This is a genomic window from Candidatus Shapirobacteria bacterium, from assembly GCA_041659325.1.
Classification (GTDB): Bacteria; Patescibacteriota; Microgenomatia; order UBA12405; family UBA12405; genus JBAZYN01.
The window spans coordinates 1-57671 of sequence record JBAZYN010000002.1 but is presented as its reverse complement, the minus strand read 5'-3'; the positions used below and the strand labels follow the sequence as shown (position 1 = coordinate 57671).

General features: G+C 40.7%; 61 protein-coding genes, 2 tRNA genes and 1 rRNA gene (1 of these 64 running past the window's edge). 28 read left to right on the top strand and 36 right to left on the bottom strand.

Features of this window, described 5'->3' with window-relative positions; all coding sequences use genetic code 11:
• Window positions 1-1626: the 3' portion of a glycosyltransferase family 39 protein gene (locus tag WC841_03445; GenBank protein ID MFA5828384.1), read on the top strand. Its footprint begins 603 nt before the window's first position; 1626 of the gene's 2229 nt are visible here — the last part of the coding sequence; its start codon lies beyond the left edge, outside the window; its stop codon occupies window positions 1624-1626.
• 22 nt (window positions 1627-1648) lie between these two features.
• On the opposite strand, the gene gpmI is transcribed toward WC841_03445, so the two are convergent.
• The 4 genes from gpmI to WC841_03425 form a co-directional block, all read right to left on the bottom strand.
• Window positions 1649-3232: a 2,3-bisphosphoglycerate-independent phosphoglycerate mutase gene (gene gpmI / locus WC841_03440; protein MFA5828383.1), complete on the bottom strand. Its 1584-nt coding sequence runs from the start codon at window positions 3230-3232 to the stop codon at window positions 1649-1651.
• 77 nt (window positions 3233-3309) lie between these two features.
• Complete coding sequence (locus WC841_03435) at window positions 3310-3609, bottom strand: hypothetical protein (GenBank protein MFA5828382.1); 300 nt, start codon at window positions 3607-3609, stop codon at window positions 3310-3312.
• A 4-nt stretch (window positions 3610-3613) separates the two neighbouring features.
• Complete coding sequence (gene eno, locus WC841_03430) at window positions 3614-4924, bottom strand: phosphopyruvate hydratase (protein MFA5828381.1); 1311 nt, start codon at window positions 4922-4924, stop codon at window positions 3614-3616.
• Window positions 4925-4962: 38 nt separating this feature from the next.
• The gene (locus WC841_03425; protein MFA5828380.1) at window positions 4963-5391 is read right to left on the bottom strand and encodes a hypothetical protein; all 429 of its coding nucleotides are present in this window, start codon (window positions 5389-5391) and stop codon (window positions 4963-4965) included.
• Window positions 5392-5508: 117 nt separating this feature from the next.
• Between WC841_03425 and WC841_03420 the strand changes: the two genes are divergently transcribed.
• The 9 genes from WC841_03420 to WC841_03380 all read left to right on the top strand — a co-directional run bounded on the left by WC841_03420 (window position 5509) and on the right by WC841_03380 (window position 12782).
• On the top strand, window positions 5509-5811 hold the full coding sequence (locus tag WC841_03420) for a co-chaperone GroES (protein ID MFA5828379.1): 303 nt from the start codon (window positions 5509-5511) through the stop codon (window positions 5809-5811).
• Window positions 5812-5851: 40 nt separating this feature from the next.
• A complete protein-coding gene (groL, locus tag WC841_03415; protein ID MFA5828378.1) occupies window positions 5852-7513 on the top strand; it encodes a chaperonin GroEL in 1662 nt (553 codons plus the stop codon).
• Window positions 7514-7586: 73 nt separating this feature from the next.
• Entirely contained in the window at window positions 7587-7955 is a 369-nt protein-coding gene (locus WC841_03410) for a hypothetical protein (protein MFA5828377.1), read from the top strand.
• Window positions 7952-8548 (top strand): glycerol-3-phosphate 1-O-acyltransferase PlsY, encoded by a 597-nt coding sequence (gene plsY, locus WC841_03405; GenBank protein ID MFA5828376.1) that lies wholly within the window; start codon window positions 7952-7954, stop codon window positions 8546-8548. The genes WC841_03410 and plsY overlap by 4 nt, the downstream gene beginning before the upstream one ends.
• Entirely contained in the window at window positions 8545-10233 is a 1689-nt protein-coding gene (locus WC841_03400; GenBank protein MFA5828375.1) for a DegV family protein, read from the top strand. Before plsY ends, WC841_03400 begins: the two co-directional genes overlap by 4 nt.
• Complete coding sequence (locus tag WC841_03395; protein ID MFA5828374.1) at window positions 10220-10864, top strand: glycerol-3-phosphate acyltransferase; 645 nt, start codon at window positions 10220-10222, stop codon at window positions 10862-10864. The genes WC841_03400 and WC841_03395 overlap by 14 nt, the downstream gene beginning before the upstream one ends.
• On the top strand, window positions 10861-11661 hold the full coding sequence (locus tag WC841_03390; protein MFA5828373.1) for an isopentenyl phosphate kinase: 801 nt from the start codon (window positions 10861-10863) through the stop codon (window positions 11659-11661). The genes WC841_03395 and WC841_03390 overlap by 4 nt, the downstream gene beginning before the upstream one ends.
• Before the next feature lie 2 nt (window positions 11662-11663).
• Complete coding sequence (gene mvaD / locus WC841_03385; GenBank protein MFA5828372.1) at window positions 11664-12644, top strand: diphosphomevalonate decarboxylase; 981 nt, start codon at window positions 11664-11666, stop codon at window positions 12642-12644.
• 67 nt (window positions 12645-12711) lie between these two features.
• Window positions 12712-12782, top strand: a tRNA-Cys gene (locus WC841_03380).
• Window positions 12783-12791: 9 nt separating this feature from the next.
• On the opposite strand, the gene WC841_03375 is transcribed toward WC841_03380, so the two are convergent.
• From WC841_03375 to WC841_03310, 14 genes are all read right to left on the bottom strand, one after another.
• The gene (locus WC841_03375; protein ID MFA5828371.1) at window positions 12792-13682 is read right to left on the bottom strand and encodes a hypothetical protein; all 891 of its coding nucleotides are present in this window, start codon (window positions 13680-13682) and stop codon (window positions 12792-12794) included.
• A gap of 126 nt (window positions 13683-13808) precedes the next feature.
• The gene (locus tag WC841_03370) at window positions 13809-14420 is read right to left on the bottom strand and encodes a hypothetical protein (protein MFA5828370.1); all 612 of its coding nucleotides are present in this window, start codon (window positions 14418-14420) and stop codon (window positions 13809-13811) included.
• 184 nt (window positions 14421-14604) lie between these two features.
• Window positions 14605-15396 (bottom strand): hypothetical protein, encoded by a 792-nt coding sequence (locus tag WC841_03365; protein MFA5828369.1) that lies wholly within the window; start codon window positions 15394-15396, stop codon window positions 14605-14607.
• 3 nt (window positions 15397-15399) lie between these two features.
• Complete coding sequence (locus WC841_03360; protein MFA5828368.1) at window positions 15400-15876, bottom strand: NUDIX domain-containing protein; 477 nt, start codon at window positions 15874-15876, stop codon at window positions 15400-15402.
• A 75-nt stretch (window positions 15877-15951) separates the two neighbouring features.
• Complete coding sequence (locus tag WC841_03355; protein MFA5828367.1) at window positions 15952-16698, bottom strand: hypothetical protein; 747 nt, start codon at window positions 16696-16698, stop codon at window positions 15952-15954.
• 78 nt (window positions 16699-16776) lie between these two features.
• Entirely contained in the window at window positions 16777-17454 is a 678-nt protein-coding gene (locus WC841_03350) for a methyltransferase domain-containing protein (protein ID MFA5828366.1), read from the bottom strand.
• A 107-nt stretch (window positions 17455-17561) separates the two neighbouring features.
• Window positions 17562-18083: an NUDIX hydrolase gene (locus WC841_03345; GenBank protein MFA5828365.1), complete on the bottom strand. Its 522-nt coding sequence runs from the start codon at window positions 18081-18083 to the stop codon at window positions 17562-17564.
• Between the two features lie 105 nt (window positions 18084-18188).
• Window positions 18189-19004 (bottom strand): endonuclease/exonuclease/phosphatase family protein, encoded by an 816-nt coding sequence (locus WC841_03340; protein ID MFA5828364.1) that lies wholly within the window; start codon window positions 19002-19004, stop codon window positions 18189-18191.
• A 99-nt stretch (window positions 19005-19103) separates the two neighbouring features.
• On the bottom strand, window positions 19104-19982 hold the full coding sequence (locus tag WC841_03335; protein ID MFA5828363.1) for a hypothetical protein: 879 nt from the start codon (window positions 19980-19982) through the stop codon (window positions 19104-19106).
• 90 nt (window positions 19983-20072) lie between these two features.
• Entirely contained in the window at window positions 20073-20816 is a 744-nt protein-coding gene (locus tag WC841_03330; protein MFA5828362.1) for a nucleotidyltransferase domain-containing protein, read from the bottom strand.
• A gap of 2 nt (window positions 20817-20818) precedes the next feature.
• Window positions 20819-21430, bottom strand: coding sequence for an alpha/beta hydrolase (locus WC841_03325; GenBank protein ID MFA5828361.1), 612 nt, complete (start codon window positions 21428-21430; stop codon window positions 20819-20821).
• A gap of 77 nt (window positions 21431-21507) precedes the next feature.
• The gene (locus WC841_03320; protein MFA5828360.1) at window positions 21508-22086 is read right to left on the bottom strand and encodes a hypothetical protein; all 579 of its coding nucleotides are present in this window, start codon (window positions 22084-22086) and stop codon (window positions 21508-21510) included.
• Window positions 22087-22128: 42 nt separating this feature from the next.
• Window positions 22129-22485, bottom strand: coding sequence for a hypothetical protein (locus tag WC841_03315; GenBank protein ID MFA5828359.1), 357 nt, complete (start codon window positions 22483-22485; stop codon window positions 22129-22131).
• Complete coding sequence (locus tag WC841_03310) at window positions 22466-22966, bottom strand: sigma-70 family RNA polymerase sigma factor (GenBank protein ID MFA5828358.1); 501 nt, start codon at window positions 22964-22966, stop codon at window positions 22466-22468. Before WC841_03310 ends, WC841_03315 begins: the two co-directional genes overlap by 20 nt.
• 61 nt (window positions 22967-23027) lie before the next feature.
• Between WC841_03310 and WC841_03305 the strand changes: the two genes are divergently transcribed.
• The 3 genes from WC841_03305 to WC841_03295 are packed head-to-tail and all read left to right on the top strand — an operon-like array spanning window position 23028 to window position 25577.
• Window positions 23028-23822, top strand: coding sequence for a transketolase (locus WC841_03305; protein MFA5828357.1), 795 nt, complete (start codon window positions 23028-23030; stop codon window positions 23820-23822).
• Window positions 23815-24741 (top strand): transketolase C-terminal domain-containing protein, encoded by a 927-nt coding sequence (locus WC841_03300; GenBank protein ID MFA5828356.1) that lies wholly within the window; start codon window positions 23815-23817, stop codon window positions 24739-24741. Before WC841_03305 ends, WC841_03300 begins: the two co-directional genes overlap by 8 nt.
• Window positions 24738-25577: a class II fructose-bisphosphate aldolase gene (locus WC841_03295; protein MFA5828355.1), complete on the top strand. Its 840-nt coding sequence runs from the start codon at window positions 24738-24740 to the stop codon at window positions 25575-25577. Before WC841_03300 ends, WC841_03295 begins: the two co-directional genes overlap by 4 nt.
• On the opposite strand, the gene WC841_03290 is transcribed toward WC841_03295, so the two are convergent.
• Entirely contained in the window at window positions 25537-26937 is a 1401-nt protein-coding gene (locus tag WC841_03290; GenBank protein MFA5828354.1) for a hypothetical protein, read from the bottom strand. The two genes, WC841_03295 and WC841_03290, sit on opposite strands and share 41 nt — an antisense overlap.
• Before the next feature lie 39 nt (window positions 26938-26976).
• Between WC841_03290 and WC841_03285 the strand changes: the two genes are divergently transcribed.
• The gene (locus WC841_03285) at window positions 26977-27894 is read left to right on the top strand and encodes a carbohydrate kinase family protein (GenBank protein MFA5828353.1); all 918 of its coding nucleotides are present in this window, start codon (window positions 26977-26979) and stop codon (window positions 27892-27894) included.
• 3 nt (window positions 27895-27897) lie between these two features.
• Entirely contained in the window at window positions 27898-28548 is a 651-nt protein-coding gene (locus WC841_03280) for a hypothetical protein (protein MFA5828352.1), read from the top strand.
• A gap of 9 nt (window positions 28549-28557) precedes the next feature.
• Here the strand turns inward: WC841_03280 and WC841_03275 are convergent, their stop codons facing one another.
• Genes WC841_03275 through WC841_03260 form a run of 4 tightly spaced genes read right to left on the bottom strand, consistent with a single transcriptional unit; the run spans window position 28558 to window position 34126 of the window.
• On the bottom strand, window positions 28558-30585 hold the full coding sequence (locus tag WC841_03275) for a PBP1A family penicillin-binding protein (protein ID MFA5828351.1): 2028 nt from the start codon (window positions 30583-30585) through the stop codon (window positions 28558-28560).
• Window positions 30585-32762: a transglycosylase domain-containing protein gene (locus tag WC841_03270; protein ID MFA5828350.1), complete on the bottom strand. Its 2178-nt coding sequence runs from the start codon at window positions 32760-32762 to the stop codon at window positions 30585-30587. Before WC841_03270 ends, WC841_03275 begins: the two co-directional genes overlap by 1 nt.
• Window positions 32713-33333, bottom strand: coding sequence for a DUF5667 domain-containing protein (locus WC841_03265; protein ID MFA5828349.1), 621 nt, complete (start codon window positions 33331-33333; stop codon window positions 32713-32715). Before WC841_03265 ends, WC841_03270 begins: the two co-directional genes overlap by 50 nt.
• A 22-nt stretch (window positions 33334-33355) precedes the next feature.
• Window positions 33356-34126, bottom strand: coding sequence for a nucleotidyltransferase domain-containing protein (locus WC841_03260; GenBank protein ID MFA5828348.1), 771 nt, complete (start codon window positions 34124-34126; stop codon window positions 33356-33358).
• A gap of 69 nt (window positions 34127-34195) precedes the next feature.
• Between WC841_03260 and WC841_03255 the strand changes: the two genes are divergently transcribed.
• Genes WC841_03255 through WC841_03240 form a run of 4 tightly spaced genes read left to right on the top strand, consistent with a single transcriptional unit; the run spans window position 34196 to window position 38651 of the window.
• Window positions 34196-35737 carry a hypothetical protein gene (locus WC841_03255; GenBank protein ID MFA5828347.1) on the top strand — a complete coding sequence of 514 codons (1542 nt, stop codon included), beginning with the start codon at window positions 34196-34198 and terminating at the stop codon, window positions 35735-35737.
• A gap of 9 nt (window positions 35738-35746) precedes the next feature.
• Window positions 35747-37210 (top strand): hypothetical protein, encoded by a 1464-nt coding sequence (locus tag WC841_03250; protein ID MFA5828346.1) that lies wholly within the window; start codon window positions 35747-35749, stop codon window positions 37208-37210.
• Window positions 37211-37215: 5 nt separating this feature from the next.
• Window positions 37216-37596: a hypothetical protein gene (locus WC841_03245; protein MFA5828345.1), complete on the top strand. Its 381-nt coding sequence runs from the start codon at window positions 37216-37218 to the stop codon at window positions 37594-37596.
• Window positions 37596-38651: an MraY family glycosyltransferase gene (locus WC841_03240; protein ID MFA5828344.1), complete on the top strand. Its 1056-nt coding sequence runs from the start codon at window positions 37596-37598 to the stop codon at window positions 38649-38651. Before WC841_03245 ends, WC841_03240 begins: the two co-directional genes overlap by 1 nt.
• On the opposite strand, the gene WC841_03235 is transcribed toward WC841_03240, so the two are convergent.
• On the bottom strand, window positions 38626-39423 hold the full coding sequence (locus WC841_03235; GenBank protein MFA5828343.1) for a PEGA domain-containing protein: 798 nt from the start codon (window positions 39421-39423) through the stop codon (window positions 38626-38628). The two genes, WC841_03240 and WC841_03235, sit on opposite strands and share 26 nt — an antisense overlap.
• A gap of 27 nt (window positions 39424-39450) precedes the next feature.
• On the opposite strand from WC841_03235, the gene WC841_03230 reads away from it, so the two are divergent.
• Entirely contained in the window at window positions 39451-40410 is a 960-nt protein-coding gene (locus tag WC841_03230; GenBank protein MFA5828342.1) for a CapA family protein, read from the top strand.
• On the opposite strand, the gene WC841_03225 is transcribed toward WC841_03230, so the two are convergent.
• The 5 genes from WC841_03225 to WC841_03205 are packed head-to-tail and all read right to left on the bottom strand — an operon-like array spanning window position 40387 to window position 44164.
• Window positions 40387-40965 (bottom strand): LOG family protein, encoded by a 579-nt coding sequence (locus tag WC841_03225; GenBank protein ID MFA5828341.1) that lies wholly within the window; start codon window positions 40963-40965, stop codon window positions 40387-40389. The genes WC841_03230 and WC841_03225 overlap by 24 nt on opposite strands.
• Window positions 40958-41620, bottom strand: coding sequence for a hypothetical protein (locus WC841_03220; protein ID MFA5828340.1), 663 nt, complete (start codon window positions 41618-41620; stop codon window positions 40958-40960). Before WC841_03220 ends, WC841_03225 begins: the two co-directional genes overlap by 8 nt.
• Window positions 41604-42647, bottom strand: coding sequence for a type I glyceraldehyde-3-phosphate dehydrogenase (locus tag WC841_03215; protein MFA5828339.1), 1044 nt, complete (start codon window positions 42645-42647; stop codon window positions 41604-41606). The genes WC841_03220 and WC841_03215 overlap by 17 nt, the downstream gene beginning before the upstream one ends.
• A gap of 37 nt (window positions 42648-42684) precedes the next feature.
• Entirely contained in the window at window positions 42685-43737 is a 1053-nt protein-coding gene (gene pgk, locus WC841_03210; protein MFA5828338.1) for a phosphoglycerate kinase, read from the bottom strand.
• Window positions 43721-44164, bottom strand: coding sequence for an RpiB/LacA/LacB family sugar-phosphate isomerase (locus WC841_03205; GenBank protein ID MFA5828337.1), 444 nt, complete (start codon window positions 44162-44164; stop codon window positions 43721-43723). The genes pgk and WC841_03205 overlap by 17 nt, the downstream gene beginning before the upstream one ends.
• Before the next feature lie 65 nt (window positions 44165-44229).
• Between WC841_03205 and WC841_03200 the strand changes: the two genes are divergently transcribed.
• Both WC841_03200 and WC841_03195 read left to right on the top strand, forming a co-directional pair.
• On the top strand, window positions 44230-44928 hold the full coding sequence (locus WC841_03200) for a YgjP-like metallopeptidase domain-containing protein (GenBank protein MFA5828336.1): 699 nt from the start codon (window positions 44230-44232) through the stop codon (window positions 44926-44928).
• A 19-nt stretch (window positions 44929-44947) separates the two neighbouring features.
• Window positions 44948-45781 carry a hypothetical protein gene (locus tag WC841_03195; protein MFA5828335.1) on the top strand — a complete coding sequence of 278 codons (834 nt, stop codon included), beginning with the start codon at window positions 44948-44950 and terminating at the stop codon, window positions 45779-45781.
• Here the strand turns inward: WC841_03195 and WC841_03190 are convergent.
• On the bottom strand, window positions 45720-46490 hold the full coding sequence (locus tag WC841_03190; protein MFA5828334.1) for an exodeoxyribonuclease III: 771 nt from the start codon (window positions 46488-46490) through the stop codon (window positions 45720-45722). The genes WC841_03195 and WC841_03190 overlap by 62 nt on opposite strands.
• Before the next feature lie 81 nt (window positions 46491-46571).
• Between WC841_03190 and WC841_03185 the strand changes: the two genes are divergently transcribed.
• The gene (locus tag WC841_03185) at window positions 46572-46955 is read left to right on the top strand and encodes a group I intron-associated PD-(D/E)XK endonuclease (protein ID MFA5828333.1); all 384 of its coding nucleotides are present in this window, start codon (window positions 46572-46574) and stop codon (window positions 46953-46955) included.
• Window positions 46956-47027 (top strand) — tRNA-Tyr (locus WC841_03180). It begins immediately after the preceding gene.
• A 1674-nt stretch (window positions 47028-48701) separates the two neighbouring features.
• On the opposite strand, the gene WC841_03175 is transcribed toward WC841_03180, so the two are convergent.
• The 5 genes from WC841_03175 to WC841_03155 form a co-directional block, all read right to left on the bottom strand.
• A complete protein-coding gene (locus tag WC841_03175; GenBank protein ID MFA5828332.1) occupies window positions 48702-48872 on the bottom strand; it encodes a hypothetical protein in 171 nt (56 codons plus the stop codon).
• A gap of 287 nt (window positions 48873-49159) precedes the next feature.
• Complete coding sequence (locus tag WC841_03170; GenBank protein ID MFA5828331.1) at window positions 49160-49744, bottom strand: hypothetical protein; 585 nt, start codon at window positions 49742-49744, stop codon at window positions 49160-49162.
• Between the two features lie 105 nt (window positions 49745-49849).
• A complete protein-coding gene (locus WC841_03165) occupies window positions 49850-51277 on the bottom strand; it encodes a restriction endonuclease subunit S (protein MFA5828330.1) in 1428 nt (475 codons plus the stop codon).
• Window position 51278: 1 nt separating this feature from the next.
• On the bottom strand, window positions 51279-53201 hold the full coding sequence (locus WC841_03160; GenBank protein MFA5828329.1) for an N-6 DNA methylase: 1923 nt from the start codon (window positions 53199-53201) through the stop codon (window positions 51279-51281).
• Window positions 53202-53290: 89 nt separating this feature from the next.
• A complete protein-coding gene (locus WC841_03155; protein MFA5828328.1) occupies window positions 53291-53473 on the bottom strand; it encodes a superinfection immunity protein in 183 nt (60 codons plus the stop codon).
• A 123-nt stretch (window positions 53474-53596) separates the two neighbouring features.
• Here WC841_03155 and WC841_03150 point away from each other — a divergent pair, with 123 nt between their 5' ends.
• Entirely contained in the window at window positions 53597-54052 is a 456-nt protein-coding gene (locus WC841_03150; GenBank protein MFA5828327.1) for a hypothetical protein, read from the top strand.
• 482 nt (window positions 54053-54534) lie between these two features.
• Here the strand turns inward: WC841_03150 and WC841_03145 are convergent, their stop codons facing one another.
• A complete protein-coding gene (locus WC841_03145; GenBank protein ID MFA5828326.1) occupies window positions 54535-55488 on the bottom strand; it encodes a queuosine salvage family protein in 954 nt (317 codons plus the stop codon).
• Window positions 55489-55556: 68 nt separating this feature from the next.
• Between WC841_03145 and recF the strand changes: the two genes are divergently transcribed.
• The 3 genes from recF to WC841_03130 form a co-directional block, all read left to right on the top strand.
• Complete coding sequence (gene recF, locus WC841_03140; protein MFA5828325.1) at window positions 55557-56618, top strand: DNA replication and repair protein RecF; 1062 nt, start codon at window positions 55557-55559, stop codon at window positions 56616-56618.
• A gap of 7 nt (window positions 56619-56625) precedes the next feature.
• Complete coding sequence (locus WC841_03135) at window positions 56626-57060, top strand: cytidine deaminase (GenBank protein ID MFA5828324.1); 435 nt, start codon at window positions 56626-56628, stop codon at window positions 57058-57060.
• A gap of 190 nt (window positions 57061-57250) precedes the next feature.
• Window positions 57251-57671, top strand: a 16S ribosomal RNA gene (locus WC841_03130); the annotation flags it as partial.

The window sequence follows — 57671 nt, the reverse complement described above, 5'->3', positions numbered from 1 at the left end:
GGAAATTTTTATTGGCTTCTGTTTTTATTGATAATAACCGCCATTTTTGTGGTTATTACAGAAATAATGAAATCAAAAAATAAGGAAAAGATATTTAATTTTATTTTTAAAATATATCCTTTTGCGCTGATTACTATTGTGGCCTTTAATCCTCTCTATTATCGGTCAGATTTGGATTCTGTCGAAGAAGGTTTTTGGTTGGGGTGGTTACAGCGTCTTTTAAACAATCAAATCATCTATAGGGATTTTATGGCCCACCAACCTCCTTTATTGGCTTGGACTCTAAAGTATTTTGTATTATTGACAGGAGCCACCGTTGCCAACGTGAAGCTTTTCTTTCACCTTCTTCAGATAGTTGCCTATTTTATTTTCTATTCGTTAATAAAAACCATTATCAACAACAAAGTCGCTCGGATAACAATTCTTACTATGATAATGGGTATAAGCAACGGATTAACAAAAAACAACGTAGAAATCAGATTAGCCATGGGTTTATTACCCTTAATTCCATTGTTTAATTACATAAATTCCAAAAAAAATTGGTGGCTGATTTGGGCAGGGATTGCCAACGCCTTGTCAATTTTTATTAGTCTAGAAGTAGGTATTGTGTCATTTTTATCAGTCAGTATCTATTTAATAACCACCCAAAAAACCAAGATAATAAAACCTTTCTTTTATTACCTATGCGGACTGCTGACAATAGTTACCCCCATCTCCTTTTTTCTTTTTTATCACGGGGCTTTTCTCGACATGGTCGGACAATTAGCCTATTATTCAAATGCATTCTCGAATGGTTTTTTTAATTTGGCGGTAGAAAGAAGCAACCTTTTGCAGTTATTAGATTGGAGAATTGTCAACAATTATTTGGGATCAATAGAAATGTGGTGGCAGTTCAGCCAGCTTACAATTATCGGCTCCCTTTTTTGGGGGATAAGCAAATCGATTAAAGAAAAAAAAGAAAATCCGAATACCGGAATTGTTATAACCCTTTGTCTAATCGGTTTATTTCTATTTAGAAGTGCTTTAGGTCGATCGGATTGGTGGCATCTGCTCTTTCCCCTGATTATTGCTCTGATTTTGTTTGGTTTCCTGGTTGAAAACTTATGTAAAAAAATATCCATGATTTTTGGCATCAGCCTTATAGTTTTTACCCTTATTTTAAACCGAAGTTCCTTCAACGATTTTTTTATATATAGCCAGGTGGAAAAAATCCAATCTTACGGAAAAATACCCGGAACTTTTAAAAATTATAAAAATTCAAAATTTGGAATTGCCGTCGACCAGGGAACCGATACTGCCGCCATCGATGATTTAATAGATTTTCTTTCCCAAACTCCCTCCAATCAAAAAATTTTCGCCTATCCTTGGATGCCGGAAATATATTTTCTAAGCGGAAAAGAAAATGCTACCAAAAATGATACCCCCTATGGGTTCTTTACTCTGGCCCACCAGATTCAAATGATAACCGATTTAGATAATAATCAAAAAGCCATAATAATTTATAATCCAAACATGAATTTTGCGGACTTATCACCTCTCAAATTGGAATTGATTAATAACTATATTCTAAATAACTATCGAACAACAAAAATATATGGAAAATTTGAAGTAAAAGAGAGAATTTAAAACAATTCCAAGAAACTCATCTTTATCTTCCAGGTTCAATCAAGCTTACTCCGGTCATTTCCGGCGGTTTAGGGATTTCCAAAATCTCCAAAATCGTCGGTGTTACGTCTTTTAATGCTCCACCGCTTTTTAATTTTATATTTTTAAATTTGGGATCGTCGTCCACGACAATAAACGGCACCTTATTGGCCGAGTGAGCCGTTTCCGGAGTCCCGTCCTTGTTCATCATTATTTCCGCATTGCCATGATCAGCTGACACCACCACTAATCCGCCCTTTTGCAGTGTCGCCTTTGTTACCATTTCCACCGCCCTGTCACATTCCTCAATTCCGACAATCGCCGCCGGGATATTCCCTGTGTGTCCGATGATATCCGGATTGTTAAAATTCATCATAATAAGGGCATACTTGTCGCTGTTTATGGCCTCCACCGCCCCTTTGGCTATATCCATCGTATGCATTTTTGGCTGCAGATCATAAGTCTCAATCTTATCGGAGGGAATTAGCATTCGGTCTTCCCCCTCAAATGGCTCCTCTCTCATTCCCGAAAACATTGTTGTTACATAGATCCATTTTTCCGTTTCCGTTACCCTGAATTGTTTCAGCCCTGCTTTACTTATAATCTCTCCAAAAGTATTGGTCGGATAGTCCTTTTCATAGGCATAAGGTACCTTCATCCCGTCGTAATACTTGAAAGTCCCCACAAATTTAATATTTAATTTTTTGCCCCGGTCAAAGTCAACAAAGTTATCTTCAGTAAAAGCTTGAGTAATTTCTATCGCCCGGTCGGTTCTGGCATTTGCCCAAATCAGGGCATCCCCGTCTTTTATTTTTCCCACCGGCTCTTGTTTTTCGTCAACTATTACCGTTGGTTTTATAAACTCATCGCTTTCAACCAAATTTTCCCCTCTGTCTTTGGCTTCTTGGGCTCGCTTATACGCCGTCTCAATTGCTTCCTGAGCACTCTTGGCAAAATATTCCGCTTTGCCCTCCGCCATTGCCCTGTAACCTATTGCCACCCTATCCCATCTATGGTCCCGGTCCATAATCCAGTATCTGCCCATCACTGTTCCTACTCTCCCAACTCCGGTTTTTTCAAAAACTTTATTTAGCCGGTCAAGATAAACTTTTGCCTCAAATGGGGGAGTATCCCGCCCATCGCTAAAGAAATGAACCACCACATCAGAAACCCCGTTTTTTGCCGCCATCTCAATTAAAGCATGCATAAACACATCATAACTGTGTACTCCAGAGTTAGACATTAGTCCGGCAATGTGTAGCGTCGATTTATTTTTTTTTACATACTCCATCGTTTCCAAAAATACCTTGTTTTCCATAATTTCCCCGCTGCTGACTGCATTGGCGATTTTATTTTGTGGCAAAAACACATTTCTTCCCGCCCCGATTATAAAATGTCCGATTTCCGATGCCCCCTGATGCCCCTTCCAAAGCCCGATTGCCTCACCCCCCGCCCCGATTTCTGTATACGGGTAATTCGCCTTGAGGTAATCCATGTATGGCGTTTTAGCCACGCTTATGGCGTTCCCTGCCCCCGCCGGTGCTATTCCCCAGCCGTCAAGGATTATATAGACTACCGGTTTTTTCATTTCTTTCTTGTGGGTTGTTTATTAATAATTATCAGTTTTTATCCTTTGTTTATTTTCTGCCAAACTCCTATCCTGGTTCATCCCAGGTCTAACTCGGGGAATTTTCTCCTTAGTATATTTTCTGTTGCTGGCCTGATTTCTGTATCATCCCGGGGAGGCCAGTCATATATTACAGATCGGCCTCCCAAAGCTACATCGTTGTCTCCCCTTACTGCCACTCCCAAATCCACTTGATTTGTTCTTACAAAAGCGCGGTCTGTTGGCCACCCTTTTTCTTTTAGCATCCTTTGATAAGGCATATCTAAACTTGGAACAAAGACTACTTCATCATTAACGCGAACAAATAAGCTTTCTCCTACCGGAGGTTCCTGTATCAAATTCTTACTTTCCACTTATTTCCTCCTCAATCCTCATTAACCTATTATACTTGCAAACCCTCTCGCCCCTGGTTGGTCCGACTTTAATATAGGTGCTTCCCACGGCCACCGCCAAATCAACCATAAATGTATCATTTGTTTCTCCTCCTCCGCGGTGTGACGGCACCGTCATCAATCCATGCTTATTGGCCAACAAACAACAGTCCACCGTTTCCGTCAATGTGCCCGCCTGATTTAATTTGATCAAAATCGCCGTTGCCGCCTTCATCTCAATTGCTTTCTGCCACCTTTTGGTATTAGTTACTGTCAGATCATCAGCAATCAGTGGTATCTTACCGTTAATTTTTTCGACTAATTTTACCCAATTATCCCAATCGTCCTCATGAAGCATATCTTCCATTGTCGCGATTGGATACTTGTTTAACCATGAATCGTAATATTCAATTAATTCTTCGGCTGTCACCACTCGGTTTTCAGTTTTTAAATTATATTTTCCGTTTTCATAAAATTCAGACGCGGCCGCGTCGATTGACAACGCCGCCTCTGTTTCCGGTTTATACCCCGCCATTTCTATTGCTCTCAATAATAATCCCAACGGCTCTTCATTTGATTTCATTGCCAAAGGGGCAAAAGCGCCGGTAATTGTTACATCGGGCTGTTTAATTCCCGCAAAAGCAAAAGCCCCCTCATTGCCGACATTAGTGTTAATTTTTAATTCTTTAAAAATGCTTTTTAATTTCCCATAAATTTCCATTTCTCTTCTCACATTTTCTCGGGCGCTATCATCCAACTGCATCGATACCATATATTCCTGCAAATCGGTTGAATTATCGGCGTGTTTTCCACCTTCGATCATTACAATCATTGGTCTTGGCAGTCTTATTTCCCCCTGCTCTATTCCAAAATTTTTTCTCAAATACAAATACAAAGGCAATTTTGTTTCCTCAGCCGCCGCTCTGGCCACCGCCATCGATACTCCCAGCATTGCATTTCCCCCGATTTTTGATTTATATTCCGTTCCGTCAATCAAAAGCATCTTTTCATCAATCTTTCTCTGATCATCCGCCTCCATCCCTGTTAATTCTTTAACCAAAATTTCATTGATATTCGCCACCGCCTTCAACATTCCTTTACCGTTATACCGACTTTTATCTCCATCCAAAAGTACCGTCGCCTCGTGACTTCCGGCCGAGGCCCCATATGGTACCGATGCTTCCCCGATTGCTCCGCTTTCCAGAATAACCGTTGCTTCCAGAGTTGGTTCTCCGCCACTGGCTAATATTTCCCGGGCATAAATGCTTTTTATTTTTGACATGTAAAAATTTTATAAATTTGTAACAAATATGTAGGTTATTATAAACCCTCTATCCTGATTTTTTCTCCCTGGTTTTGAAATTCAAACCCCACTTTTTGGTTTATTATCTCTTTTACCAGCGGATTTGTTGATGGTAGCAGTCCGAGTTCAAAATCTTCAATTTCTTTTGTTACCAGAATTTCTTTTTTCCTGTTTGGCCAAACCAAGACCAAATTTGCTCCTACTTCAATCTTCTCAAAATCAGTTTTTATTTCTATTTGGGAAATTTCTTTTATAGCCTTTTTCCATCTCTCAACTTCTTTCCCTGCCATTTCAGCTCTGTCCTCGATTATCCACCGGCTAACCGAAATTCCCGCCGATTCCATCGGCCCATCTGCTAATCCTATTTCCAGGCTATACTTTTCCCGCTCCCGCTCCGATTGTTTTAGCCTTTTTTCAAATATAGTTATCAGCTCTTCTTTCTTCATCACCTATTTTATCCTAGTAAACTTTTTAAATCCCTCTTGCTAAAATGCAAAGCCAGGTTATAATATTAGCAGTCTCGCTTAGTCACTGATAATTATAAGTTTACCAAACAAAAAAATATGACAGGTATTCAAACCAAAATCCACCCCGCTTCAGGTTATGTTTTAGTCTCCCCTCAAAAAAAGGAGAAAACTACTCAATCAGGTATAGTCTTGCCCGATTCCCACGAGGACAAGCCCCAACAGGGTACAGTTTTGGCCATTGGCCCCGAAATGGTTACCGACTACGGTGCCAAAAAATACGCCCCTTGTGCCGTTGGTGACGTAGTTATTTATCGTGAATGGGGTGGCAAAGAATACAAAGAAGAAGAAAACGACCTTTTAATTTTAAAGTTCGACGACATCATGGCTACTATTAAATAATTACCAATTACTAATTACTGATTACCAATTACCAAAAAAAATGGCAAAACAATTAAAATTCGGCACAGAAGCCCGACAATCTCTTTTAAACGGTATTAACATTTTATCCGATGCCGTTATTACTACTCTCGGTCCAAGAGGCCGAAACGTTGCTATCGACAAAAAATGGGGTGGCCCAACCGTCATCCACGATGGTGTTTCTGTCGCCAAAGAAATCGAGCTGGAAGATGCCTATGAAAACATGGGTGCTCAATTGATCAAGGAGGCTGCCTCCAAAACCAACGATATTGCCGGAGACGGAACTACGACTGCCACTCTTTTAGCTCAGGCTATTGCCAACAAAGGTCTTCAAAATGTTGCCGCCGGTGCCAACCCCATGATGGTTCGTCGCGGTTTGGAAAAAGGCCTCAAGGCCATTCTTGCCGAACTTGACTCTATGAAAAAGGATATCAAGATCGATGACAAAGATTCTATCGAGCAAGTAGCCACCATTTCCGCCGGAGATGAGCAAATCGGTAAAAAAATTGCCGAGGCTGTCCTAAAAGTCGGCCGTGACGGTCTGATCACCGCCGAGGAAGGCAAAGGTTTAAATCTTGAAAGCAAAGAAACCAGCGGTATGGAATTTGACCAGGGTTTCCTTTCTCCCTACTTTGCCACCAATACTGAAGCCATGGAGGCTGTCATCGAACGCCCCTACATTATTATTACCGATAAAAAAATCAGTTCTATCCAGGATATTCTTCCTTTTCTGGAGAAATTAGTTAAGTTAACCAAAAACTTTGTCATTATTGCCGAAGATATCGATGGTGAAGCTCTGGCCACCTTGGTTGTCAATAAACTCCGTGGTACCTTTAACGCCTTGGCGGTAAAAGCTCCGGGTTTTGGAGATCGCCGCAAAGCCATGCTCGAAGACATTGCCGTTTTAACCGGCGGAAAGGTAATTTCCGAAGACACCGGTGCCAAATTTGACAACACCGATCCTGCCGAATATTGCGGTCAGGCCGATAGTGTTACTGCCGACAAAGACAAGTGTCGGATTCTGGGTGGAAAAGGCAGTGCTGGCGACGTCAAAGCCCGTGTTTCTCAGCTTCGCGCCCAAATGACCAAAACCACCTCCGATTATGACAAAGAAAAATTACAGGAAAGAATTGCCAAACTTGCCGGCGGCGCTATAGTGCTCGAAGTTGGTGGGGCTACTGAAGTCGAGATGAAAGAAAGACTTGAAAGGGTTAAAGATGCTATCGACGCCACCAAAGCTGCTGTCGAAGAGGGGATTCTCCCTGGCGGCGGTGTTGCCCTCCTGAAGGCTTCTTTGATCATCGATAGTCTGAAGCCGGAAACCGAAGAAGAAAAAGTCGGTTTTGCAATTCTTAAGTACGCTCTCGAGCAGCCGGTTCGTCGTCTTGCCGAAAATTCCGGTGAGGATGCTGGCTATATTTTTAACAAAATCCGCGAGGCGGTAGAGGCCGATAAAAAATCAGATTATGGTTACAATGCCGCCACTGGCGAAATGGGCTCTATGACCAAATTTGGTGTCCTCGACCCGGCCAAAGTTACCAAATCTGCTCTAATCAACGCCGTTTCTGTCGGTACTATGATTTTGACTACCGATGTTTTGATCACCGATGCCCCGGAGAAAAAATCAGCCGGGCCTGCTATGCCTTCAGGTGGCATGGGCGGTATGGGTGGTATGGACATGTGACGAATGTCATTCAAAGAACGTCGAACAATTTCAAAACCCCGTCGTCCTGACGGGGTTTTTGTTAAAATAAGCCATGAAGAAATTTTTAACTTGGTGGGCCGGTGGTCTTCTGGTTATGGCTATTTTAATTAATACTCTGGTTCCTGACCCCGCCGAAAAAGAAAATACTCTGGGGGGTTTAGGTATTGCCGCTGTGGTTAGTTTATTTTTTATTTTCAAGTCACTAAATGATCAGTGGTTCGGCACAATTACCGAAATTAAAACCGAAAAGAAATATCAAGCCGATGATGACGGCCAGGGTGAAGTCTATGATGTTGACTATGCCTATATTAAGCTTACAAATGGTAAAACCAAAAAAATTAAATCTAAAGGAAATTGGAAAGTGGGCAATAATTTAGAAAAACGCCGCGGTGAGGCCGAAATAAGGGTTTTATCTTCATGATGGACACCGGGTATTTTTTGGTTGCAATTCTATCCTTTTTATCCGGCTCTATCCCTTTTGGTTATATTTTGAGTAAAGTCAAAGGTGTTGATATTACCAAAAAAGGGAGTGGAAATATCGGTGCCACCAATATCTCTCGTGTATTTGGTATTAAATGGGCAATCCTCGTCGGGCTTTTCGACGTTTTAAAAGGGGCCATCCCTGTCTATGTCGCCAAACGTCTGGGGTTTTCCGATTGGCAACTTGTAGCCGTTTGTCTCTTCCCAGTTCTTGGCAATGTTTTTAACCCTTGGCTTGGTTTCAAAGGCGGCAAAGGGGTCAGCACCACTTTTGGTGTTTTGTCCGTGTTGCTCGGGTGGCGTTTAGGCCTAATTTGCCTTCTTGTTTGGATTGCTCTTCTGTATCTCATCAACCTCATGAGTCTTACAAACCTCCTGCTTATACTTTTCGCCCCATATCTACTGTATAGTCTCCATGGTTTTAGACTTTCACTCGTTGGTTTTATTATGATTTTAATTATTTGGTATTCTCACCGAAAAAATATCACCCGGCTTATCTCCGGTCAGGAACCCCCACTTTTTAACCGTCCATGAATTCTCTCAACCTTGAAAATTTATCCCAAATGTTTTTCCGTGCCGCCGAAAAAGTCGATGAAAATAAACACCAGATTAACCTTACCAATTTTTTCCCCGTCCCCGACAAAGACACCGGCAACAATTTAAGCCAAACCCTAAATGGCATCAAAAGGGCTCTAATTTCAAAAAATTTTACCGACATTAATGATTTTCGATCTCTTGCTCTGGAAGGGGCGCTCGACTCTGCCTCCGGCAACATCGGTATAATTTATACCGGATTTTTGGTAGGATTTTTACAAACATTTCAGCAAATTCCCATCGAAATTAGCAATTTAGCCACCGCTTTTCAAAACGGTTTCAAGAAAGCCCATACTTCTATTCAAAATCCCAAAACCGGCACTGTTCTCGATGTTATAAAAGCCGTCTCTCTCTCTTTTGCCGTAGAGAGCAGGAAAAACAAAAACATAATTCTCGCTTTTCAAAACTCAATCAAATCTGCCTCCAAAGCGGTCGATGCCACCAGGTCACATGTCGGGATTTCCGGTAAAACCTCTTCCGTTGATGCCGGCGGTTTAGGTTTTTTAATTGCTCTGGAAGGTTTTTTGGAAGCCCTAAATCACCAAGATGTCCATGTCGTTCAAAAGCAAAAATTCGCCGACTCTCCGGTTGTCGCCATCTCCGACTCCGGACGTTTTGAAATTATTTGTCTCCTCAAGCCCTCTGTAAACAATTTTGATTGTCTGAAAAATTTGGGCGATTCTCTGGATATTATTACTGTCAATCAAAAAACTAAAATTCATATTCATACCAACCATCCTGATCCTGTTATCAAAAAGATCAAATCCCTAGGCAAAGTCCTAAAAATAGAAAAACAGGATCTTTTAGAACAAATCTCCGTCTCCGCCCGTCTGGGTGGTATTGGCCTGATTGTAGATGGTGCCGCTGATTTGCCAAAGAACTTACTTTTCCAATACGATATCCCCGTTGCGCCCTTCAGGATTATTAAATCAGGCAAAGTATCAACCACTTCCCAGCCGTCACCAAAAATTTACCATCAGCTTTTTCAGTCGCATTTAAAAAAATACCAAAAAATCATTTGTCTTACTATTTCCTCTCTTTTATCCGGATCATACAACAGCGCCCTTCAAGCCAGAAGTTTACTTAGCCTATACGACCAAAGAAGAGTTCACATCATCGACTCTTTTTGCGTCAGCGGGGGAGAGGCCATTTTGGCTCTCCAAATTTTAGAGCTGATTGCTAAAAAACAAAAAGCCAAAATAATTGTCAAAAAAATCAAAAGCCAGATTCCAAAAATACACACCATCGCCCTGATTGATGATCCAAAGTGGGCCGAAATGGGTGGCCGCCTAAGTCATACCAAAGCCAATATAGTTCGGGTTTTAAAAAAATTAAAGCTCAACCCTTTTCTTCAGATAAAAGACGGTGTTATGAAAAATGCCGGTCTGGGTTTTGGGGGCGGGGATCTCGCCCGGGTTATGTTTGACCGTCTAAAAAAATATGATAAACCAAACTATCGCCTCCAAATAATTATCACCCATACCGCAAACCAAAAGCTCGTAAAAAACCTACAACAATTACTCGAGAATTATGGGATAAAAGTAATTTTTTCCACTGTCACTTCTCCTGTTTTAAGTGTCCACTTAGGCCCCGGTTCAATAGTTTGTTCATATGTCGATAATTAACCCCATTGTTATTTCTTATCTCATCGGTTGTTTCCCCACTGCCCTGATTATTGTCTATCTTTTTACCGGCCAAGATGTCCGCTCCGGGGGCTCGGGCAACATGGGCGCCCTAAATACCCTAAGAACCGTCAAGAAAGAAAAAAGAAGTATCCTTCTTGCTGCCGTCGCTTTTTTGATTGTCGCTCTGACGGATATTTTTAAAGGAATTTTGGTCCTAAACCTTTTCCCCGATAGTCCCGTTTTAGCCACCTTTTTTGTCATCCTTGGTCACAATTATCCGGTTTTTCTGAAATTTTATGGTGGCCGGGGAGCCGCCACTCTTATGGGGATAATTTTCTACTATCAGCCGATAATGCTTATTGTCTGGCTTCTCACCCTTGTTATTTTTATGTATTTAACTGAGTTCGTTTTCTTTATCAAAAAGAAATTCAAAGGTCGTTTCCCTTCTTTTTCACACATCATCTCTGACCAAATTTTGGGTCGCCTGATAGGGGAAATATTTGCCCTCGTCCCAATATTTTTAATAAACCCGACTATGTTTTTACCGGTTCTAGTCGGTACCATCCTTGTCTTGATTCGTCATCACGGCCGGCTCCAAAAACAGTTAAAAGCAGTTTTATTTTCCAAATGAAAAATCTAATTCTTTTAAAATTAGGTGGCAGCTTAATTACAGACAAGTCAAAGCCCTATACTGCCCGCGACGATGTGATTCGCCGTTTAGCCATAGAAATAAAAAAATCCAAATCTTCAAAATATCAACTCCTCATTTCTCACGGATCGGGTTCTTTCGCCCACACTCTGGCTAGTCAATATGGCACTGCCGACGGTGCAAAAACAGAAGACCAGATCAAGGGCCTATGTCAGGTCCAACAAGTGGCCATCGAAATCAATCGTATCGTTAATCGTATTTTTTTAGACGAGGGGCTAAATGTTTTGTCTTTTGTCCCTTCATCCTTTACTACTTCGGATAACAAAGACTTAAATTCCCTCTACATCGATCCGATTGTAATCGCTCTGAAACTTGGGATAATTCCCCTTGTTTTTGGCGATATAATTTTGGACAAAAAAATCGGCAGTTGTATTTATTCCGGGGAGGCCAACCTTGATAATCTTATCCCGCCGCTTCAATCAAATGGTTTTTCAATTTCCAAAGTCATCCAGGCCGGTACCACCGATGGTGTCTACGACGAAAACGGAACCACAATTCCAATAATCACCCCCCAAAATTTTCCTTCTCTAAGATCTGCCCTTAAAAGCTCAACCGTCGCTGATGTTACCGGCGGTATGCTACACAAGATCGAGGAGAGTTTAAATATGGCCAAAACCGGCACCGATGTTTTTATCATCAACGGCACTCACCCTGATAATTTATTCTCCGCCATCGTCTCAGACGATTGCAGTAAATCTACTTTAATCACGACTAAATAAGAGTGAAAGCCACCGCTACCTCTCCGTCAAACATTGCCTTTATTAAATACTGGGGCAACCGCCACCACGATCTCCGTTTGTGCTGGAACGACAATATCTCCATGAATTTAAGTAACATGTTGACCACTACCACCGTCGAGTTTTCGGGCGAATTCAAAAACGATTCCCTGGAAATTGCCGGCAATCAGGTCGCCGCCACCGAACTTGCCAGAGTAGTTAACGTTTTGGATCTTATCAGAAAAAAAAATAATATTTCCCATTTTGCCAAAGTAGCCTCCAAAAATTCCTTTCCCATCGGCACTGGTCTTTCTTCATCCGCCTCAGCCTTTGCTGCTCTGGCGCTCGCCGCCTCTGCCGCCGCCGGTTTGAAATTATCCGAAAAAGAGTTATCAATTTTGGCCCGCCGCGGCTCTGGTTCTGCCTGCCGCTCTATTCCCTCGGGTTTTACCAGGTGGCTTGCCGGGTGCACCGACCATAAAAGTTTTGCTGTTTCCGTTTATCCATCCTCCTATTGGAAAATTGTCGATGTGGTGGTTCTGGTTTCCAATTTTAGAAAAGACATTGGTTCCACTGATGGCCACAAGATTGCCCACACCAGTCCATTTTTAAAAACCAGGCTAAAAAATCTCCCCGCAAAAATTGCCCAAATTAACGAATTTATCAAAACCAAAAATTTTGAAAAATTTGGTGAATTAGTCGAGTCCGAAGCCCTCGAGCTTCACGCAATCATGATCACCTCCACCCCCTCCCTGATTTATCTGACCCCCGAAAGTATCCGGCTTATGAAACAAGTTCAGTCATGGCGCAAAGAGGGGATACCGGTTTATTTCACTCTTAACACCGGTCAGGATGTCCATCTGATTTGCGAGCAAAATACTGTCGCCGAAATTACAAAAAAACTTCGATCTCTGGATTATGTTAAAGACATTATCGAAAATCATCCCTGCGCCGGCGCTCATCTGGTCGAAAACCACCTATTTTGATACAATACAGCTATCTTACCCGCCGTAGCCTTGGCGTAGGAGGGCCGGTATGCTCTTTTAAGTCTATGACCCGGTAGTAAAGCGGTTATACAGCGGTCTGCAAAACCGTTTAGGTGGGTTCAACTCCCACCCGGGTCTCAAGTCGTGCTATCCCGCCAAAGGATGGGGGTGTTTATCGTTCCTATCGACGATTTCCCCTCCATTCCATTTAATAACAAACATTTTGCCACTGATTATTGGAGAAGGTTCGCGGTGAGAGTATCCTGTACTGGGTCCAACGACTACCATCATTCCTGGCCCTAAAGGTACCGATTGTTGGTGATCTATTTCATTTGTAGGAGGAGCGTTGTTAGGTTGAATATCAACTACTGTTCGATTTTCAACACAAACGTAAATTTCAGTCGTATCATTATGTCCATGGAGAAGTTCTGCATTTTTATTATCGGCCACTGCTGCTCTAGCTTTTGTTTGTTTTTCTTCTGATAAATTCCGAAGGCTCCATGGAGTATATTCTGTGCCCAATCCGGCGGTGATAATTTCCGTAACCGATCCCTCTTCAATTCCGAAATGAATCGAAGGAGGGATACCAAGGTTTTGGCCACCAACCGAAGTCCAAGAACCAAACCAGGCAGCATGACTAGTTGGATTAACCGAAACCGGAAGAATAGTTGCCTTAGTATTTTCTTCAGAAAGAGTTGCCGTTACTTCCACAATCCAAGCCCCGCCCTGGACTTCCCCAAGATTCACAGATGCTCCGGCAGGGATGTAAACCAAACTTTTTGAATCAACAATCTGGCCTTCCAGAGATGCTGTTCCGTTATCAACCAAAACAAATCTGGCCATGCCGGTATTTACCCTTAACGCTTCTCTTAACCCTTCCCCTTCGTAGTGTCCCACTGAAAGTTGTCCTTTTTCGCCAGCCAAAGTTTCTTTTCCGTCAGTCCAGACATATTCCTGTTTTTTTTCATCCCATTCGGAAAATTGATACCTTGTGGCAGTGGGAAATTCTTTTGTTTGTACTCCCCGTTCTATACCCATTTTTATTAATGAATTCTAATAAACAACGATAGTGTAACCTATAAAAAATACAAAATCAATTAGAAATATTGCAGAACTATTGGTAATTTGTTACAAACATACGGATTCAACCGTCAGGTCTCAAGCCTATTTTTCTAAAATAAATTTAACTAAAGGTTTAGAAAATATCGTCAAACTGGCCGCACTACTAATTACATGTTCTCCCGTCGGCACGGTTATATTCTTTGCTCCTTCAATCGTTGTCGTATTTTGAGGTACCAATTCGTCACCTAACAATGCATGAACGGTCATAATTTTTTTTCTATCATTTTCATCAAATAACTTTTCTACTTTTTCTGCCAAGATAACTGAATCCCGAAAAGCCGGATAACCTTTTGTTCTTTCTTCAAAACCTCGGAAGCCTGTCATTTCACCCTTTCTTAAGCGGGCACATAAAGTGATTACTTTATCAACTTTATTTTTATTTTCGACGAAAGCATTGATTACCAGACTTCCTCCGGCACTCACACCTACTAGAGAAACCTTATTCCCCATTGCTTCTTTATCAATTAAATCTGACAATCTTTTTAGTTTATCCTGTAGTTTTTCTTCACTTTTCCAGTTAGGTTGAAAAAATATCACTTTTACTCCTTGCCTTTTCCATAGATATTCCACGGTTTTAGATTCCCGGTTTTCTCCCAAACCCAATACGATTATCGCCGTATGATTAGTTTTTCCCAAAGAGTTATTATTTATCACAATACTAAGGGTAAACACTAAACAGAATAATATCGCCACCGCCACACCACCAACCACATAATTCATACTAAGATCTTACTCCAATTCTCCTGACTTTATTATCAACCCCAAAGCAATTAATTATTAAGCCATTGCACTACTATCTGGCAATTCCATAGTCCATCTCTTCGATTTTAGAACCACCTTAATTTCGTCCTAACCTCTCATCCCCACCAATATCAATTTTTTTCAATTTCGAGAGTGTTCGCCCCTCTGCTACCCCCTCCACAAACTCACCAAGGGCACCTTGTATTTGACTATTAACATTTTCTATAGACAACCCGGGGTTTCTCATATTCACATGTAGTACCGGGTATCCCATCGAATAAGCGTGTCGCATCACTTCCGCCACCCTTCCTCTCCATTTGTTCCACTCTTCTTCTGGGTCACGCATACTCTCCCTCTCCCCAAACGCCGCCCTTCTGGGAATTTCTTCCATCCAATCCCTAGAGGTCGGGGCTAGCAAAATCAACCCCATTGGAGGAGAATGTTTCTCCATGAACTTCAGATCAATTACAGAATAAGGCCCTCCAGACATCAGCACTATAGTATCCTCAGAACAACTCTCGAGAAATCCTTTAAATATCCAGTCGGCCACTTCCTCCGGAATGGGTAATCTATTGTCATAATTATGTTTAATTTCCCCCACCAGTTGTCTCCCCGACAGTTTATTCAAACGAGTATCTTCGCTCTCAACCTTCGCTTCTTCCAATTCTCTGGCAAAAAGTACCTCTGCTCCGGCAGGATCATCCGTTTCATAAAGCCTATCCCTGATATATTCACCGATTGAAAACTTTCTCACATCTTTGCCCGATAAGCTTGAAACCAGTCCATCAATTACAGTATCCTTTCCTATTCTGTGAGGCCCGATTACTCCAATGATTTTAGGGCCTCTTCTTTCCTTCTCAATTTCTTCTCCTATACTCTCCCGATCCATAGCTCAGGCTTCCTCGATGATATTCAAGTTATCGTCAAACTTATGATACGTAAACAATACTTCATGCTCTTCGTCCCCTATAATCATTCTAATATGTCTCTTTAAGTCCGGGTATAACTTTGGGTTATTTATAAGTTCATCAATCGGCATCCACATCGCGGTTCCTTCATCTGACTGGACAATTTGTCCCAAGAATTCGGTAGATGAGAATATGTATACCAGATACATTCTTTCCCGGTATTCGTGATTGTGTGTCGCCAAAACTCTTAATTTTGGATTTGTTACCTTTATTCCCGTCTCTTCAAAAGTTTCTCTAATTGCAGTCTGTATCGGTGTTTCATTCGCTTCTTGCTTCCCTCCGGGCAGCATATACCAACCGGGAAAATCTTTCTCTTCCTCTCCTCTTTTAATCACTAGCACTTTACTCCCATCCATTACAAACATATTTGTTGTAGACACCCACTTAAAATCTCCACCCATATCGTATTTTACTCCGAAAGTTCAAAAATTGGTCCACCTATCCCGGTTCTACAATCTTCGAGGTACCCGCAATATTCAGTTTCGAAGTTTATAAACAAACCCATTCCGGCTCCAAAACCACAAAGGGGGATGCATCTCAATTGGACTAATTCCTGAGCCCTCCAAAGCATCTCTCCATCGTTTTGATATTTCGTCCCTACTTAGTCTTTCTGCTTCCGCGATGCTAATTAATCCCAAAGCCACTGAACATTTAATCACATGAGTATCTGGGGCAATCTCAATTAATTGTCTATTCTTAAGGGGTATCCTTCCGTAAGTGCCTATAATAAAACTCCAGTAATTAAATATCTTAGGTCCGGATAAATAAGGAAAGCCTCTTTTATATTTTTTTTGAATCAATTCCTTGATAATCTCCAAATCAAAATTCGTTGATTCAAACAAGTTTTTGAAACTACCCCAGTTATTCAAAATTGTCTCCGAAATGGTTTTCCAAGTATTGATGTGTTTATTTGGTTGAAGAGCAACTTTATATTTCAGTAACTTACTTCTTAATTCTTCCGAGGACATCTCCGATACCGATTTTACATCAAATATGTTTTGAACTGCCTTATCCTTGTACGCCTTAAGTGCGGCTTCCCATAATTTGTAACTGTCTCGCTGGTAGTTAAGACTCATTGGCAAAGTAAAATAGGCAAGTCTTAGTTCTCCATCATCTTCGTCAAACCCAGGGTTGCTGTCTTCCGGCATAGTGCAGATACCTAACAAACCGTTTTTATATGCCCGAATTAGTTCTTTGCATTTGACTAATAAATTGTCTTTCACTGTCAGATTTTACACCCTGTTCCTATCCTCCTAATCTCTTTATCAGTCCAAAACAAGGTCATTGTTCAGCTGTAATCTTTATTTTCTGTCTATCCGAAAGTTCTTCTTTGTTATTCCGATATCCTTAACTAGCATGCCAAAATAAGCGTAAATAAACTTTAATTCTCCATTTATGGAAATTTCTTCAATTTCTACCGACCCCAAACCCATTAATTGTTTATAGTCAATCGTTTTTGGTAGTCTCATACAGATATTTTTCCAATCTCTATCAGTCAATAACTTAAATAATTTATCCGTAGCTGGTGTAGTTTTATCCAAGTCATCCGTATGATCTTGTCCGTAGATACCGGTTTCAGACCATGTGACATCCGTACAAACAGCCCCAATCTTGTATTTATTACAAATTTTGTTAATAACCTTTTCGTTTTCAATATCTCCGGTTATTAAATCGACTCTGTTTATTAAATTGTTTAATTGTAGATTTTTATTTGCCGCTACAATTCGAATTGGATTAATATCAACCGCAATTACCCGGCTAAAAACTTTAGCCAAAAACACAGTAAGAGATCCTATCCCGCAACAAATTTCCAATATACTTTTATCCCCGGTTTTAGAAAAAATCCTTCTTGCGATATATTCGGATATTTCCTGATAGTTCGTCACGATTTGTCCTTCTTTATCCCCCCACAGCTCAATATCTCTAAGCCTTTTTCCAAATCCTGCCTCAGAAGAACTTATTAAGTGGTCACTTTTCATGATCTGATTTTACTCCAATTCCGCTTTTTCTTGCCAATCTCAAACCAGGCAATGGTTAAGTTATATTTTTCTTTTATTACTCCACATCATTTTGTCTGACGCTCACTTTAGACTTCTTTTCTAACAATATCTACAACCTTCTGATGAGTATGCCATCCTATTTCCGGTAAATTTATTAAGTCAAACCAATTAATATCGTTATTCTCGTCTTTATCGGTTTTAATCTCATTCTTCAACCCAACTTTTACCTCGTAAAAAAAATCAAAATGGCCTGGACTCCGGGGATCATCGTCAACCTGAAATATTCCCATTAAACTAGAACTTATTACATCCAATCCCGTCTCTTCTTTTACCTCTCTGGCCAATGAATCTTCCGGGTGCTCCCCATAATCTACAAACCCAGCAGGGAACATCCATGTATTTTTATACGGTTCTTTGTTCCGTTTAACCAGTAGTACTTTATCGCCGTTCCGAATCACGGCACCGACTGCGTTGGCCACAAACGGATAATAAGTCCAATTGTCGGTGAGACAATATTTTCTTTCTTTTTCACCGTCAAACTTTATTTCTAATTTATTACCGCAAAATGGACAATAAATAAAGTCTGGTGGGTTAATATTTAACTTCATTATTACATTTTACCCCAATCCTATTTATCTTCTTATTCAATACAAAACAGGCAAACGTTAGGTTGCGTTTTTCTTTTATTACTCCCCAATCATTTTACCCGACGTTCATCCCAAGGAAACCTTCATCCTAATAGGATAATGATCCGACACCTTGTCAAATATCTCTTCCCTTAATACCTCAAAACCTTCCACTACCACCCCTTTGGTGCAAAAGCCGTAATCTAACCTTAATAAAGGTCTATCTATTGGAATAGGCGACAGTTTACTCGGTATTGTATTTCCCGCCCCTTTTCCCATATCAACAAAACCCCTTTCTTCGATTTTTTTGATCACCTCTCCCCGCATCATTTCCCTCAAAGACGGCTCCATCACCCGGGCTTGCGGGTATCTAGAAAATAACTTCTCTATATTTTCCCTCGCTTCCGGTACCTCACTTGCACTTATGGTATTTAAGTCTCCGGCAAATACCGTCGGTTTAGCAAAATCAATTAGCCCCAAAAGTGCCATTACCTGCCTTAGTCTCGTATCCTCACTTAAGTCATCCAAATATACTGAAAATATCTCCAATTCTTTTCCTCCATTCATAATCACAGATCTAATTGCATTTCTCGTTGCCAATCTCACCGTCTCAAATCTTGTAATCGGCAATCGTGTTAAAACAGCAATACCATTATCATGCCCTTTTACCTTAAGCCTCTGGTCATTAAGCCCCACAAAATAGACATTTTCATATCCAAATAATCCTCTCAAATCATCAGGCGTAAACACCTCAGTCCATCTGTGTGTGTCAACCAAACTGACAAAATCGGCGTTAACTCCCTTTATTGCTTCTACCAACAAATCTAACCTTTCGGGTTTACTGGCCATACTGTCGTAGCCATTAAACCCTCCGCTCATTATGTTCCAGCACAAAATATCCATCAGGCTATTATACCGCAATCCTCTTTACTTCTTATCAACCTCAAATAAATCATCATTAGACTACTTCTTTGCTTCCCACAAACATATCCATCTTGCTACCTATTTTCTTCCTTCTTCAACCCATTCGGAAAATTTTCGTTTAACTTCATCCATATTTCCCGCTCCGGTTATTTTTAATATCGCCCATTTTAGCTGTTTTCTTTCCCACTCATAGGCCTCTTGGGGAAAATCTTCAGGTTGTATTTCCCCTGATATCATCTTTTCAACCAACTCATTGTACTCCTCATTATTTGCCCACTCATCTTTCAAGGCCACCGGCTCAAACTCCTCGTCATTTCTTTTAGTTGCCGATGGTGAATGAGATAGCAAGTCAATCATTGCCTGGTTTCCGCCCTTTTGCCGTGCCCACAACAAAAATGCCCTCCCCACTACTGCATCCACCCCGTTTAACTGTGGTGCCTCTGTCTGGGTAACCGGCCGGTCTATTTCCAGGCATCTTGCATATGCATCCGGGTGAGAAGCCATCATTTCCCGTGTTTCCTCTCTTGCCCTTAGCTCTAAGTCTTCAATATCTTCAGCCTCAGCCGCATTCTCGATAATATTCGCAAATCCTTCATCAAATAACCTCGTTGGCGGTTGCCTTTCTTGCCCGGTCAGAGCCCAAAGACCGATGTGCGCTAGCTCATGGGCCAACACTATCTCTGTCCCGGGGAAGTTGTTTCCCTCTAACCTAAATTCCACCAAAGCAGTATCCTCTTGTTCTTTTGTTCTAAATCTCTCGTCACAGGCTACCCTTACCCCGATTTTCGTAACATCTACTTTTGCAAGATATGGAATTTCTTCAAAATCTATTGATACCGGCAGCAGCTTAGGCTCGGGAATCCCCAACAACTTATATGCATGTCCTAATTTTTGGGAAACTGCTGATACCAACTCAGGTCTCTCCTCACATTTTATCGGTCTTTGACTTGCAACCATTTATCCCTCTTCTATTCCCACCCCTCATTATAACTTTTTTTATTTCGGGGTTTCATCAGCCAATTCTGTTTGGGAAAAAGCCCCAAGCTCCTACCACTCAATTTTCTTCCCCGGTAAAACCGTTCTATCGCCACTTGCCGATAATTCATGTTTTACCTTTTTAAGAACTTCTTGGTTTAAAAAAGTAATGTTCGTAAATAAAAATTGTTCCTGAATTTTTTCTCCCCGCCTTACTCTCATGGCATGATCAAGTAAGGGCAAATATTCAGGACTTAGGTCTAACTGTTTTGTCGTTTCAAAGATTCCATCATAAGTTAAAGGAAATTTCTTTAGTTCTAAAATTTCCAAAATCCTGGCCCCAAAGAGCGCTGATTTAAAGTTTATCGAAGTAGTTATTAAATCATTTGTTCTAAACGACCTAACTGCCGCAAACGCTGTAGCCACTTCAAAAGCCGCACTCTCCAATAAATCTGTTAATCTAATCACCGGCAGCTCCATTTTCTCCAAAATCTCCTGCCCAAATACTGTCCTGCTACTGCCAATAAGTTCCCTAAGATATATTGCCCTGGGAAATGGCGTATCCAGGTTATATTGTTTCAGCCCCTCAGCCGCAAAAGGATAAACATTCAACCCCTCGACATTATGTAACGCCGCAATTTCAGCCCTTCTTGGTTTATTTTCTTTTAAATAAATTGCCCCGACCTCATAATCACTGGTTGGTTTAAAATCTGTTCTGGCTCGAGAGCCATAAACAAAAATAGAAATCGGTTTTGTAATTTCAAAGATATTTTGAAGCGCCCCTTCTGCCTCATCACTCATTACCACGTTTGTCATCACTAGTATATTTTACTCCCACCCTGTTTTCCCAGCAAAAACTCTCTTATCGGTTTAAAATGGACCGTCATTCCGCCAAAAATTGACAAAATATGCTCCGCCGTCGGTATCAAAATGTTTTTTGCCCCCTCCAACCGTGACGTTTCGATCGGAATTAGCTCATCGCCGAATTTGGCGCTAACCGTCAGGACTCTTTTTCTATCTTTTTTTTCCAGGTTTTTGACATTGGATTCCAGCAATTTTACCGATTCCCTAAACGCCCGATAGGCCAATGTCTCTTTTTGCATTTTTCTCCTGATTTTATCCGGGGAATACCCAAACCTTAATCTGCCGCACAGACTCACCATTTTTTCTACCCGATCAAGCCTTTGTAAAAAAGCATTCATCGCCAAGCTAGCTCCGGCGCTGATTCCCATCAAAAAAATTGTCTCTTTTCCACTTTCTTTATCAATCATTTTTAATAATCTGACGAGCTTTGGCTTTACTCCTTTACCGTTTCCCCAATTTGGTAGAAATATAAACGGCCTTAATCCCTCATTTTTCCACCAGGCCGACCCAAGGCCAAGCTCGCGTTTGCTGTCTCCCAAACCCGATACTACGATTATTTTCCTCATCCGCCCATTATATACGTTTTTCTGTCTTTCATCCCAAATTGCAACCTCAACTGTCAATTTGGTTAATTTTCATATCCTCAACGTCTAACTATCGCCGATCTCATCACGGTAGTTATCCTAGAGGGATCAATACTGGATTGCATATCGTACCCCATCCTCAAAATATTAGCCCAGGCCTTGATTACATTCGAATTTATCATTGGTGTACCTCTATCAGCCGCCTCTAGAAACGCTCTTTCAACCAATGAGGCGACCTCATAATCACCAACAGAATCTTTATCATCATCAAATAACTCCAAGCCACGTGCCATAGTCACGTTAGGATTCAATGTTGTTGCGGCCCTGACAATACCAGTCGCCCTTTCCCTTCTCAATTTTAATAACTCCTGTCCTCTCGCTCTCCTTTCGGCGTTTAATTCTAAAGCATTAAGTCCTTCAGTCTCAAGCCGTAGGTCAACCATTGCCAAAGAATCATCAACAACCGTATTTGCCTCCGGCCCCAATTCACCCAAGAGTTGGTTCAACCTTCCAAATCTATCTCTCCACCTCGGATCGCTTACCACCTCTCTTTCTTTTCGACTCAATACCACAATTCTAACTGGACCATGCTCTCTTCCCATAAAAAATCTCCTTAAATCAATAACACGAAACGACACCCGAATAATATTTCAAATCAACCATTTTGTCAACTAATTCCATTAATTTGTTTTTTTCGGACAACTCCTGATTACTTTAATCGACCAATACAAAAGATACGAAAATATCAAAACCTCCACAACGAAAACCACCAAAAACACCTGCCCCACCGAATTTAATACCCGCCCGTATTTATAGTTATCCCAAACCACTCGGGTTGTAACATAAAAAACCGCCGGGGAAACAACTGCCAAAAGTAGCAATATTAATTGCAGCTTATCATCACTTTCCTTAATGGTTCTCAGGGTCAAAAATGGCTGGTAGCTCAAAAGATATAAGTTACAAAGCAATTTCCACGCCTGTTTGGCCCCGACCAAAATTGACAACTTAGCAATTTTTTCAACTCTTTTTTTGATCATAGTTCCACGCCAGACGGAACTGTTTTTTGGCCCTTATTAGCCGGGATTCAACCGCTTTTACACTCAATTTCAAAATACCGGCGATTTGTCTGATCTTCATTCCGTCTACATACTTTAGTCGTAAAAGGCTGCCGTATCCTGCTTTTAGCTCCCTTAGTGTTTTTTTAATTTCACCCTTTAGCTCGGCCTCTATACTTTCTCGCTCCGGGCTGAGGGCTTTATCGGCCACATCTTCAAACACTTCCGAAACCGAAAACAGCACCGTCTTTATTTTTTTCTTTCGGTAATAGTCAATTATTTTATGCTTGGCAATACTGCAAATCCAACTGAATTCAGAGCACTTATTGTCGTAATTAGGTAGCGACTTAATCGCTGCCATCAATATGTCGTTTGTCAGCTCCTCAGCCAACCCTTCATCATCAATCCTTTTTGCCACAAAGCCCCGGACGCTTTGATAGTATTTGTTATAAAAAATGTCCACTGCCCTCTAATTTATCACAATTTTCCCTTTATTTTAACACCAAAACCACCTATACTATTTTATGCTTCTTGCCCCCCGGGTTAACAACCTAAAGACAATCAGCCGTGAACTTCGTCTTGATCTGCTGGATATGATTTACCAATCAGGTGGAGGCCATATCGGAGGTTCGCTTTCTTCTCTGGACCTAATGATTGCTGTCTATTTTTCCGATGTTTTTAACCACAAAAAAGATCATTTTGTCCTGTCTGCCGGCCATCTTTGCCCGGCCTTGTATGTAGTCCTGGCGAAATTAGGGCTTTTTTCCAGAGAGCTTCTTTCTTCCTATTCTTCCTTTGGCTCCATTCTCCAGGGGCATGTTTCCACCGATGTTCCCGGAGTTGAATATTCCGCCGGCTCCCTGGGCCAGGGACTGTCGTTTTCCTGTGGACTGGCACTTGGCGATAAAAAGAATACCACCATATGTCTCACCTCCGATGGGGAGCACCAGGAAGGGCAAACCTGGGAAGCCGCCATGTTTGCCAGCAAATATCATCTCGGCAACCTGATAAATATTGTCGACTACAACCACTATCAAATCGATGGGGCTACCGACGACATAATGCCCCTGGGTAATCTTGCCGGCAAGTATGTTCAATTCGGCTGGACTGTTACCACTGTCGATGGTCACGATTTTAAAAAAATTACCAAGGCCATAAAGGACGCCCAAGACTCCGATTTTCCCAATTGTATAATTGCCAAAACCATTATTGGCAAGGGCGTTTCTTTCATGCAGCACGACTACCACTACCACGACATTAAAAATTTGCCCGAAAATCTACATCAAAGGGCCAGAAAAGAAATCGACAACCATGGTTAAAGACCTATCCATCCGCCAGGCTTTTGGAGAAACTCTTACCAAACTTGCCAGGCATGATAGAAGTATTTATGTCGTCAATGCCGACTTAAAATCATCGCTTTCTTTAAATAAGTTCGCCAAATTATTCCCTTCCCGCTTCATTGAGTGTGGTGTCGCCGAAGCCAATGCCGCCGGCGTTGCCGCCGGCTTAGCCAAAACCGGCAAAAAAGTTTTTCTTACTTCATTTTCCTGTTTTTCCCCATCCATAAACTGGAATACCATTAAGCAATCCATCTGTTATAACCATGCCAATGTCACTATCGTTGGTTCTCACTCCGGTCTTTTCAGTACCGACCTTGGCGCCACCCATCAGATGCTCGAAGACGTCGCCCTTATGCGCTCCTTACCAAATATGCAGGTTTTTGCTCCGCTTGACGCCATTGAAACCGAAAAAATAGTCTCCGTAATTGCCCGAAGCCCCCTGCCTTCATATCTTCGCCTGATCCGCCCTCACACTCCCTCAATTTATAATCCCAAAAACAGCTTTACCATCGGAAAATCTTATGTTTTAAAAAGAGGGCACAGTGTCACGGTTTTGGGTTATGGCCCAACCCTGATTCAGGCTTTCAACATTGGCTCCACCAGTGTTGAAATTATAAATTGCTCTTCTATAAAACCGCTAGATTCCGAGACCATTTTAAAAAGTGTTGAAAAAACCGGCCGCCTGATCGTTCTCGAAGACCATCAAAAAAATGGCGGATTGGGGGAAGCTGTCGCTTCCCTGGTACTATCTGCCGGTCTCTCCCCGAAATTTATTCATCTTGCCGTCGACAACCGTTTTGGCCAATCAGCCAAAGACTTTCGGGAACTTTATAAACACTATGGTATCGGTGTCGATTATTTACGCGAAGCCGTAAATGTTATCATGTCATCTAGATGAACACCCTTCGCCAATATTTTGATCAATATAAATCAAACCATCTTTCTCTGCCTGCCTTCAACATAGACTGTTTTGAAATCTATCAGGCCGTCGAAAGTGCTGTCTCCGAGACAAACTTACCCTGCATTGTTCAACTATCAACTGGCGAAGATATTTTCGTCCGAGCAGAAAGATTATTGATGTTGGTTAAAAAAGCCAGAATTGAAGGTCTGCCGATTTTTCTCAACATGGATCATGGAAAAGATATTTCCCGCCTTAAACGGTTGCTCACTCTTGGTTTTGACATGGTCCATTTTGATGGTTCTGCCTTCAGTTATCAGGAAAATTTAGAAATTTCCAAAAATTTTATCTCCGAAATACGCCATTCAAACCCCGATTCTCTTATAGAAGTCGAATTTAACAAAATTAATCTGATCGAAAACGGATTTTCCGCAGAAAGTTTCACCAAACCCCTCCAAGCTTCCGAATTTATGTCTGCCACTGGCGCCGATCTTTTGGCTGTATCCATTGGCAATCTCCATGGTGTCAACACTACCTATCCCGAAAATATTGACCTTGATCTTCTTTCCCAAATAGCTGCATCCATTCCCGAAAATTTTCTTACCCTCCACGGTGGTTCAGGTATCAGCCCCGAGCAAATCGATCGGGCCATTCAAACGGGGATTGTCAAGATCAATATCAACACCGATCTTCGTTTGAAATATCTCTCCTCCCTTCGCCACAGCTTATCGGCGATAAATTCAGAAAAAATCTACGAATACCTTGCCCCCGCCATCGACGAAGTGAAAGAAATTGTCAAGCAAAGAATTGTGCAGCTTTCCCTTTCTCATTCTTAGCCTGAATATAACCGCCCCTATCAGGTACTGAAAATAAAAATGGAGATTCCCCGCGTTCAAAATATTCCTGGATCCAATGGTTAATTGCCTCCACATCTGTGGCTCTTTCCCCGATACCCGGTTTTAAGAGATGTACAAGTTCATGCCATAAATTTAAAGGCAGAGTTCTGTCGTCTGTTGCATATGTCTTCCCTGTGCCCTCGTCGGAGATACTAAAATCACTCGCTCTCGGTCTGGATTGACTTATCTTAGGGCGTCCATTTACATTGCGCCGGGCCCCCAATGGTACCAACTGAGTACTATATTTTCCACGACCGTCTACTCCGACTGCCCAATAGTTCCCAATCCTGCTTTTTCCGGTACAGATTACGATAACATCAGTGTTTTTTAGCCCAATAATTTCTTCGACCATTGAAGCCGGAACCATGACACCTCCGAAGTTCGTTTCTTTACTCATCCACTCCCTTAGCTGGCCCTCGCTTGCGTCCTGAAGAAACCTCTGGCTTACTTTTATACTTTGGAGTGTTGTATCATCCATCTTCTCTCCTCTTGCCTGTGACAGTTGAAATTCCATGGCTGTTAGTTCCTGCTGTCTGTATTCTTCTATCCCGGCTGATTCTTCACCTCCTATGCTTTTATAAGCCGGTCCCGCTAGTTCCCGGATTTCCTCATAACGTTGGTCATTTAAAGAATCTGGCGAAAAAGTCGGTTCATCAACCATTGCCACAATAAGTTTTTTTTGGCCACCCGGTTGATATTCCGCCAACGGGCCGTCGGCGTCAAAAGCCATTTCTCTTATATGTAGCTCAACTGCCCCATTTATTACTTTTATCCCTCTTCTTTCTAAATCTTCCGGACTGACCACATCAGGCGGTAATTCGTTGAACAGTGGTCTGTCTTCACTTGGTTTATATGTATCCGGCCCCGGCTCCGGAGCCTCAATTAATGCGATAACTTGGTATTCGTGTTCTTTTCTTGCCACGTTTCGTGCTTTTACAATCTCTTGTTTGTCAATAAACATTTTTGGCTCGTCCCCGATTTGATAGGCAATTGACCCGCTCGAACCGTAAAACATCGTTATTCCCCCCATTTCAATGGTGCTTTGAAATACCTCCGTTGGTTTTGCAGACGGTACTGGTTCAGGCGTCTGTGTCGGGGTCGAAGTCACCGTCGGAGTAGCTGTCGGTATCGCGGTATACGTGGGTTTTAGTGTTTTGCTTGGAGACACTTCAGTCACCTTATTTTTTGCTTGAACCCCATTCTCGTTATTTCCATTGAGCCCCGTCCCCAGTGTAGCTGCCGCGATGACTAGCATTCCCGCTACTACTGGTCTCCACCCTCCACCGCTTTCACTACCCATCTTTCTTGTTTTAACCCAATAAACGGTCTAACATAGTTTATGTACGATATTATATCTTTTGGTGCCTCAACTGTCGATATTCTTGTCAAATCTGAACAATTAGTTCAAAAAAACGGGATTTTAGGTCTGCCTGTTTCTTCCAAAAATGAAATTTCTCAGAGTTTAATTTGTTCGGGTGGTGGGGGCAGTAATTCTTCGGTTGCTTTTTCCCGTCTCGGTCTGAAAACTGCCTGCGTTTCGCTTCTCGGCAGCGACACCCTTAGTCGTTATGTTATGTCAGATTTTGCCACAGAAAAAGTGGATACTTCCCTTCTGAGCCGTCCCCCCGATGAGCTTACCGATTTTTCTGTAATTCTGGTTGCTCACGATGGTAGTCGCTCGATTATGACCTATCGCGGTAAAAATCGACTCGAAGAAAAACATCTTGCTTGGTCAAAAATTGAAAAAACCAAGTGGTTTTATATCGCTTCCCTCGAAGGCAACCTTGATCTTTTAGAAAAATTAATTGGTTTTGCCTTTGATCACAAAATCAAAGTAGCCTTGAATCCCGGCAATAGGGAACTATCAAAAAAAAGACAAATAATTCCGCTCCTAAAATATATCGACTTTTTCCTTCTCAACAAAACAGAATCCGAAAATCTAATGGATTCCCAAAACGATGATTCTGGTTTCTGGTCAAAGGTTGCCGCCCTTAAATCACTTATTACTGCGGTAACCAATGGCCGGCAGGGCGCTCACGTTTTCACCTGTGGTCAGCATCTTTTTTCACCCATTATCAATATCAAACCGGTCGATGAAACCGGGGCCGGAGATTCCTTTGGTTCGGCTTTTGTAGCGGCTCTGATTTACGGAAAAGATCCCGGGGAAGCCCTGTCCTGGGGTATAAAAAACTCAGCCTCTGTTGTTTCCGCCATGGGAGCAAAAACCGCTCTGTTAACTCTAAAGCAAATCAAGTAGTCTATGAGCTCCAAATTAGACAAAACAAAAAAAATATTTCCCAGTCAACAGCTCAGTTTGGTTGAGCCGCTTGAAAGTGCTGCCAAGGCCAAAAAGAAAAAAACTACTCTGATGATTGCTCTTTTTCTTTGTATTGGCCTGAGCACCATTTTTGCTGCCTATCGAACCATAAATCGAATCATTAGCGAAAAAAAATATCAAAAAATTAAAATAAATTTAGACCTACCGGATCTAAAAATTAACTCCTCCAACCGAGTTGACTTGGATGCCAGTATCAATCCTCTGATTCAAGACAATGACAGCCTTTGGTCCTTTTATGTGGAAACTCTCCCGGCCACTAGCCAATCATTTTCCTGGTCAAGAAACCGTGATCAAATGTTTCTCGAGAGCAATCCTGTTAATACAGTTTCTCAGCTCTTAAAAAAAGAAAATGCCGTCGATAGTCTGGCAAAAAACAATCTCCCTGAAGGTGCCCAAATCAAAGAAAACCAAATTGCCAAAGATAATTATTTTGAATATCAATCAATCGTCACCGTTCCCGGAAAACAAATCTTTATTGTTATCAAAACCTCCGGTGGCACCAATCTCGAAAAATCTAAGTCGCTTATTCCGCTTCTCGTGGAAAAAATCTATTGGAGTGTCATCAAAATTTAGGCCCTTCCCTTATTTTTGAGCAGGTGTGGGCGTTATATGTAGTGAGCATTTTACATCTTTTTCAGTCCCCACCGAAAAATATTCCTCCCTCCCGCAGACATTAACTTTTATCACATCATATGGCACCTCCCAACTTTCATCTGTTTTTTGCGCAAGCATTTCCTTCATTATTTGATTCCAAATCGGCGTCGCCCCGGAAATTCCCGACGCCACCCAGCTCATGGGCGAGCTGTCGTTGTTTCCCACCCATGCCGCCACCAGGTAACTCGGTGTCCAACCGATACACCAATTATCCTTAAGATTGTTAGTCGTTCCGGTTTTTACTGCCACATTTTTCCCCTCAATTCTTAGCAGTGAATTTGGCCCGAAGATCGTAGTTCTGGCCTGATTATCCGACAACACATTATTTATCAAAAAAGCATATCTGGGCTCAAATATTTCATCACTTTCCTGCCTCTTTTCAAAAATTGTTTCCCCCAGATAGTTGTTAATTCTTAATACCGGACTTAAATCTATCTTTTTACCCATATTGGCAAAAACTGAATAAGCTTGAGCCAGTTCTGTCATTCTCACCTCTGCGCCACCCAGCGCCAGGGCCAGTCCAAATCTCGATCTGTCTGTCCATGTGGTAATCCCCATGCTTTCAGCCAGATCAATCATATTATTCACTCCGTTTTTTTCCAGTAACTTTACCGAGGGCACGTTTAGGGAATTCGCCAGAGCAGTTCTTAGTGTCACCTGTCCCATATATTTACCATTATAATTATTCGGACTATACGGTTTTTGCCCTTTCACATAATAGGTAATCGGGCTGTCCTCAATTGTCGACATTAGAGTCATTCCGTTTTTTAACGCCAGAAGATAATTTATCGGTTTTATCGACGACCCCGGTTGCCTCAGCGCTGTCGTCACATTATATTTACCGTCAATCTCCTTTGAATAATAGTCTTTAGACCCAACCATAGCCAATATCTCACCTGTCTTAACGTCAATTACCACTGCCGCCCCGTTACTAATTCGAAGCCTTTTCACCTTTTCCGTTTCGCTTTTCACTTTTTCTTCGGCCATCGTTTGAATATCGCTATCAAGGCTCGTAGTAACCGTCAGCCCCAACCGGCCAAAATTTACAAATCCATATTTTTTTTCCAAAATATCTTTTACATAAAACACAAAATGAGGTGCTCTGATTATTCTGTTTTCTTCAGCAATTACAATCTTCTCGTTTTTTAGCTGAAGAGCCCGCCTCTCGTCAATATAGCCGGCATTCACCATCTGGTCGATTACTTGTAGTTGTCTGATGTGGGCATATTCCGGGCTGCTGCCGAAAGGGGAGTAGGAGCTTGGCGCTGCCGGCAAACCGGCCAAAAAGGTTGACTCAGCCGCCGTTATTTCCCATACATTTTTGCCAAAATATTTAATTGCCGCTTCCTGTGCCCCATACGTTTCTCCGCCATAAGCAACCTGATTAAAATACCTTTCCAATATTTCCTTTTTAGTTAATTTTGTTTCCAACACCACCGCCAAAATTGCCTCTTTTATTTTTCTTTGCCAGGTTTTTTCCCGGGTGAAATAAACATTTTTTACCAACTGCTGTGTAATGGTTGACCCGCCTCTCGGCCCCTGTTGGCCGTTTTTTCTGAAGTTATATAAGACTGCCTGAATTATCCCTTTTATCGATATTCCATGATGTTGGTAAAACTCTTTATCTTCTATTGCAATAGTTGCATTTATCAGTGACTCTGGGATTCTGTCTATTGAAGTCCAGCTTCGGTTTTCCTCGTCGTAAAATTTATATAGCAGTTTCCCCCTCCGGTCCAATATTCTTGTTGACAATCTTGGAGGATTATAAATTTCGTTAATATTTGGCAAATCAACCAAAAATTGTTTATAAAGCCACACCATTCCCACCGTCATCGCCACCATCAATATTGTTCCCATAAAATAACCCCACGAAATTCGTTTCACCGTCCTTACCAATGGCCGACCGGCTAAAATTAAAAATCGTTTTATCCCTTCCACCCTTTTCTTTCGCCCCATTAATTTATTGTCGTAACCACTTTTTCTGCCTCAGGATTGGTTAGCGGGCAGTCCAGACACACCGTTACTCCGCTTATATCTTTTATCACCGCGTGATCCTGCCATTCCGTATTAGGTTTATTATCACCATCACTGACCACTCTCCCGGTATCTTTGTCGATCAATACATTAGCCCGGAGAGGTATCTTGCTGGTTGGTTTATATTCGTTTTTAAAGTATTCGTAGTGACTGTCACAGCCCTCGTCCGGTACCAGACCCCCCGTAACATTACAAACATACATACCCACTACATTTGATGGCATCACCGGCTTTTTTATCGGCCTGTCTTGTAGATAATAGGTCATAATTTTATTCCATATCGGTGCCGCCCCGGTCGTTCCGGAAACCACTCCGCTCATTTTTGAATTATCATTATTTCCCACCCATGTCGTTACTACTACATCGGGAGTATATCCGATTGTCCAGTTATCTCTTAGATCGTTTGTTGTCCCTGTCTTTACCGCCACCTCCGAATGACCTTTAATGTTTAACATTGATCCTCTCCCGAAAACCATTGCCCTGGCTCCGTCATCAGACAAAATTTGTTGGATAATAAAAGATGTCTCTCGTGACAACACCCTATCTCCCGGAACATATTTATACTCATCGATAACCTCGTCGTTTCTGTCTCTGACTTCCAATATCGGATTTAATGGTTGTTTCGACCCCATATTTGCCAACACTCCAAATGCCACGTTCATATCGGTCATTTTTACCTCTCCTCCTCCTAAAGTTAGTGACAATCCAAAGTCAGAAGCGTTGTTAAAGGTTGATATTCCCATCGCCGAGGCCGAAGCAACAAATGCTTCCAATCCGTTCAGCTTTAATACTTTTACCGCCGCGATATTCAAAGAGCTCGCCAACGAATTCCGTACCGTTTGCAGCCCAAAGTACCTATTCCCGTAATTCGTCGGACAGTATGATTTCAATCCCGTCACATTAAAACAAGTCGGCCCGTCATTGATTACCGATGCCGCCGTAATTTTTCCATTTTCTATTGCCACCGCATAATTAAGTGGTTTTATCGACGACCCGGGTTGTCGCAAAGCCGTCGTCACATTATATTCGCCATCTATGTCTATCGAGAAATAGTCCTTTGACCCTACCATGGCCAGAATTTTTCCGCTCTTTGGTTCGGTAATCAGGGCTGCTCCGTTCGAAACCTTATATCTAACTAGTTTTGCCATTTCAGACGCTATTGCCGTTTCAGCAAAATTTTGTAGGTCAGAGTCAAGGGTTGTTTTTATTTTCAGGCCGCCTTCATTCACCTTTTTAATTCCGTATTTATCTATTAATTGCTGTCTGACATAAAAGACAAAATGAGGCGCCACCAGATTCCCCTTATTAATATAAAAATTGGGTTCCTCATTTTTGGACTGTTCCTCCTGCTCCGCTGTTATATATTCCAACTCTCTCATTCTCGCCAACACCATATTTCGTCTGTTAATGGCCGCTACCGGATTTTTAAAAGGGGAGTATTTGGAAGGTGATCCTGGAAGCCCCGCAATCAGTGCCGATTCTGCTAAAGTTAATTCACCCACGTTTTTATTAAAAATCCCTTTTGAAGCTGCTTGGACTCCCCACAATGTTCCTCCATAAGGGGTTTGGTTAAAGTACATTTCTAAAATCTGATCTTTTGAATAATAAATCTCCGTGACAACTGTCAGTACTGCCTCTTTTATCTTTCGGGACACCGTCCTTTCCGGAGTCAATAGAGCGTTTTTGACTAGCTGCTGCGTTAGAGTTGAGCCGCCCTGAAGTCTTCTTTCTACAATTGTCCGATATAGTCCGCGGACAATACCCCTTAGATCAAATCCGAAATGACTGTAAAAACCTGAATCCTCGATTGCCAGAGTCGCCTTTTTCAGGCTCTCCGGGACTTCCCCAAGTTCTACCGGCAGCCTTCTTTTTTCAGAATACATTTCATATAAAAGTTTTCCCTTATTATCAAAAATTTGAGATGATTCCGGATATTCATACGTCATCAACTTTTTGGGATTGGGCAAATCCTGAGACACCGCCACAGCCAAAACTACTATCCCTGTCAAAAGTAAAAATATTCCCAAAAACAAAGCCAACCGCAGTTTTTTACCCTTCGTCTTCTTTCTCTTGGCTTTTTTGTTTTTGGTTCCACTCATCCAGCTCTTTAATTAATTGGTTATATTTACTAGTATCTAGCTCAAAAGAATTTTCTGAAGTTTTCAGTATTTGCATATAAGCAAATCCGGCTTTAAAAATCCGCGATTGCATCTGCCTTGAATCATCAGTTTCTTCTTGAACCCCGGAAATTGATATTTCGGCTAATTTTAAAGCGTCAAAGGCTTCTTGTGAAGCCTCCAAACCGACTTTGCTTCTATTGTCTTCCAAAAGTATCTTGGCCTCGGCCATTCTTTTGTCGGCCACCAGTAATTGCACTTTTGCTTTTTTAATACTTCCTGAACTAAATTTTACCCAAAGAAAATCTCTGACTTTTTTGAATCCATAAAATGGGTTTGTCGGTAGCATTCCGGCCTCGGGTAACTTATAAAAGTATTCCTCCTTTTCAAACTCATCGTTGACAATCACAAACTTAATCGGATCATTACGTAGGGTTTCTTCATTTCCCTCAACCGCCATAATTTCCAATCCGGCCCTTGCCATCGATACCACCAAGATTACCACCCCCAGTAGCAGGGAAACCACCATATACGCCATTCGGCTCAGTTTCATTACTCCATTCTACCACTCCCTGCTAAGAAAGATGGAAAAATGCTGCCTTTAGACCGACATTTTCCTTCGTTTTTTTTGGCCACATATGCAAATATTGCCCCACGAAGGCCAATAAATTAATCAAATCTCCGGCTATATTTTTCTTATTCTTTCCAATCTTTCGACTTTTAGACTTTTGACTTTTAGACTTTAAGCTATATCCCGTTGCTACCCAATTTTTGGCCCAATCGTTTTCCCTTAACAATTTATGGTAAATATTGTCTTTATCTACCACTACTTTCAACAATATCAGGTCAACCGCGCTCCTCTCATCCCGTTTTTCACTTGGTAGTTTTAATGATTTTTCTTCGAGCCACATATTAAAACAAAGCTCATTTCTTATTTCTCTTTTTCCATATCTTCGGAATTTGTATTTTTTGTTGATCAAAAAAAATAGTAGTTTTAATCTGCTCCACCACAATCTGTTTTCCCTAGTCACAATCAGGATATCAATGTCGTCACCCTTCTTACAGTTTTCAGCCGCTACCGATCCGGTAACTGCCACCATAAGGATATTGTTGTCATTTTCCGCCACCATTTTTCCCAAACGCTTCGCCACCAACTTTTTTTTTCTTGCTTCCCCTTCGATCTTCTTTTTTGTACTAAGGCTACCCCCTCCAATTTCTTTCTCAAATTCTTTTTCGGAAAATACTCTTTCCCCCATCAATCTTGACCATAGTTGCTCCCGACTCAGCTTCATCCCAAATTTCCCGGCGTAATCAATTGTCTTTTGTATCGCCTCACTAATTTCCATTTCTCTATTTTATCCCAAACCGACCCTCTATTTGGTATAATTTATCATTCTTGGATTCTTCCAAAGATTATGGCCAAATCCGAATCTACACAAATCAACAAAACCACCAAAAAATACCGTCTCTGGGAAATGATCCCTGGCTTTTTTGCCTGGACTTTTATTTTATTTCCGGTTTGGGGTGCTATTCTGGTACCGAAACTTGTAACTTACTTCGTCATCGCCTTTTTGGTCTATTGGCTGTATCAATCTTTTAAATCGTCAATTCTGGCCGTAATTGGTTATTATAAAATTCGCGCATCAAAAAAAATCGACTGGCTTGAACTATTTAAAAAAAACTACGATAAAAACTGGCCCAGTTACGACAAAATTAATCACATCATAATAATTTCTTCCTATAAAGAACCTCTTGATGTTATCGAAATGGCGGTTGGCTCTCTTGCCGCCCAAATTGATATTAATTTAAAAAAAATCAATGTTGTTATTGCTCAGGAAGAGAGGGCCGGCAAAGAGAACAACCAAAAAACAATCGATTATTTCTCTGCCAAATACAAAGGTGTATTTGGTCATTTGATTTTTTCTGAACATCCGGCCAAGTGTAAACCTGGAGAAACCATCGGTAAGCATAGCAACGAGGCCTGGGCTGCTAAATTTGTAAAAAAAGAGTATATCGACAAAGGCATATTTGATATCAGCCACCTCACCCTAACCAGTTGCGATGTTGATACCATTTTTAATCCAAAATATTTTTCCGCTCTCACCTACCGCTTTGCCTCTTCTCCGAATCGATATCTCCGTTTTTGGCAATCACCGATTTTTTGGCATCACAATATCAATGATGTTCCTGCCCCCATCCGCATAATCGGAGTTTTGGGCAACGTTATTCACATCGCCAATATTCAGGAACCGGACGGCCTTTTTTTCAACTATTCCTGCTATTCCTCATCATACAAACTCATTGATTCGGTTGGATATTGGGATCTTGATATGATCCCAGAAGATTGGCATATTTTTCTCCAATCCTTTTTTAGTACCCGGGGTTTAGCCCAGGTCGAACCAATTTTCCTACCGACCGTCGTCGATGCCCCTAGCGGCAAAAACTACCTTTCCGCTCTTAAGAATCGTTATAACCAAAGTGTACGTCATGCCTGGGGGGCAATTGACATCCCCTATGCCATAGAACAGGCAAAAATTCACAAAGAGATTCCCCTCATCACCCGATGTCTTCGCATCTTCAAGCTTATTCAAACCCATCTTATCTGGTCTAGCAATTGGTTTATCCTTACCCTTGGTACCTCTCTGCCGGTTATCCTAAATCCCAGGTTTTTCCAGACAGCCATTGGTTTTAACCTTCCCCGTATTTCCAATATTATCCTCACCATCTGCCTAATTCCTCTCATTGTTATCATCATCCTTGATTGGATTCTTCGGCCGGACAATCAAAAAAAGGGTTTCGTAAACATTCTCAAGAATCTGCTCCAATGGCCGTTTATGCCCATCGCCACCCTCACCATGTCTGTTTTACCCGGGCTTCACTCTCACACCCGTCTTCTCTTGGGTAAGCGCCTGGATTACAAAACCACCAACAAAACACCAATTAAAAAAATTAGTTAAAATAGATTAATGTTAAAGAAGTTCCTCAAATCAAACTTCTTGTTGGTTATCGCTGTTTTATTTATCTTTCTTCGCCTGCCTTCACTTTTTGAGCCATATTGGTATGATGACGAAGGCATCTACCTAACTATTGGTCAGGCACTCAACCGGGGGGTCAAGCTTTACAGTCAAATTCACGACAATAAACCTCCGCTTCTTTATCTTATGGCCGCTTTTTCCAAAACCGTTTTTGGCTTTCGCCTACTTTTGTTTTTCGTAATGATCCCGACTGTTTATTTTTTCCACAAACTAGCCAAAAAATTTGTATCAGGAGGACTGCAAAAAATCGCCACTTTCGTTTTCATTATTCTTTCTTGTATCCCCTTGCTCGAGGGCAATATTGCCAATGCCGAAATTTTCATGCTTCTCCCTACCCTGGCTGCCTTTACCATATACATCACCGCCGCCAAACCTCTCCACTATTTGGTCTCCGGCTTGCTCCTGGGATTGTCATTTATGATCAAAGCCCCGGCCGCTCTTGAAGTTGGCACCATCATTTTTTGGGAAACATCTTGCCTGCTCGATCAAAAAGCCTTTAAAAGAGAAATTATTCCCTTTGCCAAAAGGGTCGCTCTTCTTTTAGGGGGTTTTTTTGTTCCTCTTGTTTTGTGCTCTCTATATTTCCTCGCTAACGGGGGTTTCAACTATTTTATCTACGCTTCCCTTCTTCAAAATTTTGGATATCTATCCTCGTGGAGCATCGGCACTCACTCCGGATCAGCTCTTAGTGGCGGATTGGCTCTTCGTCTATTGGTATTGTTTGTTCTTCTGGCGGTCGGCTATATTTCAAAAGTATCGAAAAAAATTGATGCCAAAACTTTTATGATTACCTCCTGGTTTGCCTTTTCCCTCTTTGGCTCTCTCCTTTCCGGTCGTCCCTATCCTCACTACCTTATTGAAATTATTCCCCCTCTTTCCATTTTGGTCGTCCATCTTTTTGGCAAATACAAAACTTTCACCAAATTGATAATCGTTTTGTATTTTGCGGTTTTTGCCGGTGCAATAGTCAAATACAAATTTTATTTTTATCGCACCGTCTCCTATTACGCCAACTTTTATTCATATGTTTTGGGGTTCAAGTCCAAAGACGAATTCAACAATTATTTTGGCTGGCATGTACCGGAAAATTATCAAATATCAGAATTTTTAAAAAATAATACCGTTCCTGATGATAAAATATTTATCTGGGGGGATCGCGCTTCGATTTATGCTCTGTCAAACCGTCCGCCGCAGGCCAGGTTTACAACTGCCTATCACATTGTCGATTTCAATGGTTACGATGAGACCATCGAAAAATTCAAAATCGATCTTCCAAAAGTAATAATCTACTATAATATGCCGGGAAGGGATTTCCCTCAACTGGACTTGTTTATTAAAAAATATTACTATCTTGCAGTCAAAATAGGCGACGCCCTGATCTATCGGTCAAGATAACTCTTATGGCCTTTGCAAAAACTATTTTTGTCAAATTGTCAGTTTTAGGGAAGTTTTGGCAGGAAAAAATAAACGGTACAATCTTCAGATGGAATGCCCTGACCATTCTAATTCAGCTAGCCTTTATTTTTTTTAAATTCGACAGTCTCCCCAAACAGGTCCCGTTATACTACTCACTGCCCTGGGGAAGCCAAAGGCTAGCTTCGGCCTCGTCACTTTTTCTTCTGCCCTCGTTTTCAATATTTTTTTCTCTGATCAATAATGTTCTGTCGGCCTTCACCTTACACTCCATTCAAGTGATTTCCAGACTTCTCGTTGTCTTCTCCCTTATTTATTCCATATTGTCTTTGATTACCCTAATCCATATAGTTTATCTGGTCTCCTGATGATCCTGAAATTCGTTACGGCCATCTTTTCCTCCTTTTTTGTATCCTGGGTTCTCACTCCGATTACCAGGAATTTTTTTATTGCCAAAGGTTGGGTAGAAAATCCTGAGAAAAAACAGCTCAAAACCCACAACGCCACTGCCACCGCCTCTGTTCCTCGGGGCGGGGGGATACCGATTTTTTTTGGAATTACCTTCTCGGCTCTGCTTTTCCTGCCCCCGGACAAACATTTGGTCTTTATCCTTTTGTCCTCAATTCTTACCCTTATTGTCGGAGTATTTGACGATATCAAAGACGTCAACCCCAAAACCAGACTCCTGACTAATATTGTCGCGGCGCTGTTGGTTGTATCTTCCGGCATAGGTATCGCCTATATCTCCAATCCTCTTGGCGGGATTATCGACTTATCCACCCTAAAAATTAATTTTGATCTTCTTGGCCCTCACTCAATTTGGGTTATTTCCGATTTACTGGCCGTTTTTTGGATTGTTTGGTGTATGAATTCAGTGGGGTGGGCGGCGGGGGTCGAAGGTCAGCTACCTGGCTTTGCGGGTATTTCCGCTATTTTTATTGGAATTCTTGGTCTAAGATATGCCACTGACGTCACTCAATGGCCGGTAATTATTTTAGCCGGGGCTGTCGCCGGTGCCTATCTTGGTTTTCTCCCCTATAATTTTTATCCCCAAAGTATCATGCCCGGATACAGTGGAAAAAGTCTTGCCGGGCTCTTGTTGGCAGTTCTTTCAATCCTCTCGGGAGCAAAGTTGGCAACGCTTATTTTTCTTTTGGGTATCCCGATGCTAGATGGTCTCTATGTTTTGACCAAAAGGATAATCGACCACCGTCCGATTTTTGTTTCCGATGGTAGCCACTTTCATCATCGGTTGCTGCGTCTTGGCTGGAGCCGACGAAAAATATCGGTTTTTTACTGGGCCATCAGCCTTTTGTTGGGAATTATTTCTTTGTTTCTAAACAGCCAACAAAAGATGTACGTCTTTGTCGGGGTCGCCCTACTTTTTTTTGGATCACTTATTCAACTTTCTCGGCGTACTTAGTCGAAACCCAGCCCGATTCTCCATTCCCCAAATCGATTTGGAACCATCCGTTATTTTCCGAAAGCATGGTATAAATCGAAAGTGGTTTAACTCTGTCAATTTCTGTTGCCGTATTGCCGGGCAGATCTCTTACTCTCAACCAGCCTGTCTCTGTTTCCTTTATCATTATCTTTTGCCCGGAGCTTATTAAAGACGGTTGGGCTACCGGTTCTTGCGTCGGCGTTGCTAACGGTTCTTCCTCCGGAAGAGTAGTGTCTAGCACCAATAGAAAACCATTTAGAGCCTTTACAATAATATTTGTACTTTTCCTACCCGGGAAGGAAACAGATATTTCTCTGTCACCCTCGCCGATACTATCAAGCCTCATGGGGGTAAATCCTTTTATTTCCCCGTCGATATAAACAACCGATTGATCCGGCGATGCATTAACCAATAACCCGGCCTTATTTTTATCGCCCGTTTTTTCCAGATACAAAATATAACCCCCATTTTCGCTCTCGGTATCGGATAGTTTCCAGTTTACGACCGTGTTAACCCCGTTAAACATCTTGATCTTTTTTTTCCATTCCACCCCCTCCGGTGCTACCAATCTCAAGTCGATTTCCCCGGGCACAAGAGAGTTATTTTTATAAGGCGTCATTCCTGCTTCCTTTTCATCGATATATACCTTTGTCGGCGGGGTGGAAACGATTTCCACTCCGGATTTCCTTGGTATAATGCCGCAACCCCCCAACATTAATAAGCAACCTAGTAAAATTATTTTTTTGAACATACAATATCAAGTATACTAAACAATTATATGTCTTCTGTTATCGCATTAATAACCGCCTTTTTTCTTTCCCTTTTTTCTCCCAACCCCAAATCAATTTCCGTCAAAGAATCATCCCCCTCAGCTTTTCCCCCCACGGTCCAACCCTCTCCTACCCTCATTCCGCCAGTGGTTCTCGGATTAGTAGGGGATCTTGGTTTAGGACGCCACATCACTTCCACAGCCAGGTCTAGGAATGATTTTTCATGGAGCTTTTCTGGAGTAGGAGATTGGTTAAAAGAAAATGATTTCAATCTGGCTAATCTTGAAAGTCCGATTATCAACGACTGCCCGACCGGTTTTACCGGCACATTTACCTTTTGCGGAGACACTCGTTTTCTGCCCCAACTGGTCGAAAATAAATTCGTCTTATCACTGGCCAATAATCATATTTTAAATTATGGCCGGGATGGGCTAGTCCAAACAGAGGATATGTTGGATCAAAACAGTCTCGTCTACATCTACGGTCACGATCCTGACAAAGAATTTGTCACCAAAACCGTCAATGATATTAAATTTGGTTTTTTAAGTTATGACTTTATTACCTACCCCAATTACGATAAAAACAAAATCATCGAAACTGTTAAAAACTCAGACGGACAAGTCGACTGGCTCATTGTTTCTCTCCATTGGGGAAACGAATATCTTCCCAAGCCAGAAGCCTGGCGGCAAAAATTTGGAAAAGATCTGGTTGATGCTGGCGCCGACATAATTCACGGCCATCACCCTCATGTCTGGCAGCCGGAAGAGTATTACCGGGGGAAACCGATTTTTTATTCTTATGGTAATTTTATCTTTGATCAAAGTTGGTCGTACGCCACCTCCCATTCAAATATAGTCCGTCTCACTCTCACCAAAAATGAGATTCTAAGACAAGAAGTCTTTCCCATCGAAATCCAACAAAATTCCCGCCCTGTCCTCAAGACCTCATCCGCTGATTCTTTTCAGTAATTTCAGCACCTCGTTTGGACTTTCCACCATCTCTACCACCTTTTTTTCTTTCTCTTCCAGGCCCAGGCCGGCAATTAAATCCGCCACAATCCTCCTCCAGAATTTACCGAAAAAAATTAGCGGTTCATGATGCCCATACTCATACTTTGCTCTGTTCCATGTCATCCCGATTTCCGATATCGTTCCCGTCCCTCCGCTAAAAATTACAAAGGCATCTCCTCGGTTCATCAGTTTTTTCAGCCTAGTCTCATACGAAGACATCATGAATATCTTATCTGCCAACGCGTAATTATCTTTATTGACCCCCTCATAATTTGCCGGTTGGTTCTTTGGATCCAAAATCGCTATCTCAACCTTCCCTCCCCCTGCTTTTGCCCCCAAAGTTGCTGCCTTCATCACCCCGGGGCCACCGCCGTTTACTACAATATATCCGTTTTCTGCTAATAGTTTCGCCAACTCAAAGGCTTGCCTGTAATATTTTTTATCCTCACACCGCCTATCTCCATCGCCAAAAAATGTTATTCTTTTTATTTTTTTACTGGTTTTGTCAATCACTCTTTATCTCCTTTCTTAACAAGTCTAAGTTGTCATTGACGTTACCATGAAAAACAGCTTCTCCGCAATACACCCAATCCGCCCCCGCCGTTTTGATTTTTGCCACATTTCCCAAAGTCACTGCTCCATCAACTCCGATCATAAAATCCAAATTATCATCAACCCTCCTCTGTTTTAAAGCCTCAATTTTTATAAATATACCCTTCTCCAGTTCAAAATCACCAAACCCTGCCTTTCTTCCCATTAAAAGTATTTCATCAGTTTCCTTGGGGATTTTCCCAATCTCTGTTCCCCAATCGTAGGCAATTCCTGCTTCGAAACCGATATCTTTTGATTTTTCGACAAATGCCTCGACGCTACTCATCATTTCCACCTGCCCGATAACTCTGGTCGCATTGACAAACAAACACTTTTCCAACCATTTAATCGGATCTTTAACCATTAAGTGTATGTCGTACAAAAAATTAATCCCGTTTGTCTCAAACTTATTCAGTAGTTCCAGCTCAAAAGTTTTCCCTGGGGTGAACATATCATCTGTAACATCAATCTGAACCCACTTAGTCAATCCGGAAACTAGCCCCAGTTTTCTTTCCGCCTCTCTGTAATCTTTATCAAAAATAGTGGGAATTATCGTCATTTTACTTTTGGCCGACATACATCGCCATTTCTGCTAGCCTGCAACTGTACCCATATTCGTTATCATACCACGCCCCGATTGACACCATGTCGTCGGAAACCACCTTAGTCATCATTGTATCAATGACGCACGATGCGTTATTTCCAATGATGTCAGAAGAAACTAGTGGTTCATAGGAAACTTTTAATTTTCCCACCAATATGGGAGAAACACTAGCCGTTTCCAATATTGAATTAATTTCTTCCACTGTTGTCCTCCGGGTTAGCTTAAATGTAAGATCAGAATAGCTGCCGCATACCACCGGTACTCTTATGGCTGTCCCGGCAAACCGCCCTTTGCACTCCGGATAAGCAGCGATTACTGCCTCGGCCGCCCCCGTGGAAGTCGGAACAATGTTTATTGCCGCTGCCCTGGCCCTTCGCGGATCCTTACCGGCTCCGTCAACAATATTTTGATTAGTCGTATAAGCGTGAATTGTCGTCAGAATACCCTCCTGAAAGCCAATAGCCTGATCAATAATTTTTACAATTGGAGCGACACAATTAGTCGTGCATGAGCCGTTTGAAATCAAAGCCTCTCCTTTATATTTTTCCTCGTTCACTCCCAGGATAAACACCGGAATTTTCGGATCTTTTGCCGGAGCTGAAATCACCACCTTTTTGGCTCCTGCTTTAATATGAGCCAGGGCCTTATTATCGGTAAAGGCTCCGGTACATTCCAAAACAACATCTACCCCGTACCCCCTCCAGTTAATCCGATTTGGATCCATTTCCCCCAAAACCGGAATACTTAAGTCTCCAACCATGAGCCTCCCCAACTCCGCACCTTTCTCGGGATCTCTGGCCTCTACTTTTAACGGAATTCTTCCGTATACCGAGTCATATTTGAATTGTTGTGCGTAAGTATCAACCCCAAAAGCTCCGGTTGTGTTTATTGCCGCCACCTCAACGTCATATTTTTCCATTAGAATAGCTCTCAACACCACCGTCCCAATCCTCCCGAAACCGTTTATGCCGATTTTTATTTTTGGTTTAATGTTATCCATATCTTAATCATAAACCATTTTTCCTCAATTCACCTCATTATCCCCAAGCCGGTAAAGTTCCCTTAGCTAAAAATTCAAGCATTACCCCGCCCCCGGAACACACATAATCAATTTTTTCTCTCACCCCCAAATTACTCACCGAAGCCGATGTATCCCCACCGGCAATTACCTTATATGCATTTGCCTCCGCAATTGCGCTAGCTATTTCATCGGTCCCTTTTTTACTCTCCGGAGACTCGTAAAAACCCATTGCTCCGGCCCAAATAACTGTGTTAGAGCTATTTATTATTTCTTTAAATTTTTCGATATCCTCATCGCTCAAATCCAATCCGTCTTCCCTTAATTTTGCCACCACAACTTTAGCCTCCTCTGTCAAGGGGAGGTCCCGCGAAGCGGGGGAGGGGTTTTGCATTAATTTTGGTAATTTTCCTCCAATCAAAATTCTGTCTGCTATCTTTTCTAACTCCGGCAAATAATCCAGTTTATCTTTTTTTGCCCCCCCCAGAATTATTGTCAACGGTCGTTCCGGATCCAGTAACTTAGCAATTTTTTCTGCCTCCTCAACAAAACTTATCCCATAAAAAGCAGGCATGGTGTTATGAAGCATTATCGAGGCGCATTTCCTGTGGGCTACCGCAAAGGCATCATTTACAAACACCGAGCATAGATCCACCAATCCTTTCAGGAAAAGGGGGTCATTGGCCTCTTCTCCGGGGTGGAATCTCAGATTTTCCAAAAAAACTATCTGATTTGTTTCCAGTGCCTGTTTTATTTTTTCCTGATCGGTAAAGTTTTCTACAAACACACTCTCAACTAAACTCTGTCCGTCATTTTCCAGTAAATCCATCAGTTCCAGATAAATCTGTTTCAAAGACATTTCAGGGGCAATTTTTCCCTCCGGCCGTCCTCGATGGCCAATAATTACAATTTTGCAATTCTTCTCCAGGAGTAACTTTATTGTGGGGATAGTCTTGACCAACCTGCTGTTGTCCAATATCTGTCCGTCATCCATGGGAAGATCAGTGTCCATTCTCAACAAGACTCTTAAGTTAGGATCTACCTCAGAAACAGGACTAAGATTTATTTTCATATTCCTTTATTTTATTAATCCTTTTGATATGTCTTTCTTCAGATGAAAAAGTTGTCTCTAAAAAAGTTTTAACAATCCCGATATTATCTTCATCGCCCACCACGTCAGTCGACAGACATAATATGTTGGCGTCATCGTCTTCTCTGGCCAATCGGGCTTGTTTATCGTTTGTAACCAAAGCCGCCCTCGCCCCCTTAACCTTATTTGCCGCCACACATACCCCCACCCCCGAGCCGCAAATTAATATCCCTTTCGCCCTCTCAGATACCACCTTTTCTGCCAGTAATATCGAAATATCTGTGTAATCATCGCCACTGTCATATTCCTTATTCCCCAGATCAGTACAGTCAATCCCCGAGCCCCTCATCCAATCCACAATCCTGCTTTTTAATCTATGCCCTTTATGGTCCGCCCCGATATATATCATTTATCACTAATCTTTTTTAATCCAGTTTAAAATATATAATTCCTAATCAAATATAATTATATACCATGCCCGAGATCACGCTATCTAATAAAGTCTTTACATATTCTGTCTTTCGTAAACTAGTCCGTTCCCTTAGCTTGCGCCTAAAATCACGCTCTTCTTTTACCGTTTCCTGCCCTCATCTTACCCCCGATTTCTTTATTAAAAAATTCATCAATCAGCATGCCGATTGGATTATTAAAAATTCAACCAAATTTAAGTCTCCCCGCTCCCTCCTTCGTCTTTCTTCCCTTACCATCCTCGATCAAAAATACGCCCTAAACATTCATCCGGCCAAACACGATTCGGTTATTATTTTCCCCGATGAACATATTATTGATATTAATGCCAAAACAAAAACCAGCCCCCACCTCAAAAAAATCCTTGAACCCCGTCTTCGTCGCTTAGCCCTACCCTTAATCCGGCAGGAATTAGACAATCTCTGTCTCTTATATCATTTCAAATATTTCCGTCTTTCTTTGAAAAACCAAAAATCTCTTTTTGGTTCCTGCTCGGGCAGAAACAACTTAAATTTCAACTGGCAAATTATTTTCTTTCCAAAAGATAAATTTCGCCATATTCTCCTGCATGAGTTAATTCACTTAGAGGTTAAAAATCACAGCCGTCACTATTGGGAGACCTTCGGGAAATACGATCCAAATTGGAAAGCCAACAATCTTTGGTTAAAAAAAGAGGGGACCAAGAATTTCATTATCAAACCATAAAATAAGTTACAATCTACATATGAAAACCCAAAAATCGGTCCTTTACCTCACTATCTTTCTTCTCTTGTCATCCATCATTGGCTGGTTCTATCTCATTTTGCCCCTTTCTACCCTAAATGATATTTTGTCTAACGCTTCAACCTGGGTAGACACGAATCTGGTTTCCCGTTACCCCGACGACCTGATTATCTCCGTAAAAAGCGGCCAAGTGTCTGTCAATCGTGAAACCCCATATTGCCTTGTTTTAGACGACAAAAGCCAATCGGGAATTGTTTTTACTGGCGACCGGGACCCTAGAGTTCTATCTCTTACTGACGAAACCTACTCCTCCCTTTGCAAACCGATTGCTCTGGTCGGGACCAACTATTACGTCTATCCTGACAAGGAAAACACCTACAAGGTAGAAACAATTCCGGCCACCGTCAATTACAATTTGGACAAAAACCAAATTGTTAATTTTGTTAATCAGTATCTGCCCTTAATCCTCCGAAGCGGACGTAATTTATATTATTTTGTTCCCTTCATGGCCACTCCACTATTGCTTATCATTTTCCTCAGCCAAAACCTCTGGTACTCTTGGGTCGCCAAAACCATTATAAAGATATTCAAACTTCACCCAAACGATAAAAAATTAGAAATCTACGGTACCTCTCTTTTTATCTACACCATCATCTTGTTCGTGGATTGGGTAATAATTGGCCTACTTTTAAATTACATTTTGAAACAAAATATCCACCTCTCATTTCCTTTCTTCAATTCTTTGGTTATCGGTATTGGTACTTCACTTATGCTCAAATCCGATACTCCATCCCAACTGGACAATGATCACTCCCCACCACCTCCGGCAATATAAAAGCGCCAACTACATTATCTTTTAGTTCTTCTGAGACAAAGAAATAGTCAATCCTCCACCCGACGTTTCTTTTTCTGGCCCCGCCCCTTTGACTCCACCAGCTATATCCGATTCTGTCCTTATTAAATATTCTGTAGGTATCAACAAAACCATTTTTTACTAATTTATCCATCCATTTTCTCTCAATCTCCAAAAATCCGGAAACCAACTCGTTTTCTTTTGGTCTCGCCAAATCAATCTCATTATGGGCGGTATTTACGTCACCGCAAAATATAACCTTTTCACCCCGCTCTCTCAATTCGATTATATATTTCAAAAAATTTTCATAAAAATCCATTTTATATTGCAGTCTTCCTTTATCCTTTTTGCCGTTCGGAAAATAAACATTTAGCAGGGTAAATTCATCAAATTTAGTTATCAAAACCCTTCCTTCGTCGTCCCAATCGCTATCCCTGTCTCCCACAATTACTTTTTTTGGTTCCATCTTCGTCAATGTCATTACCCCGGAATAGCCGGCTTTTTTAGCCGGGTTCCAATAGGGGATATAATCCCCGGGGCACTCTATCATTGGCACTTGCGAAGGATATGCTTTCACCTCTTGAAGACAATATATTTCTGCGTTGTCTGTTTTTACAAAATCCCACAATCCCTTTTTTATCGCCGCCCTCATTCCGGCCACATTCCAAGAAATTATTCTGATGTTACGCATATTATTATTCTACCAGTTAACAAAATCTGCTATAATCATCTACATTTTACCAGTGGTCATTAACGGTGTATCATACTGTTAATGGGGCTCTTTAAAAACTCTAAAAAACAAGGAGATATGGGATTGGGTGTAGCTATTGGCTATTTTACAAGCGTAGGATACACAGTTGGTATCCCTCTCACCGATAGTCAAGACTATGATTTAATCATTGATGACGGAAGCCATTTGGGGAGAGTCCAGGTTAAAACTTGTAGCTATAAAAGAAAAAGTTACGAAGTCAATTTGTCGGTAAAAGGTGGCAATAGAACCAGTGTTGGAAAAATTAAAAAATTTGACACGGCAAACTGTGACTATCTTTTTGTCGTTACCCAAAATCTCGAAAAATATTTTATTCCTAGCCTGGAACTTGTTGCAAAATACAATTTAGTTCTGGGGCCAAAATATAAAAAATATTTAGTTAAATAACCAGCGGTGACCGAACGGTTAGGTGATGGTCTGTAAAACCATTTTGAGCAGGTTCGACTCCTGCCCGCTGGACTAAGTCTCTTTTTGACATATTTTCATTTCCCTTTAATTGGAATATTGGCTGTAATTTGGCGGTTCCACTAACTAATTCATCAACTGTTGGAAGGGTGTCAAATACCAATCCGAAAAGATACCTCTGATTTATCATGTTGTCCGTATCTATCAGTAGTTCCTTTGGGTGTTCCACTAAATATCCCGCATATTTCAAAATATGCTTAATATCCACCTCTTTTCTCTCCACCCCATTTCTCCCGCTTCTTGCTTTTTCTATTTCACTATCAATTGCCTCAAATTCTTCTTCTAATGCCTTCTTGACAGGCAAGCTATCAGTTGTTTTGATTGTCTCCAATATGCTTTTTCGCTTCACTACAAGCTCTAAAACGTAGTTTTCGGCCCTTTCACTGTCAACCATGGCAACTTGTCTTTTTTCCTGCCAAGACTCCACAAACACTTCTTGAAACAGTTTTGTAAATTCTTCAGAAAATTTTAGGTTCTCTGTAAAGTTCTCAACTATTTTATGAACATCCTCTCGCTTTTCGTGCCATCTTTTATGGTGATTCCTGTCACAGTGATAAGCAGGATATTTAGTTCCCAAATGGCCAGTTGAAGCACTCGCCTTGACCTCTTTTTTGCATACAGGGCACAGTAGAATGCCTTTGTACGGGTAAAACGGGTTATACCTCATTCTTTTATCGGGTTGATTTATATTCGCCCATTTAATATTTCGTTTAATCAAATAAGTACCATCAACATTCTTTGATATAAAAATTTTACCTTTATTAGCAGAGTTGAAAGTCTCTATATCAACCAATCCGTCAAACATAACTGCCTTGATAGGTTGATACTTTGTCCACAAAGCAACAATGACTCCGCAATAAATAGGATTAACTACCCACTCTTGGATTTTCTTAACGGTAAGCGGAACTCCCCCTCTTGTTCCAATCTTCATCCTAGTTATTGGGTCTCTTTTTGCCATTAACCTAGTCTTAAATCCCATCAAATTTATTTTTTCAGCAATTTCCTTGTCAGATACTCCACTAGCTCTCATCTCATAAATTCGCTTAACAAAATGACTTTCAATAGTATTTTCAGCAAGAATGTTCCTTATTCCATCTTCTTGAGTTTCCACCTTTTTGTTTTTTAACCCAAAAGGTGCCGGACCATTCCAATATCCTTTTTGGATATAGCGAATACATCCACTAATCATCTGTGTTAGTTGATTTCTCACGTATTGCAAATTTCCCTCGGCTTGACTCACTTCAATGGCCTCTGTGGGGGATTGAATGCTCCACTCGTATTTAAATCCTAAGTCACCCAAAGTATTTATTTCATCTCCTACGGTTCCAAGTGTATCCTGAACCTTTACTCCAACTTCAGCTAAAAGTTTTTTAAGATAAAGATACTCGGCACCGCCACCTCTCGTAAATCTACTCAAATTTTTCACAACCAAGTAGTCAATCTTTTTTGGAGTATTTTGTCTCTCTTCGCAATATTTATAGATTTTCCAAAAGTATTCTTTTTCCTTCTTTCGGCCACTTTCTACACAGGGAAACACTTCAGCTAAATCCCACCCTCTTGCAACTATGAGCTTCTTACAGAGATAAAGTTGGTCGTCCAACGTATCACCCATGATAATTTGTTTTGGGTCAGATGCTCTTGCCAATATAATTGCTCTTATCATTTCTTTTATTTTACTTTATATAAAAAACTAACTCCTTCGTTTTTCATCCTTTTATTTATATTTTCTGCACAAATATCAGTTAGAGCTTTGACTTGCTTAACCAAGTTCATGACCTGCTCGTCAGAGTAGTCTTTTGCCATATTTCCTAGTATTTTTCTTGCTCTATTAACTGTCATATTCTTAAACCTCACTATCTGTGTGTGGTTAAGAAATGACTCGCCAACCAACACAAATTATGTGTTGATTGGTTCCTTCTCAATTCTTTCAAAAAGAACTAGTAGCTGTCAGCCGGCCTTGCCTAAGTAAAGGAGTTACAATCTTGGCCTAAATTGATAATTATTTATTTATTCTTACTTATTATTTTTAGACTAAAATTTGTAAACTGAGCTTAAATAGTGGCGTAAAATGTCCATTAATTATTGAATGTAAATTTTCAATATTTAATATTTTTTTGGGATTCATATTATTTTTCTATCAGTTTGTACTCAACTATTAATTTTTTGATTGAATCCTCCACCGGTAATTCCTCTTTAATTATTAGTTTAATAATTTTATTAATTACCACATTTAAACTAACCCGTATCAGTGGCTTGGAGCTTTGACTATACTTAGTAGAAAATTGAGGGTCAAAATATAATATTTCTCCATCACTATCTATACAAAGAACCATTTCAACACCACCAAACACGCTAGAAATTGCTATTTCCGATTCTCCTCTATTTGGTACTAAACTAGGGACCAATAAACCATCAGGCTCTTTAAAGAATGATTGCCATAATTGTTTTAATTGCTCATGTTTAACCCCAAATTTCTTAAGGTCCAAGACAATATCAATATAAACCAATTCTTTAAAGCTAAATTTTCTCCAACCTTTACCACCCGTCCTATTATCATTTAGTAACTTGTCCTTGTCTAAAGTATTAGCTTGCCTGTATGACAGGGGAGTATCAGCTATCGTGTATTTTTTTTGATTGAAAATATCACCAAGATTACATTTCTTGATTGTTTCCGAAGCCTTGGCTAGAAGATTATCAGTAATAAAAAGCATAAATTAGACACCACTGTCTAATTCATATATTACCAACCAGTATCTTGCGTGTCAAGTATATTGGGGAAAGTCATGTTTTTTCAGAAATCCAACTTTTTTGGTGATTTATTGAATAAAACTCAAGGCCTTTTCTTCATCTTGTTCAATAAATATTTCTACTGCTCGCTTAGCTTTTTCAAAAAGGTCCTTAGCTTCATTTTTCGCTAAATGACCATCAATTACCATTTTCTCTATTTTGTATTGAATATCAATATCAAGAATCGGGACAGGTAATTCTTTTAGAGTTTCTTGATTTAAACGCTGTTGAACACTACCCCTACTTAAGCGCTTCATAAACTCTTGGCCCACGAAGCTATTAAGATATACCGTAAGATAATATGAGCTCATCTCAATATCTGCCTTGGTTCTAATAGCAATAAGATTATCACTAATGGTAGAGCCTACTAGGTTATCTTGTATGCGTGCGCATAAGCCTATAGAACCTACTCTGGCGACTACTACATCATCTTTTTTGGCAACATGTTTTTTCTTTTGGTCAGATACGCGGACAAACAGCAAGCTATTAGTATCAATCTCGTATTGAGAAACATCCGTACCCCTGATAAAAGATTTGGTATCAGCTCCTTTCTCAACATATTCGCTTATATATTGACCAGTCTCAACATTCGCAATATCACCAATTTTCTTATAAGGTTTTTCTCGTATCTTACAAAACATTTCGTCATATTTTGGTTGCCAATATTCGGCATCAAAACGGTCTTCAATTAAACAATCTATAAAGTTTCGGATAGAGATATTTTTTCCACCTACTTCATAATCAAAAAGGCCAATTTCTTTTAGGAATAGCTTCTCCGCTTCCCTATAATTATCTGCAGATTTTTTTAATGCCACAACATAAGCTCTGTATATTTTTTCTATAGAATTTTGTAAATTAATTGAGGGTATTGGTATAAGCAAAGATTTAATAAGCTGGGTAGATATGGTCGGTTGAGCAACTACTATTTGAGCCCTAAGCATCTGCCCTTTACCATATTTTGTTTCAAAAAATATTACTGTGTAAAATGGAGACAATTTTTTTGTGTCAGTTTTAACCGCGATTATATTAGGGCTTATTGTTACTTTATCTTTTTCTCCAAATCCCCAAACTAAACTACAAGCTATCTCTCCCACCCTTGAAAAAAATATATCACCATTATTATATTCATTTAACTTTTTATTCTTCAAATCTTCTTCACTAATATACACTCTATTATCATCAGTAATTACGCAATTTCTTAAATTAAATGGCCTAGCTAAATACGCCCCACTTTCAACATAAGAATCAGAAAGAATTGTTGAGCCAAAAGGGCCACATTGTATATTTTTAATAAAAGAACCATAGCTTTCAACCCCTCTCTTCTTAAGTAAGTTTTCAATTTGAATAAATTCTGGACGATAAAATTCAGCTTCAAATCTAATGTCCTCGTTTAAATCAGAGCTATTTATAACCGATACATCTAAATTGTTATCTTTGACAATAGTTTGCCAGTCCATATTATTTAAAGAAACTTAAACTTTGCTCCTTACCCCAAGCAACAAAAGCATCAGCAATTTCATCAAGGTCGCTTAGATATTTCGGATTACCACTCTCATCTTTTATTAACTGACCATCATTATCTTTTTCATAAATATAATCACCACTATTATCTTTGAATGACTGTTTTTGTGTGGCAAAGAAAATCGGGTAATCTTGAGTAGTGGGGTTACCCCCTTGGTCTAGCTCATCATCACGCCATTTTTGTAAGAAAATGATTGACGTTTTAGTACCTGTATGAGGTTTAAATGAATTTCCATGCAGGCCTACAACCGCCAATATACGAGCTTTTTGCATTATATATTTTCTGACGTATTCATCACCCGTATTGTTAAAAATACCTTGCGGTAAAACAACCGCCAGACGACCGCCAGCCTTTACAAAATCAAGATTCCTCTCAATAAACAGATAATGGCGTTCAACTTTGTTTTGGAGTTTTCCTTTACTGTTCTTACCTAGAACATATTGAGCCAACAAATTCTTTTCTTTTATTTCGCCAGCAAAAGGGGGATTGGCTAGCAGTACATCAAAGCCTAATTGCTGGAAAGTTTCTCTATTGTTTCTATCTGTATCGTAATTATCAAAATGTCTGACCAAACCTAAGTCATTCAGGTCGCTTTTAAGCCGTTCAGGCCATTCTCTAGAGTCAAGTGAGGTTGTCTTGTAGATATGGCTTTTACCATCTCCTGCAATAAGCATAATTGCTCGGCTAATTTTGGTTGACTTCTCATCAAAATCTATCCCAAAGAGATACCTGCTAGCATATTCTCTATGAGTTTCAGGGGTTGGCAAGTTTTTCCAAACATACTGCATTGTATGGACCAAGAAGCCTGCACTCCCACAGGCGGTATCAACCACATACTCCTTTTTCTGCGGATTAAGCATCTGAACACACATATCAATCACCACACGAGGTGTAAAGTATTGACCTTTCTTTCCCTTGGCAACATCAGGCAGTAAATATTCAAATGCTTCATCAATGATACGGAGGTTAGAACCAAATAGTCTTGCCTCCTGAAGTCTTCCTATGCAAACTGAAAGATGTTCTGGCCGTAGTTTAATATTGTCATCCTTAGAAAAAATATCGGGCCATTCATTCTTAGCTCCTTCAAAAAGGTCATCAATAATTCGCTTTGTTTCTAATGGGTTTCCTGTCGGGCTTTTTCTAAAAAACAGTTCTTGATTGGGTCGTGTTAAAGCTTCTTTTTCATCATATAGTTTTGCGTATATCAGTTTAAAAATCTCGTCAAATACATCAGCTCCGGAGTTAGCCAATACCAGCTCTTGCAATTCTTCAATTACTTCTTTTAGCTCAATATCTCTCAAATCTTTAAGAGTTTTTCGTTTTGCTAAAACATCTTCTATCCCTTCATCAGAGGCAGGAATATCGTCAAGTGTGTCATCAAAATCTTTTGGATATGGTCTGTATAGGATAAGGCGTGTTTTACCATTCAACGCAACCCCTACGGGTGCCCCTTCAGCATTCAAATATGATTTTAACTGCTGGACATCATTGTCCTCACTTGGAGCTTTTACCTCAATTATTATTTTCGGGGTAATGCCGTCAGGCCTGTAAACCACTATATCTGCTCGTTTTTGCTCACGTCCAAAATTTACTTGCTTCTCAAGCTCAATAAGACTTTTAGGGTATTTATAATGCTTTGTAAGTTGCACTAAATATAGTTGTCTAACAATTTCTTCAGGTGCGGATTTTCCAGTCTTGGCGTTGTAGACCAATTTCTCTTCATCTAGTTTTGAAATTGCTTTTACATAAAACATCCCTTCACCTTTTTCATATATATTTATTTGGGAAAGGTCATCAAACATGAAAAGGTCCTGTTCGGGGTTTTTAAAGATTTTTTGTAATACCTGATAGGTGTCCATATTATTATTTTTTTAACCCTTAACTCTAGTTCTGATTATATACATTATCTACCAATTTCCCCTCATCTACTTAATTTAGTAGTCCAGCTCTAATCGTTTGTTACCGACCAGATTAGAGAAATTATCCAGCCTAATACCGTCCAGCCCAATAAAAAGTTAGTTAAGAAAATGGCTACTTTATTCTTTTTCCGCTTTGAAAAAGCAATAATGGTTGGCAGTAAATACAAAGCCAATATGAAAAGTAAAGATAAAAAACCTGATACGTCATCCATACGCCATTTATATCACAAAAACTCAAATCCTACGTAATCCATAGAGTATTAATAGCTATTAATACTTTATGCTATTAGTCCTACTAACCAGAAAAATATCCATTATGGAGTAAAATAATTACAATGGCTAAACCTAAAACAATTATTCCCCCCGTAACTCCTCCTCAAACAACAAACACACCTCCCTTGGCTAATAGTAACGGTCCTTTAGGTATTGACCCAACCAGTTTAGGAACGATTAAGGCTAAAGATTTAACTGGCAATAGACCATTAGCTAGTACAATTCTAACTTATACCAAAAACTGCGAATCAAAAATTACTCAACTGGAAACAGAGAACGAGACTTTAAAAACATACGCTAACGACTACCAACTTAATAAATACAAAGCACTCAATTCGGTTGTCTTAAATTTATTTGCAACCATATTAATAGGTATAGGAATTAACTTTATAACTTCTGAACACAGTGTTCCGATTGGTAAGACTGATTATCAGGTTGTGGGTGCTATTGTAATGATGGTAATAGGGGGTATTTTGTATCTGTATTCACAGGTTACTTTATTAAGAGATAGACAATGAGATATATCTTTAATACATCAGGTAACTATATTGCTTTTATTAACGGAAACTATCTGTTTGATACCGAATGCAATTGGATTGGTTTTATCTTGAACGGTAATGAAGTTTACAGTGCAAATGACATGTCATTTATTGGTTACGTTAGTTCAGATGACAGGATTGTAAAACGTTATGGGGAACCTTTCAAGCTAAGACCACTTAGACCTCTCCGACCACTTAGACCTCTCCGACCACTTAGACCTCTCCGGCGCTTAAGAATGCTTCGGCTTACCTACCCTTGGTATGACGTATTTGAAAATTATTGATAACAGTCCTATTAACACTTCTTTATATTATAGTTCTATTACTATACTGGTAATCCCTAATAGGAATAATCCAAAGCTAATTTTTCTTCAGGTATAATAGGCTTAAGAGTTTCGTAGATGGAAATTAGGTTAGCAAATAATTCGTTCCACGCTACCGATACTCTCCGGACCAAAATTCTAGTAAGCCGTTGTTAGTGTCCGGTGATATGGTTTTTCGCCGGGTTCCTTTTTCTGCGATCTCGTCCAAAGAACAGTGTCAACTTCAGGCGATGTCACGGGGAACGTCTTACTTAATTCTTCTCTGATGAGCTCAACCGCCCAAACTGTATTTGCCCTTATTTCGACTTCTTCTCTTGAATTTACGGGAATTAACTCGTAATCATCTATTTTTTTCGACAATGTATTTGAATACTTGACAATGCCCATCCCTCTAAGTATCTGTGGCACTTTATAATCCGCAAATGCCGTCAACTTATCAATGTTTAACATTGGGGCTTGTCCTACAGATACCAAGATACTGTTTATCATATTGACATTCAGTTGTGCCCGCTTGTAAAACCCTATGCTTTTGCCACTATATTCAGAAACATCGTTAAATCTCGGAAAATTAATAGTTATTGTTTCTACTAGTTTCATAGCGTCATGTTCGCTATTTTCAATAATTTTCAAATAGTCGCCATACCTGTCTTTTGTTACTTGCCCCAACTCTCTTAAACATTCCAATCTCTCATCAAACAATGGAATCTCTGCATTTCCCCTGAGAATTCTTTTTAAATCATTTTCATTTAAATTGGCCAGAGTTTCCGGTCGGAAAAACGAGTCATTTCTATTAGCCTCCTCCTCCAAGCATTTAAATAGAGCAATTGCCCCATCTAATTTCTTGCCTCCAATTTCAACCGTCCATTTTTGTTCGCCTTTTCCCGACCAATAACAAAAATTTACAGCGTTAAATATAAAAACCAATTCCATCTGAAGATCAAAAGGCCAATTATAGCCAAAATATCCCAAGTCAAACGAATCCAATTCACTCTCCTGCACACTATTTACCAGCTTTTCAATTGCTCTTGTAGAGATTTTTACCAACTTTGAATTATCAGCTACATATTTTGTTGTTTTTAATACGTCTATCATGTCGTAATTATAGAACAATCAAAGTTATGTAAACCATCCACAACATCGAAGCAGGTATAATTGCCTTAATGTTTCTCACCAAGTTACTCCTGGAAAATTTCCGGTCTCATCAAAAAACACTTTTTGAATTCGATCCAAAAACCAATCTCATTATTGGTCCGAATGGTTCCGGAAAAACCAATATCCTGGAATCAATTTATCTCCTATCTCACGGCAAGAGTTTTCGCTCAACCTCCCTCTCAAAACTTATTATGTGGGATTCGTCGTATTCCTCGGTTAGGGGTAAACTGTCTACAAACAATGAACTCAGCGAACTGGAGATTCAGCTAACAAACGATCCCGCCAAAACTGCCGTTACCCGTAAGTTATTAATCAATAGGGCCGAAAAACTTCGGAAGGAGTTTATCGGCCAGATTAAAACTGTAATTTTTCACCCCGACGATATTCGGCTAGTAGCCGGCTCCCCCGGCCGTCGACGCGACTTCCTTGATGAAATATTTATGCAATCAGAATGGCGCTATTCCTCCGCCTTATCGCAATACAATCGGGCCCTAAAACACCGTAACGAATTATTAGACCTAATCAGATGTGGCAAAAATAATAAATCCGAACTCTATTATTGGGATCAATCCCTGACAAAAAATGACAAAATAGTCCACGATTTTAGACTATCTTTCATAAAACATCTCAACAATTTTTTTCAAAATCACCCCGACCTGGAAATAAACACAATTTCCATAAACTATTACCCCTCTTTTCTTACTCAAGAAAAAATCGATCAAAATTATTCTCGGGAGCTTGAGTGTGGCTACACTCAATCCGGACTTCACCGCGATGATTTTAGTTTTGATAATTCGGTTTTTCACTCTGCCGACAAGAATTTAGCCAGTTGGGGCAGCCGTGGCCAGCAAAGATTAGCCACATTTACCGTTAGACTAGGACAAATAGACTATCTTGAAACCAAATACCAGGAATCACCCATATTACTTCTGGACGATATCTTTTCGGAATTAGACGAAAACCACCAAAAGCTCATTGGCAAAATTTGCCAAAGGTATCAAACAATATTCACTTCTTCCGAGCCGGAATCAGTCTCTATCCTTCCTTCCGCCAAAATTATTCAGTTATAATAATCCAGTGCTTACAAAAGACGAAATATCAACTCTTATAAAAGTAGCAACCGAATCGCGTCCGAAATCATTCACTGTCAGATCAAAACATAAAATTGGTGCCTCGGTACTTACGGTCGATGGGGAATACTTCGGGGGCTGTCTTATCGAGTCGGTTATAACCGGTTTAGGAGTTTGTGCCGAAAGATCGGCAATCGACCATGCCGTTATTCATGGTAAATATCAAATTAAAGCTATTTGTGTCGTGGACTTTAAACAGGTCCATCCCTGCGGAGCTTGTTTACAATATTTAACCCAGTTCTATCAAATCAGCAACAAAGATATTGACGTAGTGATTTCCGATATTCATGGGGTCCATAAAATCACCTCTCTAAAACAGCTCCTCCCTCACGGGTACGTTACCAAAAAACATCTTGTCTATTTAAAAAGATATCAGGGCTAATTCCAACTTTTCCCTACTGTATTTTTTAGCAATCTACTATATAATATCCCTACTATGAATCAAGTCGATTCATCTGGTACTTTAAAATTCCTGTATTCAATTTGTTTAGAGCCAGTTGACTGTTAGTGCCAGAAGGTGACTCCGATAATTCGGAAATCATTTTTGACAAAAAGCTCCGCTTTTGCGGAGTTGTACTAAGAGTTTGATCGTGGCTCAGGGTGAACGCTGGCGATGTGCCTAAGACATGCAAGTCGAACGGGGCCTGTGGTCTACACAAAGATATCAAATTATTCCTAAGTATTCGATGTTTTTGTGTAGATCGCTGGTTCAGTGGCGAACGGGTGAGTAATGAGTACGAACATACCTCTTTGTGGGACATAGCCCCGCGAAAGCGGGGGTAATTTCCCATAGAATCCGATGCAATATTCGGATTAAAGATGCAAATCACGAAGAGAGTGGCGTACTTGCTACCAGCTAGTTGGTGGGGTAATGGCCTACCAAGGCTATGACGGCTAACGGCTCTTAGCGGAGAGTCCGTCACAATGGGACTGAGACACGGCCCATACTTCTACGGAAGGCAGCAGTTAGGAATTTTGCGCAATGGACGAAAG

Excerpts from the sequence above, each read along its gene's own strand:
- groL (MFA5828378.1), top strand. The coding sequence starts at position 5,852 with ATGGCAAAACAATTAAAATTCGGCACAGAAGCCCGACAATCTCTTTTA.
- WC841_03400 (MFA5828375.1), top strand. The coding sequence starts at position 8,545 with ATGAATTCTCTCAACCTTGAAAATTTATCCCAAATGTTTTTCCGTGCC.
- eno (MFA5828381.1), bottom strand. The coding sequence starts at position 4,924 with ATGTCAAAAATAAAAAGCATTTATGCCCGGGAAATATTAGCCAGTGGC.
- WC841_03260 (MFA5828348.1), bottom strand. The coding sequence starts at position 34,126 with ATGGAAATTAGTGAGGCGATACAAAAGACAATTGATTACGCCGGGAAA.
- WC841_03165 (MFA5828330.1), bottom strand. The coding sequence starts at position 51,277 with ATGGACTGGCAAACTATTGTCAAAGATAACAATTTAGATGTATCGGTT.
- WC841_03215 (MFA5828339.1), bottom strand. The coding sequence starts at position 42,647 with ATGGATAACATTAAACCAAAAATAAAAATCGGCATAAACGGTTTCGGG.
- WC841_03290 (MFA5828354.1), bottom strand. The coding sequence starts at position 26,937 with ATGGGTAGTGAAAGCGGTGGAGGGTGGAGACCAGTAGTAGCGGGAATG.
- WC841_03200 (MFA5828336.1), top strand. The coding sequence starts at position 44,230 with ATGCCCGAGATCACGCTATCTAATAAAGTCTTTACATATTCTGTCTTT.
- WC841_03270 (MFA5828350.1), bottom strand. The coding sequence starts at position 32,762 with ATGAGTGGAACCAAAAACAAAAAAGCCAAGAGAAAGAAGACGAAGGGT.
- WC841_03305 (MFA5828357.1), top strand. The coding sequence starts at position 23,028 with ATGCTTCTTGCCCCCCGGGTTAACAACCTAAAGACAATCAGCCGTGAA.
- WC841_03265 (MFA5828349.1), bottom strand. The coding sequence starts at position 33,333 with ATGAAACTGAGCCGAATGGCGTATATGGTGGTTTCCCTGCTACTGGGG.
- WC841_03350 (MFA5828366.1), bottom strand. The coding sequence starts at position 17,454 with ATGAAAAGTGACCACTTAATAAGTTCTTCTGAGGCAGGATTTGGAAAA.
- gpmI (MFA5828383.1), bottom strand. The coding sequence starts at position 3,232 with ATGAAAAAACCGGTAGTCTATATAATCCTTGACGGCTGGGGAATAGCA.
- WC841_03365 (MFA5828369.1), bottom strand. The coding sequence starts at position 15,396 with ATGGATCGGGAGAGTATAGGAGAAGAAATTGAGAAGGAAAGAAGAGGC.
- recF (MFA5828325.1), top strand. The coding sequence starts at position 55,557 with ATGTTTCTCACCAAGTTACTCCTGGAAAATTTCCGGTCTCATCAAAAA.
- WC841_03335 (MFA5828363.1), bottom strand. The coding sequence starts at position 19,982 with ATGGTTGCAAGTCAAAGACCGATAAAATGTGAGGAGAGACCTGAGTTG.
- WC841_03345 (MFA5828365.1), bottom strand. The coding sequence starts at position 18,083 with ATGAAGTTAAATATTAACCCACCAGACTTTATTTATTGTCCATTTTGC.
- WC841_03170 (MFA5828331.1), bottom strand. The coding sequence starts at position 49,744 with ATGCTTTTTATTACTGATAATCTTCTAGCCAAGGCTTCGGAAACAATC.
- WC841_03240 (MFA5828344.1), top strand. The coding sequence starts at position 37,596 with ATGATCCTGAAATTCGTTACGGCCATCTTTTCCTCCTTTTTTGTATCC.
- WC841_03250 (MFA5828346.1), top strand. The coding sequence starts at position 35,747 with ATGTTAAAGAAGTTCCTCAAATCAAACTTCTTGTTGGTTATCGCTGTT.
- WC841_03410 (MFA5828377.1), top strand. The coding sequence starts at position 7,587 with ATGAAGAAATTTTTAACTTGGTGGGCCGGTGGTCTTCTGGTTATGGCT.
- WC841_03375 (MFA5828371.1), bottom strand. The coding sequence starts at position 13,682 with ATGGGTATAGAACGGGGAGTACAAACAAAAGAATTTCCCACTGCCACA.
- WC841_03390 (MFA5828373.1), top strand. The coding sequence starts at position 10,861 with ATGAAAAATCTAATTCTTTTAAAATTAGGTGGCAGCTTAATTACAGAC.
- WC841_03360 (MFA5828368.1), bottom strand. The coding sequence starts at position 15,876 with ATGGGTGGAGATTTTAAGTGGGTGTCTACAACAAATATGTTTGTAATG.
- WC841_03285 (MFA5828353.1), top strand. The coding sequence starts at position 26,977 with ATGTACGATATTATATCTTTTGGTGCCTCAACTGTCGATATTCTTGTC.
- WC841_03420 (MFA5828379.1), top strand. The coding sequence starts at position 5,509 with ATGACAGGTATTCAAACCAAAATCCACCCCGCTTCAGGTTATGTTTTA.
- WC841_03275 (MFA5828351.1), bottom strand. The coding sequence starts at position 30,585 with ATGGGGCGAAAGAAAAGGGTGGAAGGGATAAAACGATTTTTAATTTTA.
- WC841_03230 (MFA5828342.1), top strand. The coding sequence starts at position 39,451 with ATGTCTTCTGTTATCGCATTAATAACCGCCTTTTTTCTTTCCCTTTTT.
- WC841_03150 (MFA5828327.1), top strand. The coding sequence starts at position 53,597 with ATGGCTAAACCTAAAACAATTATTCCCCCCGTAACTCCTCCTCAAACA.
- WC841_03340 (MFA5828364.1), bottom strand. The coding sequence starts at position 19,004 with ATGGATATTTTGTGCTGGAACATAATGAGCGGAGGGTTTAATGGCTAC.
- WC841_03330 (MFA5828362.1), bottom strand. The coding sequence starts at position 20,816 with ATGACAAACGTGGTAATGAGTGATGAGGCAGAAGGGGCGCTTCAAAAT.
- plsY (MFA5828376.1), top strand. The coding sequence starts at position 7,952 with ATGATGGACACCGGGTATTTTTTGGTTGCAATTCTATCCTTTTTATCC.
- WC841_03235 (MFA5828343.1), bottom strand. The coding sequence starts at position 39,423 with ATGTTCAAAAAAATAATTTTACTAGGTTGCTTATTAATGTTGGGGGGT.
- WC841_03195 (MFA5828335.1), top strand. The coding sequence starts at position 44,948 with ATGAAAACCCAAAAATCGGTCCTTTACCTCACTATCTTTCTTCTCTTG.
- WC841_03220 (MFA5828340.1), bottom strand. The coding sequence starts at position 41,620 with ATGTCGGCCAAAAGTAAAATGACGATAATTCCCACTATTTTTGATAAA.
- WC841_03280 (MFA5828352.1), top strand. The coding sequence starts at position 27,898 with ATGAGCTCCAAATTAGACAAAACAAAAAAAATATTTCCCAGTCAACAG.
- WC841_03160 (MFA5828329.1), bottom strand. The coding sequence starts at position 53,201 with ATGGACACCTATCAGGTATTACAAAAAATCTTTAAAAACCCCGAACAG.
- WC841_03325 (MFA5828361.1), bottom strand. The coding sequence starts at position 21,430 with ATGAGGAAAATAATCGTAGTATCGGGTTTGGGAGACAGCAAACGCGAG.
- WC841_03145 (MFA5828326.1), bottom strand. The coding sequence starts at position 55,488 with ATGATAGACGTATTAAAAACAACAAAATATGTAGCTGATAATTCAAAG.
- WC841_03185 (MFA5828333.1), top strand. The coding sequence starts at position 46,572 with ATGGGGCTCTTTAAAAACTCTAAAAAACAAGGAGATATGGGATTGGGT.
- WC841_03245 (MFA5828345.1), top strand. The coding sequence starts at position 37,216 with ATGGCCTTTGCAAAAACTATTTTTGTCAAATTGTCAGTTTTAGGGAAG.
- WC841_03300 (MFA5828356.1), top strand. The coding sequence starts at position 23,815 with ATGGTTAAAGACCTATCCATCCGCCAGGCTTTTGGAGAAACTCTTACC.
- WC841_03255 (MFA5828347.1), top strand. The coding sequence starts at position 34,196 with ATGGCCAAATCCGAATCTACACAAATCAACAAAACCACCAAAAAATAC.
- WC841_03315 (MFA5828359.1), bottom strand. The coding sequence starts at position 22,485 with ATGATCAAAAAAAGAGTTGAAAAAATTGCTAAGTTGTCAATTTTGGTC.
- WC841_03205 (MFA5828337.1), bottom strand. The coding sequence starts at position 44,164 with ATGATATATATCGGGGCGGACCATAAAGGGCATAGATTAAAAAGCAGG.
- WC841_03175 (MFA5828332.1), bottom strand. The coding sequence starts at position 48,872 with ATGACAGTTAATAGAGCAAGAAAAATACTAGGAAATATGGCAAAAGAC.
- WC841_03295 (MFA5828355.1), top strand. The coding sequence starts at position 24,738 with ATGAACACCCTTCGCCAATATTTTGATCAATATAAATCAAACCATCTT.
- WC841_03395 (MFA5828374.1), top strand. The coding sequence starts at position 10,220 with ATGTCGATAATTAACCCCATTGTTATTTCTTATCTCATCGGTTGTTTC.
- WC841_03155 (MFA5828328.1), bottom strand. The coding sequence starts at position 53,473 with ATGGATGACGTATCAGGTTTTTTATCTTTACTTTTCATATTGGCTTTG.
- WC841_03425 (MFA5828380.1), bottom strand. The coding sequence starts at position 5,391 with ATGAAGAAAGAAGAGCTGATAACTATATTTGAAAAAAGGCTAAAACAA.
- WC841_03190 (MFA5828334.1), bottom strand. The coding sequence starts at position 46,490 with ATGCGTAACATCAGAATAATTTCTTGGAATGTGGCCGGAATGAGGGCG.
- pgk (MFA5828338.1), bottom strand. The coding sequence starts at position 43,737 with ATGAAAATAAATCTTAGTCCTGTTTCTGAGGTAGATCCTAACTTAAGA.